The organism is Desulfovirgula thermocuniculi DSM 16036, from assembly GCF_000429345.1.
In the GTDB taxonomy this organism is placed as follows: Bacteria; Bacillota; Desulfotomaculia; order Desulfotomaculales; family Desulfovirgulaceae; genus Desulfovirgula; species Desulfovirgula thermocuniculi.
Genome location: NZ_AUBR01000029.1, coordinates 1 through 42,373, shown reverse-complemented (window position 1 = coordinate 42,373; position 42,373 = coordinate 1). Strand labels below are relative to the sequence as shown.

Annotated in this window: 46 protein-coding genes and 2 pseudogenes; all 48 read left to right on the top strand. The window is 61.9% G+C overall.

What is annotated here, in order from left to right:
* A partial coding sequence (locus G454_RS0108360; protein ID WP_027718264.1) for a zinc ribbon domain-containing protein occupies positions 1-211 on the top strand: 211 nt, incomplete at its 5' end.
* Positions 212-438: 227 nt separating this feature from the next.
* Positions 439-1,470 carry a bis-aminopropyl spermidine synthase family protein gene (locus G454_RS0108355; RefSeq protein WP_051276099.1) on the top strand — a complete coding sequence of 344 codons (1,032 nt, stop codon included), beginning with the start codon at positions 439-441 and terminating at the stop codon, positions 1,468-1,470.
* A gap of 163 nt (positions 1,471-1,633) precedes the next feature.
* A complete protein-coding gene (rpsB, locus tag G454_RS0108350) occupies positions 1,634-2,353 on the top strand; it encodes a 30S ribosomal protein S2 (RefSeq protein ID WP_027718262.1) in 720 nt (239 codons plus the stop codon).
* Between the two features lie 111 nt (positions 2,354-2,464).
* The gene (gene tsf / locus G454_RS0108345) at positions 2,465-3,085 is read left to right on the top strand and encodes a translation elongation factor Ts (protein WP_027718261.1); all 621 of its coding nucleotides are present in this window, start codon (positions 2,465-2,467) and stop codon (positions 3,083-3,085) included.
* 60 nt (positions 3,086-3,145) lie between these two features.
* A complete protein-coding gene (gene pyrH, locus G454_RS0108340; RefSeq protein ID WP_035107485.1) occupies positions 3,146-3,913 on the top strand; it encodes a UMP kinase in 768 nt (255 codons plus the stop codon).
* On the top strand, positions 3,876-4,436 hold the full coding sequence (gene frr / locus G454_RS0108335; protein ID WP_035107477.1) for a ribosome recycling factor: 561 nt from the start codon (positions 3,876-3,878) through the stop codon (positions 4,434-4,436). Before pyrH ends, frr begins: the two co-directional genes overlap by 38 nt.
* Positions 4,437-4,450: 14 nt before the next feature.
* The gene (locus G454_RS0108330) at positions 4,451-4,654 is read left to right on the top strand and encodes a hypothetical protein (protein WP_027718258.1); all 204 of its coding nucleotides are present in this window, start codon (positions 4,451-4,453) and stop codon (positions 4,652-4,654) included.
* A gap of 2 nt (positions 4,655-4,656) precedes the next feature.
* A complete protein-coding gene (locus G454_RS0108325) occupies positions 4,657-4,830 on the top strand; it encodes a DUF362 domain-containing protein (RefSeq protein ID WP_027718257.1) in 174 nt (57 codons plus the stop codon).
* A 95-nt stretch (positions 4,831-4,925) separates the two neighbouring features.
* Positions 4,926-5,708, top strand: coding sequence for an undecaprenyl pyrophosphate synthase (locus G454_RS0108320; RefSeq protein ID WP_027718256.1), 783 nt, complete (start codon positions 4,926-4,928; stop codon positions 5,706-5,708).
* Positions 5,687-6,469: a phosphatidate cytidylyltransferase gene (locus G454_RS0108315; RefSeq protein WP_027718255.1), complete on the top strand. Its 783-nt coding sequence runs from the start codon at positions 5,687-5,689 to the stop codon at positions 6,467-6,469. Before G454_RS0108320 ends, G454_RS0108315 begins: the two co-directional genes overlap by 22 nt.
* Before the next feature lie 18 nt (positions 6,470-6,487).
* On the top strand, positions 6,488-7,579 hold the full coding sequence (gene ytvI, locus G454_RS0108310) for a sporulation integral membrane protein YtvI (RefSeq protein ID WP_027718254.1): 1,092 nt from the start codon (positions 6,488-6,490) through the stop codon (positions 7,577-7,579).
* Positions 7,580-7,600: 21 nt separating this feature from the next.
* The gene (locus tag G454_RS0108305) at positions 7,601-8,752 is read left to right on the top strand and encodes a 1-deoxy-D-xylulose-5-phosphate reductoisomerase (protein WP_027718253.1); all 1,152 of its coding nucleotides are present in this window, start codon (positions 7,601-7,603) and stop codon (positions 8,750-8,752) included.
* A 5-nt stretch (positions 8,753-8,757) separates the two neighbouring features.
* Entirely contained in the window at positions 8,758-9,777 is a 1,020-nt protein-coding gene (gene rseP, locus G454_RS0108300) for an RIP metalloprotease RseP (protein WP_027718252.1), read from the top strand.
* A gap of 12 nt (positions 9,778-9,789) precedes the next feature.
* Positions 9,790-10,929: a flavodoxin-dependent (E)-4-hydroxy-3-methylbut-2-enyl-diphosphate synthase gene (gene ispG / locus G454_RS18355; RefSeq protein ID WP_084413372.1), complete on the top strand. Its 1,140-nt coding sequence runs from the start codon at positions 9,790-9,792 to the stop codon at positions 10,927-10,929.
* Positions 10,865-12,586, top strand: a complete 1,722-nt coding sequence (locus tag G454_RS0108290) for a proline--tRNA ligase (RefSeq protein WP_027718251.1) — start codon at positions 10,865-10,867, stop codon at positions 12,584-12,586. Before ispG ends, G454_RS0108290 begins: the two co-directional genes overlap by 65 nt.
* A 2-nt stretch (positions 12,587-12,588) precedes the next feature.
* Positions 12,589-13,764, top strand: coding sequence for an MGDG synthase family glycosyltransferase (locus tag G454_RS0108285; protein WP_027718250.1), 1,176 nt, complete (start codon positions 12,589-12,591; stop codon positions 13,762-13,764).
* Positions 13,765-13,768: 4 nt separating this feature from the next.
* A complete protein-coding gene (locus G454_RS0108280) occupies positions 13,769-14,437 on the top strand; it encodes an MgtC/SapB family protein (RefSeq protein ID WP_027718249.1) in 669 nt (222 codons plus the stop codon).
* A gap of 154 nt (positions 14,438-14,591) precedes the next feature.
* Positions 14,592-15,059: a ribosome maturation factor RimP gene (rimP, locus tag G454_RS0108275; RefSeq protein ID WP_027718248.1), complete on the top strand. Its 468-nt coding sequence runs from the start codon at positions 14,592-14,594 to the stop codon at positions 15,057-15,059.
* 17 nt (positions 15,060-15,076) lie between these two features.
* Positions 15,077-16,156, top strand: a complete 1,080-nt coding sequence (gene nusA / locus G454_RS18350; RefSeq protein WP_035107476.1) for a transcription termination factor NusA — start codon at positions 15,077-15,079, stop codon at positions 16,154-16,156.
* A gap of 30 nt (positions 16,157-16,186) precedes the next feature.
* Complete coding sequence (rnpM, locus tag G454_RS0108265) at positions 16,187-16,456, top strand: RNase P modulator RnpM (RefSeq protein WP_027718247.1); 270 nt, start codon at positions 16,187-16,189, stop codon at positions 16,454-16,456.
* Entirely contained in the window at positions 16,453-16,776 is a 324-nt protein-coding gene (locus G454_RS0108260; protein ID WP_027718246.1) for a L7Ae/L30e/S12e/Gadd45 family ribosomal protein, read from the top strand. Before rnpM ends, G454_RS0108260 begins: the two co-directional genes overlap by 4 nt.
* A 39-nt stretch (positions 16,777-16,815) precedes the next feature.
* Positions 16,816-19,278: a translation initiation factor IF-2 gene (infB, locus tag G454_RS0108255; RefSeq protein WP_027718245.1), complete on the top strand. Its 2,463-nt coding sequence runs from the start codon at positions 16,816-16,818 to the stop codon at positions 19,276-19,278.
* A gap of 26 nt (positions 19,279-19,304) precedes the next feature.
* Positions 19,305-19,661 (top strand): 30S ribosome-binding factor RbfA, encoded by a 357-nt coding sequence (rbfA, locus tag G454_RS0108250; protein ID WP_027718244.1) that lies wholly within the window; start codon positions 19,305-19,307, stop codon positions 19,659-19,661.
* Entirely contained in the window at positions 19,658-20,644 is a 987-nt protein-coding gene (locus G454_RS0108245) for a DHH family phosphoesterase (protein ID WP_027718243.1), read from the top strand. Before rbfA ends, G454_RS0108245 begins: the two co-directional genes overlap by 4 nt.
* A complete protein-coding gene (gene truB, locus G454_RS0108240; RefSeq protein WP_027718242.1) occupies positions 20,641-21,570 on the top strand; it encodes a tRNA pseudouridine(55) synthase TruB in 930 nt (309 codons plus the stop codon). The genes G454_RS0108245 and truB overlap by 4 nt, the downstream gene beginning before the upstream one ends.
* Positions 21,567-22,499, top strand: coding sequence for a bifunctional riboflavin kinase/FAD synthetase (locus G454_RS0108235; RefSeq protein WP_027718241.1), 933 nt, complete (start codon positions 21,567-21,569; stop codon positions 22,497-22,499). The genes truB and G454_RS0108235 overlap by 4 nt, the downstream gene beginning before the upstream one ends.
* 67 nt (positions 22,500-22,566) lie before the next feature.
* Positions 22,567-22,812 (top strand): hypothetical protein, encoded by a 246-nt coding sequence (locus G454_RS0108230; protein ID WP_027718240.1) that lies wholly within the window; start codon positions 22,567-22,569, stop codon positions 22,810-22,812.
* Positions 22,813-22,838: 26 nt separating this feature from the next.
* Positions 22,839-22,994: a hypothetical protein gene (locus G454_RS0108225; RefSeq protein ID WP_211230014.1), complete on the top strand. Its 156-nt coding sequence runs from the start codon at positions 22,839-22,841 to the stop codon at positions 22,992-22,994.
* Positions 22,995-23,080: 86 nt separating this feature from the next.
* Positions 23,081-23,350: a 30S ribosomal protein S15 gene (rpsO, locus tag G454_RS0108215; RefSeq protein WP_027718238.1), complete on the top strand. Its 270-nt coding sequence runs from the start codon at positions 23,081-23,083 to the stop codon at positions 23,348-23,350.
* Between the two features lie 64 nt (positions 23,351-23,414).
* A complete protein-coding gene (locus tag G454_RS0108210; protein WP_027718237.1) occupies positions 23,415-25,619 on the top strand; it encodes a polyribonucleotide nucleotidyltransferase in 2,205 nt (734 codons plus the stop codon).
* A 114-nt stretch (positions 25,620-25,733) separates the two neighbouring features.
* Positions 25,734-27,008 (top strand): D-alanyl-D-alanine carboxypeptidase family protein, encoded by a 1,275-nt coding sequence (locus tag G454_RS18345; protein ID WP_211230013.1) that lies wholly within the window; start codon positions 25,734-25,736, stop codon positions 27,006-27,008.
* Complete coding sequence (locus tag G454_RS0108200; protein WP_027718236.1) at positions 26,993-28,246, top strand: M16 family metallopeptidase; 1,254 nt, start codon at positions 26,993-26,995, stop codon at positions 28,244-28,246. The genes G454_RS18345 and G454_RS0108200 overlap by 16 nt, the downstream gene beginning before the upstream one ends.
* Before the next feature lie 48 nt (positions 28,247-28,294).
* Positions 28,295-28,624 (top strand): hypothetical protein, encoded by a 330-nt coding sequence (locus G454_RS0108195; protein WP_027718235.1) that lies wholly within the window; start codon positions 28,295-28,297, stop codon positions 28,622-28,624.
* Between the two features lie 7 nt (positions 28,625-28,631).
* A complete protein-coding gene (locus G454_RS0108190) occupies positions 28,632-28,895 on the top strand; it encodes a YlmC/YmxH family sporulation protein (RefSeq protein ID WP_027718234.1) in 264 nt (87 codons plus the stop codon).
* An 84-nt stretch (positions 28,896-28,979) separates the two neighbouring features.
* Positions 28,980-29,780 (top strand): 4-hydroxy-tetrahydrodipicolinate reductase, encoded by an 801-nt coding sequence (gene dapB / locus G454_RS0108185; RefSeq protein ID WP_027718233.1) that lies wholly within the window; start codon positions 28,980-28,982, stop codon positions 29,778-29,780.
* Positions 29,781-29,857: 77 nt separating this feature from the next.
* Positions 29,858-30,742, top strand: coding sequence for a dipicolinate synthase subunit DpsA (gene dpsA, locus G454_RS0108180; protein WP_027718232.1), 885 nt, complete (start codon positions 29,858-29,860; stop codon positions 30,740-30,742).
* A 22-nt stretch (positions 30,743-30,764) separates the two neighbouring features.
* On the top strand, positions 30,765-31,352 hold the full coding sequence (locus G454_RS0108175) for a dipicolinate synthase subunit B (RefSeq protein WP_027718231.1): 588 nt from the start codon (positions 30,765-30,767) through the stop codon (positions 31,350-31,352).
* Positions 31,353-31,460: 108 nt separating this feature from the next.
* The gene (locus tag G454_RS0108170) at positions 31,461-32,474 is read left to right on the top strand and encodes an aspartate-semialdehyde dehydrogenase (RefSeq protein WP_027718230.1); all 1,014 of its coding nucleotides are present in this window, start codon (positions 31,461-31,463) and stop codon (positions 32,472-32,474) included.
* Between the two features lie 2 nt (positions 32,475-32,476).
* Positions 32,477-33,697, top strand: coding sequence for an aspartate kinase (gene dapG / locus G454_RS0108165; protein ID WP_027718229.1), 1,221 nt, complete (start codon positions 32,477-32,479; stop codon positions 33,695-33,697).
* 31 nt (positions 33,698-33,728) lie between these two features.
* Positions 33,729-34,613 carry a 4-hydroxy-tetrahydrodipicolinate synthase gene (gene dapA, locus G454_RS0108160; protein WP_027718228.1) on the top strand — a complete coding sequence of 295 codons (885 nt, stop codon included), beginning with the start codon at positions 33,729-33,731 and terminating at the stop codon, positions 34,611-34,613.
* 166 nt (positions 34,614-34,779) lie between these two features.
* Positions 34,780-36,444 carry a ribonuclease J gene (locus G454_RS0108155; protein WP_027718227.1) on the top strand — a complete coding sequence of 555 codons (1,665 nt, stop codon included), beginning with the start codon at positions 34,780-34,782 and terminating at the stop codon, positions 36,442-36,444.
* Positions 36,445-36,647: 203 nt separating this feature from the next.
* Entirely contained in the window at positions 36,648-36,914 is a 267-nt protein-coding gene (locus tag G454_RS18340; RefSeq protein ID WP_051276096.1) for a hypothetical protein, read from the top strand.
* 254 nt (positions 36,915-37,168) lie between these two features.
* A pseudogene (locus tag G454_RS18335) lies at positions 37,169-37,465 on the top strand (ClpP family protease); the annotation flags it as partial.
* A 129-nt stretch (positions 37,466-37,594) separates the two neighbouring features.
* Positions 37,595-39,280, top strand: coding sequence for a DEAD/DEAH box helicase (locus G454_RS0108140; protein ID WP_169719331.1), 1,686 nt, complete (start codon positions 37,595-37,597; stop codon positions 39,278-39,280).
* A gap of 103 nt (positions 39,281-39,383) precedes the next feature.
* Positions 39,384-40,073: a homing endonuclease associated repeat-containing protein gene (locus G454_RS0108135; RefSeq protein WP_027718225.1), complete on the top strand. Its 690-nt coding sequence runs from the start codon at positions 39,384-39,386 to the stop codon at positions 40,071-40,073.
* Positions 40,070-41,076 (top strand): annotated as a pseudogene (locus tag G454_RS22880) (ADP-ribosylglycohydrolase family protein). Before G454_RS0108135 ends, G454_RS22880 begins: the two are co-directional and overlap by 4 nt.
* Before the next feature lie 120 nt (positions 41,077-41,196).
* Positions 41,197-41,625, top strand: coding sequence for a hypothetical protein (locus tag G454_RS0108120; RefSeq protein WP_156896710.1), 429 nt, complete (start codon positions 41,197-41,199; stop codon positions 41,623-41,625).
* Positions 41,626-41,985: 360 nt separating this feature from the next.
* Positions 41,986-42,373 (top strand): MBL fold metallo-hydrolase (locus tag G454_RS0108115; protein WP_027718221.1); only part of this gene is annotated, 388 nt, incomplete at its 3' end.

The window sequence follows — 42,373 nt, the reverse complement described above, 5'->3', positions numbered from 1 at the left end:
CGCATCCAAGGCCGCCCTTGCCGGGGTGCCCGTAATCTACGTCGACCCCAAGGAGACTTCCAAGACCTGTCCGCGGTGCGGGAATGTTTCCCGCTACAACCGGAAAACCCATGCCTGGTTCAAGTGCATCAGGTGCGGGTACCAGTCCGATGCGGACAGGGTTGGGGCTTTGAACATTGCCGCCAAAGCGCTCGATGCTCTCGGGGCATGACCCTGGGAGAAAGGGGAGCGTGGCACCCCTAAAGGCCAAGGTGATGATCCGGGTCATCCGGGGAATGCTGGCTAACCTGCGGTTGATCAGCCGCCATCCCACGACGGGATGCCCCCCAATTTATTGGGGGGAGGATGTCACAAAAACCTTTCGGTTACCAGGCGGGCTGTGGTATACTATTGTTTCAGTGAATTTGGTAATAAAAATTTTGGTACGGAGGTGAAATGTTGGACAGGGTAGAAGGCCAGATTTTACGCCGGTTGCTTTTAAAGCCCGCTACCTTTTGGCAGCTGATCAGGGAGCAGGACGGCCACCTGGCCAGGTATGTGGAGGTGCTGGAGGACCTGACCCGTAGGGGATTGATCCGCAGCGAGGGAGGGAGCATCTCCTTAACTTCCCGGGGGAGGGAAGTGGCCCAAGAGGAAGGGCTGTCTCCTCTGGAGTCGGTGGCCTGCCCCACCTGCGAGGGAAAGACGGTGGTCCTGCAGGGACGCTTTAAGGAGGTACTGGAAGAATTTCAGGAAATTGCCCGCCACAGGCCGCAGGCCATAGCCGAGTACGACCAGGGCTATGTGGATGCGGGGAGCACCGTGAGCCGCGTGGCGCTCATGTACCAGCGGGGAGACCTGGAAAACAAGGACATCTTCCTCATTGGCGACGATGATCTCACCAGCATTGCCATGGCCCTCACGGGGATGACCGGGCGCATTACCGTGCTGGAAGTGGATGAGCGGCTGGTAGACTTCATCAACGAGAATGCCGGCAGGAGGGGCTGGAAGAATCTTGCCGCTTACAAATACGATGTGCGCCGTCCCCTGCCCCCTGAATTTCGCGCCGCCTACGACACCTTCCTCATCGATCCGGTGGAAACCTTGCCGGGTATTAGCTTGTTTTTATACCGCTGCGCGGAGTCGTTAAAGGGCAAGGGGAGCGCCGGGTATTTTGGCCTCACCCACCTAGAGGCCTCTAGGGACAAGTGGTACCGGATTCAGAAGCTGATCCTGGAGATGAACTTTGTGATTACCGACATAATCCACGACTTTCACGAGTACGAGCTCGAGCGGGAGGGTTTTGTGGCCAAAAATTATCCCCTGGTGACCCGTGCTTTTGAGCGCCTGCCGGTTCCCGACATCAACTGGTACACATCGAACTTCTTCCGCCTGGAGGCTGTGGCACAGCCGCGGGTGCCGGAGGAGGCTCACGTTCCCTGGGGGCGCGAGCTCTACTTTGACGAGGAGGCCTACGCCACCCTTCCTTAAACGGCCTCACCGCCCTTGAACCCCAGGGAGGTTTGTGTTAGAATACTGCCTGACGTGTAACACGCACGCCGCCGGACTTCTTTAGGGGTGCCCCTGGCGGGGTCCTGCAGGAGTATGAAGGCGGCGGAGGTACTAAAACCAAAGGAGGTAAGTGCAAGCAAAGATGGCCATCATCTCCATGAAGCAGCTTTTGGAGGCCGGGGTGCACTTCGGGCACCAGACCCGCCGGTGGAACCCTAAAATGGCCCCCTATATTTTTACTGACCGCAACGGGATTTACATCATCGACCTGCAGAAAACGGTGCGCAAGCTGGAAGAGGCCTATAACTTCGTGCGCAACCTCTCCAGCGAGGGCGGTACCATCCTCTTTGTGGGCACCAAAAAGCAGGCGCAGGAGTCCATTAGGGAGGAAGCCGAGCGCTGCGGCATGTTTTACGTCAACCAGCGCTGGCTGGGCGGCATGCTCACCAACTTCCAGACCATTAAACGGCGCATTGACCGCCTCCACGAGCTCGAGCGCATGGAAGCCGAGGGAACCATGGCCGTTTTGCCCAAAAAGGAAGTGGCCAGGCTCTTGAAGGAAAAGGAAAAGCTGCAGCGCTTTTTGGGCGGCATCAAAAATATGAAGAAACTTCCCGACGCGCTCTTTGTGGTCGATCCCCGCAAGGAACGGATTGCCGTGGCCGAGGCGCGCAAGCTGGGGATTCCCATTGTGGCCATTGTGGACACCAACTGCGACCCCGATGAAATCGATTACGTCATCCCGGGCAACGATGATGCCATAAGGGCGGTGCGCCTTATTACCAGCAAGATAGCCGATGCGGTTTTGGAAGGGCGCCAGGGCGAGCAGATTGGTGAGACGAAGCCGCAAGGAGAGCAGTGAACCGGCAGGGGCCCCCTGGCTTAAGGGGGGAACCCCTCCTTTTTCTCTGGGGCAGGGTTTAAGCCCGCCCTGCCGGGGAAATAATCTCTTTTGGTGAGGAGGAGGAAATTAATGGCCGAAATCACGGCGGCAATGGTTAAAGAACTGCGCGAGCGCACCGGGGCCGGCATGATGGACTGCAAGAAGGCCCTGATGGCCACCGGCGGCGATATGGAGAAGGCCATCGATTACCTGCGGGAAAAGGGGCTGGCCCAGGCGGCCAAAAAGGCCGGGCGCCTGGCCACCGAAGGGGTGGTGGACGCCTACATCCACGGCGGCGGGCGCATCGGCGTCCTGGTAGAGGTGAACTGCGAGACGGACTTTGTGGCCAAGACCGACGAGTTCCGTCTCTTCGTGCGGGACATCGCCATGCAGATTGCCGCCGCCCGCCCGGAATACATAAAAAGGGAAGACGTCCCGGAGCACGTCATTGCGCGGGAAAAGGAGATCCTCGCCGCCCAGGCGGCCAACGAGGGCAAGCCGGAAAAGGTCATCGAGAAGATCGTACAGGGGCGCCTGGAGAAATTTTTCAAGGAAGTCTGCCTCCTGGAGCAGCCCTTCATTAAGAACCCAGACATTACAGTGCAGCAGCTTCTCACGGAGAAAATCGCCCGGCTGGGGGAAAACATCGTCATCCGCCGCTTTGCGCGCTTTGAGCTCGGCGAGGGCCTGGCAAAGCCGCAAGGAGACTAAGAGGATTTTCCTGCAGGCTGTAGAATAAAACTGGGGAAAGCGGAGGTAGCACCCGTGGGCGTGACGCCGGCTTGCAAGCCCAAGTACAGGCGCGTGGTCTTGAAGCTGAGCGGGGAGGCCCTGGCCGGTAACCGGGGGTACGGCATAGATCCCGATGTGGTGAAGTCTATTGCCGCGCAAATTGAGGAGCTGGCCGCCATGGGCGTGCAGGTGGCGGTGGTGGTGGGCGGGGGAAACATATGGCGCGGCGTGGCCGGCAGCGCCAAGGGGATGGACCGCGCCACCGCTGACTACATGGGCATGTTGGCCACGGTAATCAACGCCCTGGCGCTGCAGGACGCGCTGGAAAAGCAGGGCGTGAGCACGCGGGTTCAGACGGCCATTGAGATGCGCGAGGTGGCCGAACCCTACATACGGCGCCGGGCCATTCGCCACCTGGAAAAGGGGCGCGTGGTCATTTTTGCCGCCGGTACCGGCAACCCGTACTTTTCCACCGATACCACCGCCGCCCTGCGGGCCGCCGAGATTGAGGCGGACGTAATCCTCATGGCCAAGAGGGTTAACGGCGTTTACGATTCCGACCCCTTAAAGAATCCCCATGCCCGCCGCTTCGAGCGCCTGACGTACATCGATCTTTTAAACCGGGGCCTGGCGGTAATGGATTCCACCGCCACGTCCCTCTGCATGGATAACCGCATTCCCATCATCGTCTTTAATTTAAATGAGGAAGGCAACATTAAAAGGGCCGTGCTGGGGGAAAATGTAGGTACTTACGTGGGGGGTGATTTCGATGGCCACCAATCCGGTGATTGCCGAAGCGGAAAGTAACATGAAGAAGACCGTGGAAGTGGTCAAGAAGGAATTTGCTTCCTTGCGGGCCGGGCGGGCCACCCCAGCCCTGCTGGACAAGATTACCGTTTCTTATTACGGTACGCCGACCCCGATCAACCAGTTGGCCACCATATCCGTTCCCGAGCCGCGCCTCCTGGTCATCCAGCCCTGGGACAAGTCCGTTCTGCCGGAAATGGAAAGGGCTATTTTAAAGTCCGATTTAGGCATCACTCCCACCAGCGACGGCACGGTCATCCGCCTGACTATACCGCCTCTCACCCAGGAACGGCGCGCGGAGCTGGTAAAGATAATCAAAAAGAAGGCCGAAGAGGGCCGCGTAGCCATAAGGAACATCAGGCGGGAGTTCATAGAAAAATTTAAGCAACAGCAAAAGAATGGGGAAATTTCCGAGGACGAGTCCCGGCGCGCCCAGGACGAGATTCAAAAGCTGACGGACAAGTATGTAAAGGAAATCGACCAGCTGCTGGCCAGCAAAGAGCAGGAGATCATGCAGCTGTGAGGAGCACAGGCGCCTTGGAGCCGGACGTGCTCGCCTGGAGGCTGCCTGCAGCCGCAGAACTTTGCCGGCAGCTGGGCTGGGAAGTGGAGGTGGTACGCACGGCCCCTCCCGGGAGGAAACCGGGTGGGCCGGAAAGAGTCCTGCGGTTTCAAGCGGTAGCCCCCCGGAAGGCTGTGCTCACGGTGGCCTGCGAGGAAGAAAATCTTAAGGAGGGTTAACCATGGCCTACCGCATTGTTGCCGATGAGTGCCAGGCATGCGGGACCTGCCTGGAATCCTGCCCTACCGGGGCCATCCTGGAGGAGGAAGGGACCTACCGGATTGACCCCGAGAAGTGCGAGAGCTGCGGTACCTGCATGGATGCCTGCCCGACGGGAGCCATTGTGGAAGAGTAGCCGGCGGCAAGCCCCCTCTTTAAGGAGGGGGTTGTTTTAAATTTGAGGAGGAGGACGCGTTGCTTAAAAAGTGGGCTCACGCTCTCTTCGGCAGGATGAAAGGCCCCGGCCCTGAAGAGGCCCTCCTGGCCCAGCTGGACCGCTCACGCCTGCCCCGGCATGTGGCCATCATCATGGACGGTAACGGCCGGTGGGCCCAGATGAGGGGGCTGCCCAGAACGTACGGTCACCGGGCAGGCGTGGAATCGCTCCGGGAAGTGGTGCGGGCCTGCGTCGAGCTGGGCATCAAGTACCTGACCGTTTACGCCTTTTCTACGGAAAACTGGAAGAGGCCGCGGGAAGAAGTAAACGAGCTAATGGATTTGCTGGTGGAATATCTTTATAAGGAGATAGAGGAGCTGGCCGCCAACAACGTTAACCTTCATCCTATTGGCCGCCTGCAGGACCTGCCGCCGCACGCCCGGGAGGCGCTGGAAATGGCCGTTTCGCGCACCCGGCACAACACCGGCCTGGTGCTCAACCTCGCCCTGAACTACGGGGGGCGTAGCGAGCTTGTGGATGCCGTACGGGCCTTGGCCCGGCTGGTGAAAGAAGGCATGCTGTCGCCGGAAGAAATAGATGAGTCCACCGTTGCCGCCCACCTCTACACCGCCGGCCAGCCGGACCCGGACCTCCTCATCAGGCCCTCCGGGGATTTCCGCATCAGCAACTTTCTCCTGTGGCAGCTGTCGTACACCGAGTTCTGGTTGACTCCCGTAATGTGGCCCGATTTCCGGCGCGTGCACCTCCTCCAGGCCCTGGTGGATTTCCAGCGGCGGGAGCGCCGCTTTGGCGGGCTCTCTCGAGGTGAAGTGAGTTGCTGCGGCACCGGATCATAAGCGCCTTAATTGGCATCCCCCTCATTATTGCTGCCGTCTGGCACGGCAGCATTCCGCTCCTCATCCTTACGGGGCTGCTTATGGTCCTGGCCACCCTGGAGATGGTGGCCCTCTTCCAGAACCTGAACCTGTACCTCCCCTACGGGCTGACGGTGGCGGGCAGCCTCCTGGTGCTGGCCGGCGCTTACCTTTACCAGGACGCCGCCCTGGGCAAGAGCTTCACCCTGGTGTTATTTTTTGTGCTGGCCGCCGTGGTGCTGCTCTACCCCCGCTTTTCTCCCGTAGAAGGCGCGGTTACGGTGCTGGTCTCCCTCTACATAGGCCTCTTCGTTTACATATACCTCCTGCGGCTCTTGCCCAACGGCTGGATCTGGCTCACCTTTACCCTGGTAGGTACCTGGTCCACCGATACCGCGGCCTATTTCATCGGCCGCCGTTGGGGTCGCCGCCAGCTGGCTCCCCTTTTAAGCCCCAAAAAGACCGTAGAAGGTATGCTGGGGGGCTTTCTGGGCAGCCTCCTGGCTTCCCTGGCCTTTGCAGGCATATACCCTTTTTTGCCCCGCGGGCGGCTCCTGCTGCTGGGTTTTCTCCTGGGGCTGGCGGCTCTCATGGGCGACCTGGTGGAGTCGGCCTTAAAGCGCCAGGCCGGGGTAAAGGACGCCGGTGACATCATTCCCGGCCACGGGGGCATTCTCGACCGCTTCGACAGCATGCTTTTTACGGCGCCCCTGGTGTATTATTTTGTCAGCATGTTTATGTGATTTTTAGAGGTGAATCAGGTGCCCAGGGTTTTACGGGTCATCCTGTTTTTATGTACCGTTCTCCTCCTGTACTTCGTCTGGAAGTACGTCCTGCCCGAGCTGGCGCACATTTTCCGCTTTTTTACCGTAGCCTTAACCCCCTTTTTAATGGCCGTTGTGCTGGCCGTTTTAATCGACCCGATGGTGCGCTATGCCCAGGAAAAGCTGCGCCTTAAACGCCCCCTGGCGGTGGCTTGTGCCATGCTGCTGGTGGTGGGCGGCGCGGGTGCGCTGGCGGCGCTGCTGGTCCTCCGCCTGAGCGGGGAGCTGATGGAGCTGTCCGTACACCTGCCCCAGACCCTGGGGCCGCTGCAGGCGCAGTTTAACCGCCTGCTGGAACAGGGCAAGGTCTTTTACTTTCAGCTCCCTCCCCTGGTAACCCAGCGCCTGCAGGAGAATATGGGCGTGTTTACCACCTGGCTGTCGCGCCTGGCAGCCTCCCTGGCGGGGTTTTTAATCCACCTGGTGGCCTCCCTCCCCAGCGCGGTGGTGACCATCATTGTGGCCCTCATTGCCACCTATTTTTTCAGCCGGGACGCCCAGCTCATCACGGGATTGTGGCTAAAAGTGGTCCCGGAACCGTGGGGCCGCCACATGCTGGAGGTCAGCCGGCGGGTGGTGGGTGCGGCTTTCGGGTACCTGAGGGCCCAGACTTTCCTGGTTACCCTGACCACCCTGCAGAGCATTGTGGGGCTATACCTTATCGGTGCCAAGTATGCCCTCACGGTGGGCCTCCTGGTGGGCCTCTTTGACGTCATCCCCGTTTTAGGGCCGGCCACCATCTACATTCCCTGGGCCGTCTGGTCGTTCTTTACCGGCAAGATTGCCTTTGGCATAAAGCTACTCGTGCTCTACCTTCTCGTATGGGGGGTAAGGCAGGTGCTGGAGGCCAGGGTGGTGGCCGCCCACCTCGGCCTGCACCCGCTGGCCGTGATGGTGGCCATGTATGTGGGCTTAAAGGCCGTGGGGGTGCTGGGGCTGGTCCTGGGGCCCCTCACCCTCATAGCCCTGAAAGCCACTTTAAATGTAGTTGGCCCTTTTAATCACGGCGGTAACGGTAAAAAATCTTGAAGAGGGGTCTTGAGTAGGCCAATGAAAGAAATTGCCGTGCTGGGAAGTACCGGCTCTATTGGCCGGCAGGCCCTGGAGGTCATCCGCCGCTTTCCCTCCAGGCTCAAGGTGGTAGGCCTGGCCGGGGGCAGAAACTGGCCCCTCCTGGCCGAGCAGATTGAGGAGTTCTCCCCCCGCGTGGTGTCCCTGGCCACCCCCGAAGACGCGCAGGCGCTTGCGCGCCGGCTCGGCACAAGGCAGCGGCCGGAAATATACTGGGGGCAGGAGGGCCTGGCGGCGGTGGTGGCCTCCGTCGGCCGCGGGCTGGTTTTAAACGCCGTTTCCGGTGCCGCCGGGCTCCTGCCCACTGTGGAGGCGCTGCGAAGGGGGCTTGATGTGGCCCTGGCCAACAAGGAGACGCTGGTGGCCGGCGGGGAAGTGGTCATGAGGCTGGCGCGGGAAAAGGGGGCCAGCATACTCCCGGTGGACAGCGAGCATTCGGCCATCTGGCAGTGCCTGGCCGGGCATTCACCCGCGCAGGTGAGGCGGCTCATCCTCACCGCTTCCGGGGGCCCCTTTCGCCGGGAGCCCCGGGACCTCTCCCGGGTAACCGTGGAGCAGGCCCTGGCCCACCCCACGTGGCAGATGGGCAGGAAAATAACGGTAGATTCGGCCACCCTGATGAACAAGGGGCTGGAGGTTATCGAGGCGCACTGGCTTTTCGGCCTTGATTACGACTGCATCGAGGTGGTCGTTCACCCGCAGAGCATTGTGCACTCCATGGTGGAGTTTGTAGACGGGTCCGTGCTCGCGCAAATGGGCCTTCCGGACATGCGCCTGCCCATCCAGTACGCCCTTTCCTACCCCGAGCGCTGGCCCGCGGACTTTCCCCGCCTGGACCTCTGCCGTGTGGGCACCCTCACCTTTGAGCCGCCGGATACCGGCCGCTTCCCTTGCCTTGCGCTGGCCTATGCGGCGGGACGGGAGGGCGGCACCATGCCGGCGGTGCTCAACGCCGCCAACGAGGTGGCCGTGGCGGCCTTTCTGGAGGGGAAAATTGCCTTTAGCCGCATCCCGGAAGTGGTATCCGGGGTGATGGAAGAGCACCGGGCCGTACGGAAGCCCGGCCTGGAAGAGATCATGGCGGCCGACCGCTGGGCACGCCAGAAGGCCCGAGAGAAAGTGGGTGGGTGAACGCAATGCAGACCTTCTGGGCATCCGTTTTTGTCTTCGGGCTGCTCATCTTCATTCACGAACTCGGCCATTTTCTCGTGGCCAAGCGGGTGGGCATTAAGGTGCACGAGTTCAGCCTGGGGTTTGGGCCCAGGCTTGCCGGCTTTGCCTTTAGGGGGACCACCTACAACCTGCGCTTAGTCCCGCTGGGGGGCTTTGTGCGTATGGCCGGGATGGACCCGCAGGAAGAAGTGGAGGATGAAGAGAGCAGCTTCCAGCATAAGACCGTGGGCCAGCGGGCGGCGGTAATTGCCGCCGGCCCCCTGATGAATTTCCTCCTGGCTGTGGTGCTCCTGGCCGTGATCTTTTTCTTCCAGGGCTTTCCCGTGCCCACTACTACCGTTGCCCGCCTGGTCCCGGGCCAGCCGGCGGAAAAGGCGGGCCTTTTGCCCGGGGACAGGATTGTGGCCGTCAACGGGCAGCCGGTGAAGAGCTGGGAAGAAATGACCCGCACCATCAACGGCCACCCAGGGCAGCGCATTGTGGTGACAGTGGAAAGGCAGGGCCAGGTCCTGGATTTTGCCATGGTCACAGCCGTGGACGAGCGCGGCCGGGGAAAGATCGGCATTTACCCCCGCCAGGAGCCGCAGCGTCTGAACCCCGTGGCGGCGTTGCTCAGGGGTGCCGAGTACACCGCGCGCCTGGCGGGAGTGATCCTGCTCTTTGTGGGCAAGATGGTGGTGGGGGCGGCGCCGGCGGAAGTGGGCGGCCCCGTGCGCATCGTGCAGGAAATCCATGCCGCCGTGCAGCTGGGGGTATACTACCTCCTGCAACTGGCCGCTTTCTTGAGCGTCAACCTGGCCCTGTTTAACCTCCTGCCCGTTCCCGCCCTTGACGGGAGCCGCCTGCTCTTCCTGGCCGCCGAGGCCATACGGGGCAAGCCGCTGGACCCGGCCAAGGAAAATTTCATCCACCTCATCGGCTTCGGGCTGCTTATCCTCCTTATTGTCTTTATTACCTACCGGGATATATTACAATTAATGTAACGGGGGAAAGCCATGGAAAGGAGGAAAACGAGGCCCGTTTTTATCGGCCCGGTCCAGGTGGGCGGCGGTGCCCCCATTTCCGTGCAGTCCATGACCAACACGGACACGCGCGATGTTAAGGCCACCCTGGAGCAGATCCGCCGGCTGGCACGGGCCGGCTGCGAGATCGTGCGCGTGGCCGTTCCGGACCGCGAAGCGGCCAGGGCCCTGAAGGAGATTAAGGCCGGTTCGCCCATTCCGGTGGTGGCCGATATCCACTTCGATTACCGCCTGGCGCTGGCAGCCCTGGAGGCGGGCGTGGACGGCCTGCGCATTAATCCCGGCAACATAGGCGGGCGGGAAAGGGTGGCCGCGGTGGTCGAGGCGGCCCGGGCAAGAAAAGTGCCCATCCGCATAGGGGTTAACGCCGGCTCCCTGGAGAGGGACCTCCTGGCCAAGTACGGCGGCCCGACACCGCAGGCCATGGTGGAGAGCGCGCTGCGCCACATTAACCTCCTGGAGGAGCTGAGTTACCGCGAATACAAGGTGTCCCTCAAAGCTTCCGATGTGCCGCTGATGCTTGAAGCCTACCGCTTGCTGGCCGGGCAGGTGGACTGCCCTTTTCACGTGGGGGTTACCGAGGCGGGCACCCTGGAGAGGGGGGCCATAAAGTCTGCCGTGGGCATCGGGGCCCTCCTGGCCCAGGGGATCGGGGATACCATCAGGGTATCCCTCACAGCCGACCCGGTGGAGGAGGTACGCGTGGCCTACGAGATTCTGAAGGCCTTGGGCTTGCGCAAAAGGGGCATAGAGTTAATATCCTGCCCCACCTGCGGGCGCACCTGCGTGGACGTGGAGCGCATTGCCAGGGAAGTGGAGGAGCGCCTCGCCTGGGTGGAGGAACCCGTAAAGGTGGCCGTTATGGGGTGCGCCGTTAACGGTCCGGGCGAGGCCCGGAGCGCCGACGTGGGCCTTGCCGGGGGCCGGGGGGCAGGGGTCATTTTCCGTGCCGGGCGGGTGGTGGGCCGGGTGCCGGAGAAAGAACTGGTGGAAGCCCTGGTAAGGGAAGTGGAAAAACTGCTGGCAGAAAAAGGAGGAAGGGTGGAAGGTGCGCGCCAGTCAGCTGCTCATGCCAACCCTGAGGGAAGTGCCGGCGGAAGCCGAGGTCGTTAGCCACCAGCTCCTGCTGCGGGCGGGTTTCATCCGCAAGGTAGCGGCAGGCATTTACAACATCCTACCGCTGGGCTGGCGGGTAGTCAGGAAGATTATGCAAATTATCAGAGAAGAGATGGACAGGCAGGGCGGGCAGGAAATCATGATGCCCATTGTCCAGCCCGCCGAACTCTGGCAGGAATCCGGGCGCTGGGACGTTTACGGGCCGGAACTTTTCCGGCTCAAGGACAGGCACGGGCGGGATTTCTGCCTGGCCCCCACCCATGAGGAGATCGTCACGGCCCTGGTGCGCCAGGAGGTTAACTCCTACCGCCAGCTGCCTTTACTTCTTTACCAGATCCAGAACAAGTACCGCGACGAGCGCCGCCCCCGCTTCGGCCTGATGAGGGGCCGCGAGTTCATTATGAAAGACCTTTATTCCTTCGACCGCGACGAGGCCGGCCTGGATATCAGCTACCAGAAGATGTTCACGGCCTATACCAGGGTGTTCCAGCGGTGCGGCCTCAGGTTCCGCCCGGTGGAGGCCGATTCCGGGGCCATCGGCGGCAACGTCACCCACGAGTTCATGGTCCTGGCGGAGTCGGGTGAGGCGCTGGTAGTTTTCTGCCCCCGGGAGGAGTGCGGCTATGCGGCCAACGTGGAGCGGGCCGTTTCACCCCCCCGTCGGGAAGAGGCGGTGGAAGAGGCGCGCGCGGTGCAGCTGGTTTCTACCCCCAGCATGCACACCGTTACGCAGGTGGCCGCCTACCTGGGCGTGGAGCCCTCCCGGATCATTAAAACCATTCTTTTCCAGACAGAGAAGGGAACGGTGGCGGCCCTGGTGCGCGGCGACCGGGAGGTGAACGAGGTTAAGCTGCAGAGGGTTCTGGGCGTGCTGCGCCTGGAGATGGCCGACGCTGAGGCTGTGGAGGAGATAACGGGGGCGGCGCCGGGTTATGCCGGCCCGGTGGGGCTAAAAGGCGTGGAAGTCGTGGCCGACGAAGAAGTCACGGGGATGGTAAATGCCGTGGCCGGCGCCAACAAGAACGATGCCCACCTCTTGAACGTTAATCCGGGCCGGGACTTTGCGCCCCACAGAGTGGCTGACATCCGGCAGGTGCGGGCGGGAGACCCCTGCCCCCGGTGCGGCGAAGCACTGCAGGAGGCGCGGGGCATCGAGGTCGGCCAGATCTTCAAGCTGGGGGACAAGTACAGCCGCGCCCTAGGGGCCTATTACCTGGACGAGTACGGCCAGAGCCGTCCCATCATCATGGGCTGTTACGGCATCGGGGTGACCAGGACCATGGCCGCGGCGGTGGAGCAGAACCACGACGAAAACGGTATTATCTGGCCCGTGCCCATTGCGCCCTACCACGTGGTGGTGGTGCCCGTTAACTACCGGGAAGAGGCCCAGGCGCAGTTGGCCGAGGAGGTCTACCGGGAACTGCTCGCGGCAGGTATCGAGGTAGTTCTGGACGACCGCCCGGAGAGGGCGGGAGTTAAATTTAAGGATGCCGACCTGGTGGGCTATCCCCTGCGCATCACCGTGGGCGCAAGGGCGGTGGAAACGCGAAACCTGGAAGTGCGATACCGGGCCACGGGGGAGACACAGGAAGTCCCCCTCGAGGGCCTCGTTTCCCACGTGCAGGAGTTTATCGCCTCTGCCGTAAGGGGATAGCCATGGGTGCTCTGCAGAGGGTGGCCATTTTATCCGTATCGGCGGGTACCGGGCACATGCGGGTGGCCGAGGCCCTGGCGGCAGCAGTAAAAGAAGAAAACCCGGGGGCACAGGTATTCGTCCTGGATACCTTCCGCTATGCCAGCCCCTTCCTGGAAAAGCTGGTCCTGGGGACGTACATGGAGATGCTCAAGTTTACCCCTGCCGTGTACGGCTACCTCTACCGGGGCGCAGAGGGGAGGCGCCCCCTGGCGGGGCTGGTGAAGCAGGAATTTAACCGCATCTTGAACAGGGTGGCCGCGCCGCGGCTGGCCGAATTTTTACAGGATGTGCGCCCTCAGGTAATCGCCTGCACGCACCCTTTTCCCGTGGGCATTTTGGACCAGCTCAAGAAAAGGGGCCTGCTGCACGTGCCCGTGGTGGCTGCCGTAACCGACTTTACCGTTCACCCCTTCTGGATTTTCCCCCGCGTGGAGGCGTACCTGGTGGCCGGCGAGGACTTAAAAGAACCCTTCCGCCAGTTTGGCTACCCGGTGGAGCGCGTCCACGCCACGGGTATTCCCATTGATCCTGCTTTTGCCCGCCCGGTGGATGTGCGGCGCCTGCAGCGGGAGCTCGGTCTGGACCCGGCGCTTCCCGCCGTCCTGGTTACGGGCGGCGGCCTGGGCATGGGGCCGCTGGCGGAGGTGGTGCGGCGCCTAATGGAGGGGCCCGCTTCCTGCCAGCTCCTGGTGCTTACCGGACAAAACGAGCAGCTCCGCCACAGGCTTTCCCGTTTGGCCGCCGGTGCCGCCTGCCCGGTAAAGGTTTTGGGCTTTGCACGGAACGTGCACGAGTTGATGTCCGTTGCCCAGCTCATGGTGGGAAAGGCCGGAGGCATCAGCTGCGCGGAGGCCCTCTCCAAGGGCCTGCCCGTGGTCATTGTAAGCCCCCTGCCCGGCCAGGAAGAGCGCAACGCCGCATACCTCTGCCGGGCAGGCGCTGCCGTCCTGGTGGGCAGGGTGGAGATGGTGGGGCAGGAAGTGGCCTCGCTCCTTGGCGATAAGGAGCGCTACCGCCGCATGGCGCAAGCATCGGCCGGCCTGGGGCGCCCCCGGGCGGCAAGAGAAGCGGTGGCCCTCATGCGTCTTCTGGTGGAGGAGTCCAGCGTGCGCTGGGAGGGTAGGGCTGGGGGGTAGGAACATGCTCTCCGAACAGGAAATCCTCATCCGCATGTTTATGGCCGTGTTTCTGGGAGGCCTGATAGGGCTTGAACGGGAGAGGCTTTACGTTACCCTGCGCGCTTACTCGGCGGGTTTCCGCACGCACATCCTAGTGTGCCTGGGGGCGGCCCTGGCCATGGTGGTTTCCGAGGAGCTGCACTTTCAGTTCAAGGGCGACGCGGGGCGCATTGCCGCCCAGGTGATCAGCGGGATCGGCTTTCTGGGAGCCGGGGCAATTTTGCGGGAAGGCTACCTGGTGCGCGGGCTCACCACCGCGGCCAGCCTGTGGGCCGTAGCCTGTATCGGCCTGGCCGCCGGGGCGGGCTACTACCTGGCTGCGACCTTGACTACCTTCCTGGTCCTCTTTGCCCTTGTCATCCTGGGCACCATCGAAGACCAGGTACGCAAGGCCCGCCATCAGGACGTGCTGTGCATTGCCGTCTGCGACCACCCGGAAACCATCCACCAGGTGGGTTCCCTGCTGGAGGAGGTGGGCATCATCAGGAAGATAGAGGTGGAGAAGCAGTTACAGGAAAACTGCCAGATCATGCAGGTGGCCATTCAGTTTAAGCCCCATGTAGACCAGGTGCTGGTTTTAAACAAGCTGGCGGCCATGCCCGGGGTGTACCGCGTGGAGCAGCAGAGGTAAAGGTTTGGCCATCTCCTCTTGCATTCGGGGTGCTTTTTGTGTATACTAAGTTTGGCTTGTGTGGCTATGCTGTTTATTGGGATGAGCAGGAGTGGGTGTTTCCCCACTCTTTCGTGTTATTTACCGCGTAATTTAGGCAAAGGGGGAAGGAACCGTGGCTAAAAGCAAGGTGGTGGCGGTGGTTGAGGAGCTGGCCCGGCCGGTGGTTGCGTCGCTGGGAATGGAGTTGGTGGACGTGGAGTACGTCAAGGAGGGAGGGCGCTGGTACCTGCGCGTTTTCATCGATAAGCCCGGGGGGGTAACGCTTGACGACTGCCAGGCGGTATCGGAGAGGCTGGACCCGCTCCTGGACGAAACGGACCCCATTCCCCACTCGTACCACCTGGAGGTTTCTTCTCCCGGCGTGGAGCGCCCGCTCAAAAAGCCCTCCGATTACGAGCGCTTTGCGGGCCGGCGGGTACAGCTCACCACCTTCACCTCCCTAGACGGGCAGAAAAGGTTTACCGGGCACCTGGTGGGCCTGGTGGACCAGGAGGTGGTGCTGGTTACCGATGACGGCCGGGAAAGGAGGATCCCCCTGGCCCAGGTGGCACAGGCCCGCTTGAAAGCAACTTGGTCCTAGGAGGATAATGAGGGGAAATGAAGGGGGAAATTTTGCTAGCCATAAGGGAGCTGGAGAAAGAAAAGGGCATCCCCGCAGATGTGCTTTTTGAGGCGCTGGAAGCCGCCCTGCTTTCTGCCTACCGGCGCAATTTTGGCTCCGCGCAAAACGCCCGGGTGGTCATTGACCGGGAAACGGGGGATTTTAAGGTTTATTCCCAGCGCACGGTGGTGGAGGAGGTCCAGGACCCCCGCCTGGAGATCTCGCTGGAGGAGGCCCGCAAGATAGACCCCCGGTACAAGGTGGGGGACGTGGTGGAGAAGGAGGTTACGCCGCGGAACTTCGGACGCATAGCCGCCCAGACGGCCAAGCAGGTGGTGGTCCAGCGCATTCGCGAGGCGGAGCGCAACGCCATATACGAGGAATACGCCAGCCGTGAGGGGGACATTGTCACCGGGATTATACAGCGGGTGGACCAGAAAAACGTTTACATCAGCCTCGGGCGCACGGAGGCCATCCTCACTCCTGCCGAGCAGATGCCCGGCGAGGAGTACCGCCCGGGAACGCGGATTAAAACCTACATTGTGGAAGTTCGCCGCACCACCAAGGGGCCGCAGATACTGGTTTCCCGCACCCACCCGGGGCTTTTGAAGAGGCTTTTGGAGCTGGAAGTGCCGGAGTTACAGGAGGGCATTGTGGAGCTGAAAGCCATAGCCCGGGAGGCCGGGTACCGCTCCAAGATTGCCGTGTACTCCCGGGACGAGAACGTGGATCCGGTGGGGGCCTGTGTGGGGCCCAAAGGGATGAGGATCCAGGCCGTGGTCAACGAGCTTAACGGCGAAAAAATCGATGTCATCAAGTGGAACCCCGACCCTTCAAAGTTTGTGGCAGCCTCCCTGAGCCCGGCCAAGGTGGTGGCCGTGGAAATCTGGGAAGAAGAGAAAATCGCGCGCGTTATCGTGCCAGACAACCAGCTCTCGCTGGCCATCGGCAGGGAAGGGCAGAATGCCCGCTTGGCGGCCAAGCTTACGGGCTGGAAGATCGACATCAAGAGCGAGTCCCAGATGCAGGAGATTTACGCCCAGGAATACGGGTACTACGATGAGCAAACCCTCTAAGGCGGAAAGCTTGAAGGGTGGTGGTAAGGCTTGCCGAAGGTAAAGAAAATTCCCCAGCGCATGTGCGTGGGTTGTCAGGAGATGCGCCCCAAAAAGGAGCTCATCCGTGTGGTGCGCACCCCGCAGGGCGAAGTGGAAATCGATCCGACGGGCAAGCGCTCGGGGCGCGGCGCGTACATTTGCCCGCGCCTGGAGTGCCTGGAAAAGGCGGTCAAGGGCAGGCGCCTGGAAAGGGCCCTGCAGCGTCCGGTAGGGCAGGAAATCATCCAATCCCTGGCCGAGGGGTTAAAGGGCCAGTGAGCTGGGAGCGCGTGAAGCAGATGCTCCACCTGGCCCGGCGCGCCCGGGTTATTATCGGCGGGGACAGGGCGGTGCGCCTGGCCATACGCAAGAGGCGTGCGAAATTTATCCTGATTGCGGAGGATGCCGCGGAGCGTACCAAGAGAAACATTCTCTTTTACGCCAGGAGAGCCGGGGTGCCCGCGGCGGTATACGGGCGGAAAGAAGAGCTGGGGCTGGTGCAGAACCGGTCCAGCTGCGCCGTGATAGCCGTGATGGACGAAAATTTTGCCCGGGGGATTATGCAGTACCTGACGGCAGGCAGGGAGGATATTATGTAGTGGCAGCTGGCCGCTGTGGTTTAACTGGAGGTGTTAATATTGTCTAAAAAAAGGGTCCATGAACTGGCTAAAGAACTGAACATGGAAAGCAAGGAGCTTATTAAAAAGCTTAACGAGATGGGTATGGCGGTAAAATCCCCCCTCTCCACGCTGGAGGATAAGGAAGTGGAGCGGTTTATGGCCAGGGTGAAGGGGAAGAGCGCACCTGCGCCCCAGCCCCAGCAGCCTCCGGCCAGACCGGCTGCAGCCGAGCGGCCCCCGCAGCCTGAGAGGTCGCCCAAAGGGGAAAGGCCGGAGGAGAGGCGGCGGGAGGGCCGCGGCCCAAGGCATGAGGCACGGCGTTACGACCGCGGGCCGGGGCTGGTGGATCGCGTGCCCTCCCGCCCTCCGGACAGGCGGTTTCAGGAGCGCCCCTTAAAGGTCGAGCCGCCCAGGCCGAAGCCCGCCAGACCCCCGGAGCGGGCAAGAGGCCCGGAGGCTCCTCCCCAGCCCCCGCGCCCGCCGCGCCCCGAGCACTTGAGGGTGCCCAGCGTGCCCCAGGAGGTTAAGGCGGTTTCCGAAAAGGTGCGCCAGGATAAGGCCCGCGTGGAGAAGAAGCAGGAGAGGGAATACGCCGAGCGGGCCCGCGACCGCAAGGAACTCCTCCTGGAAGAAACCCTGGTGGACCGCAAGCTGCGCCAACAGGTGGTGCAGAAGAAGAAGGCCGCTCCGGATGAGCCTGCGCCCCAGCAGGTGGCGGAGAAAAAGCCCATTGTTATCGGGGAATCCGTTACGGTAAAAGAACTGGCCGAAAAAATGAAAAAGAGCCCCGCCGAGGTGATCAAGAAGCTCCTCATGCTGGGCGTCGTGGCCACCATCAACCAGGAAATAGATGCCGATACCGCCGGCGTGGTGGCCGCGGAGTTTGGCTTTGAAGTGGAGGTCAAGGTGGAGCCGGACATCGAGGCCCAGCTCCTGCAAGAGCCCGAGGAAGACCCGTCGGCTCTCGTACCCCGCCCCTGCGTGGTTACGGTGATGGGCCACGTGGACCACGGCAAGACCTCCCTTTTAGACGCCATCCGCCAGACCAACGTCACGGCCACCGAGGCTGGGGGCATCACCCAGCATATCGGGGCCTACCAGGTGGAGCACAACGGCAAGAAGATTACCTTCCTGGATACGCCCGGCCACGAGGCCTTTACCGCCATGCGCGCCCGAGGAGCCAAGGTCACCGACATTGCCGTGCTGGTGGTGGCCGCCGACGACGGCGTCATGCCCCAGACCGTAGAAGCCATCAACCACGCCAGGGCGGCTGGCGTGCCCATCATTGTGGCCATCAACAAGATCGATAAGCCCAACGCCAACCCGGAAAGGGTCAAGCAGCAGCTCACCGAGTACGGCCTGGTGGCCGAGGAGTGGGGCGGGGATACCGTCATGGTCCCGGTGAGCGCCAAGACCCGCCAGGGTCTTGAGGACCTCCTGGAGATGATCCTCCTGGTGGCGGAAATGCAGGAGCTCAAGGCCAACCCCAACCGCCCCGCGCGGGGGACGGTAATCGAGGCCAGGCTCGATAAAGGGCGCGGGCCGGTGGCCACGGTGCTGGTGCAGAACGGCACCCTGGAGGTGGGCGATAACCTGGTGGCCGGCACCACCTGGGCCCGCGTGCGGGCCATGCTCGATCACAAGGGCCGGCGGGTCAAGAAGGCCTCCCCCTCCATGCCCGTGGAGGTGCTGGGCTTTGCCGAAGTGCCCCAGGCCGGCGACCAGTTTTTCGTCGTACCCGATGAGAAGACGGCTCGCCAGATAGCTGAAAAGCGTGCCTCCAGGAAGCGCGAGGAAGAGTTCCGGGCGGCGGCGCCGCGCGTTTCTTTAGACGACCTCTTCAGGCAAATTAAAGAGGGCCAGGTCAAGGAGCTGCGCATCATCATTAAGGCCGACGTGCAGGGCTCGGCGGAGGCCTTGAAGCAGGCTTTGGAAAGGCTTTCCACGGAAGAGGTAAAGGTAAGCATCATTCACCAGGGCGTGGGGGCCATAACCGAAACGGACATCATGCTGGCTTCCGCCTCCAACGCCATCATCATCGGCTTTAACGTGCGCCCCGACGTAAATGCCCGGCGCGTGGCTGAGCGGGAGAAGGTGGATATCCGCCTCTACCGTGTCATTTACGAGGCCATCGACGACGTAAAGAAGGCCATGAGCGGGTTGCTGGAGCCGGAGTACCGGGAAGTTTTCCTGGGGCGGGCCGAAGTACGCAAGATCTTTAAGATCTCCAAGGTGGGTACGGTGGCCGGTTGCTACGTTACCGAAGGAAAAATTACCCGCGACGCCGGCGTGCGGTTGCTCCGCGACGGCAAGGTGGTTTATGAAGGCAGGCTGGCTTCCCTCAAGCGCTTTAAGGATGACGTGCGCGAGGTAGCGCAGGGCTACGAGTGTGGCCTTTCGCTGGAGAAATATAATGAGATTCAGGAAGGCGATATCATCGAGGCCTACACCATGGAGGCCGTAAAGAGGGAACTGGCCTAGCCAGGCAGCGGCAGGAGGTTGAAAAGGTGTCCCGTCGTCCGGAAAGACTGGCGGAGGTTATTAAAGAAGAGGTCTCGGCAATGCTCCAGGGGGAATTGAAAGACCCGCGCATCGGGTTTGCCACCATCACCGCCGTGGAGGTGTCCAGCGACCTGCGCCACGCCAAGATTTACGTCAGCGTCTACGGCTCTGCCGAGGAGCAGAAGGCAACTATGGAAGCCCTCCAGGCGGCCAGGGGCTACGTGAAGGGCGAGCTGGGCAGGCGCCTCCGCCTGCGCTACGCCCCGGAAGTGGTCTTTAAGCTGGACCCCTCCATTGAGCGGGGGGCCCGCATCATGGAACTTCTCCAGGAGGTTAAGGAGCGGGGTGCCTCCGAATCATGAAGGATCTTGCAGAAATAGCCCGGTGCCTTCAGGAAGCCGGGAAGGTGATCATCTGCGGTCACGTGATGCCCGACGGGGATTGCCTGGGCTCGGCGGCTGCCCTGGGCCTGGCCCTGGAAAAGCTGGGCAAGGACGTTACCCTGGCCAGCCCCGATCCCCTTCCCGAGGTCTATCACTTCCTGCCGGGGGCGGACCGCTTCCTCACCGGGGAGCAGGCCTTGGGAGGGGAATACGACCTTTTGGTGGCCGTGGATCTTTCCAACCCCGAGCGCCTGGGGCCGTTGAAGGAACTCCTGGCGCGCGTGCCGCTGGTGTGTGCCATCGACCACCACAAGGGCAATAACTCCTTCGGCCACTACAGCTATATCGATCCGGCGGCAGCCGCCACCGGCGAGATCATCCAGGACCTCCTGGAACACCTGCATGTTTCCCCCGCTGGGGACATAGGCGTTTGCCTCTACACGGCCATTGCCACCGACACCGGTTCTTTCCGCTACCAGAACACCACCCCTGGCACCCACCGGCGCGTGGCCAGGTTAATGGAGGAGGGGCTAGATGCGGCAAAGGTAAACGCGCTCCTCTTTGAGCAGAAGTCGCTCCTACACCTGCGGGTGCTCCAGGCAGCCCTGCAGACCCTGGACCTCACGCCGTGCGGGCGCGTGGCCTGGATGAGCGTTTCCCGGGAGACGCTGGACAGCCTGGGGGCGCAGGATGAGCATACGGACGGCCTCATTGAGTACGTGCGCTCCCTGCGAGGGGTGGAGGTGGCCATGCTTTTCCGCGAGATAAGTCCCGGGCGGTGGAAGGTGGGCTTTCGTTCCCGGGGCGGTGTGGACGTGCAGCGCATTGCTTCCCTTTTTAACGGCGGCGGCCACATGCGGGCGGCCGGAGCCGTGCTGGACGGCAGCGCCGGTGAGGTCATGAAAAAGGTATTGGCCGCCGTGCTGCAAGAACTGGCGTCCCGGGAGCCGGGTGCGCCGTGAACGGCGTTTTGCCTGTCCTCAAGCCTCCGGGGATGACCTCCCACGACGTGGTAGCCTTTGTCCGCCGCCTGACGGGAGAAAAGCGGGTGGGCCACGCGGGGACCCTCGATCCGGGAGCGGCCGGGGTGCTGGTGGTTTGCCTGGGGCGGGCCACGCGGCTGGTGCAGTTCTTGAAGGACGATAAGGAATACCGGGCGGAGGTAACCTTTGGGTGCTCCACCACCACAGGGGATGCCTCCGGGGAGGTGGTTTTCGAGGGCCGGGCCGAAGACCTCACTGCCGCCCGCATAGAGGAGGCACTGGAGGCCTTCCGCGGCGAGATATGGCAGGTGCCGCCCATGACTTCTGCCCTCCGCCATCGCGGGCAAAGGCTTTACGAGCTGGCCCGGCGGGGCATAGAGGTGGAGCGGGCTCCCCGCAAAGTACATATCCACGCCCTGCGCCTGGTGCGCACGGAAGGGCTGGGAACCCCTCGCCCCCGCGCGCTGCTGGATATCACCTGCTCGGCCGGTACCTACGTGCGCTCCCTGTGTGCCGACCTGGGCAAGAGCCTGGGCTGCGGGGCATACATGAGTTTTCTTTTGCGTACCCGGGCAGGCATCTTTACCCTGCACCAGTGCCTCACCCTGGAAGAAGTGCGTGAGGCGGCCCGCGCGGGGCGCCTGGAAGAGGCGCTGACGCCTGCCGGTGAGGCTCTGGCCCACCTGCCCCGTGTGGTGGTGCGCCCGGCGGCAAGGGAAAGAGTGCTGTGCGGCGGGGTGCTCTTCTGGCCGGGGGTGAAGGAGGCGCCGCCCGCGCTGCAAGAGGGCGAGCTGGTGCGCCTTTACGACGGGGAAGAGTTCCTGGCCGTGGCCAGGGCGACTGGCGATCCGAGCCACCCGGGGCGCCATTACTTTCAACCGGTTAGGGTGATGGGAGAGAAATGAAGGTCTACGAGTCGTGGCACGGTTTAAAAGAGCTTTACCCCCGCCTGGTAGTGGGGCTGGGCAATTTTGACGGCGTACACCTGGGGCACCGGGAGCTTATCGGGCAAATGGTGTCCAGGGCGCGGGAAATGGGTGCTGTTCCGGCCGTCTTTACCTTTCACCCCCACCCGCTGTCCGTCCTCGATCCCGAGAATGCCCCTCCCCTGCTGCTTTCCCAGCGGGCCAAGGAAAAGCTCATTGCCGGGCTGGGGGTGGAATTGCTCCTGCGGGTCCCCTTCACCCGCGAGTTTGCCCGCATCGAGCCGGAAGACTTCGTCCGCGACGTTTTGTGGGCGGGCCTGGGGGTAGAAGCCGTCTTTGTGGGCTACAACTACACCTTCGGCTACCAGGGGAAGGGGACTCCCGGGCTCCTGCAAGAATGCGGCCGGCGCTACGGGTTTGAGGTTCACGTGCTGCCCCCGGTAAAGGTGGACGGCCAGGTGGTCAGCAGCACCCTCATCCGCCAGATGCTGGCCTGGGGGGAAGTGGACCGCGCGGCCAGGCTCATGGGTTACTGCCCCTTTGTCGAGGGGCAGGTGGTGCCGGGTGACCGGCGGGGAGGGGCCCTGGGGTTTCCCACGGCCAACCTGGAGCCGGAGAACGGCCTCCTCATCCCCGCCAACGGGGTGTACGTGGTGGAAGTGGAGGTTGGGGGAGACCGCTTCCTGGGGGTGGCCAACATAGGGACAAGGCCCACCTTTTACGGCCGGGACACCCGCCGGCAAGTGGAAGTGCACCTGCTCGACTTTCACGGCAACCTCTACGGTTGCTGGATGGTGGTGCGCTTTAAGAGGCGCCTGCGGGAAGAGAAGCGCTTTGCTTCCGTGGCCGACCTCGTGGCCCAGATCCGCCAGGACATCTCCAGGGCCAGGCTGGAGTGCGGCGAATAGTTTACTTCTTCCTGGAGATGTGCTAAAATGAACCTGTTAAACCTCCAGCTGAGGAAGGAGAGGCTGGATGGGGGTTGGTAGGCGGGACTCCGCGGAGGAGGAGATCCGCACCCTGGTCAGGCAGATAGCGCTGATTTGCCTGAGCGAAGATTTCCAGGAACTGAAAAAGGAGCTCGAGCAGATTTATCGCCAGCATGGCGTGGAGGACCCCGCTTTGACGGCCTTTGAGGACGCCCTCTATGCCTTTTTAGCCCAAGAAGAAGACGCCCGGCCATGCGCGTTATCGTCACCGAACACGCCAAAAAACGCCTGAAGGATGCGCGTCAGGAAGGAATAACCATGGCCGATATTATTGCCGCTGCTACCAGTATCCCGGGACGCGTGCCCACGGCCACCCGCTTCCGGGGTTTTGTGGCCCGCTCCGGTCGCGTGTTTGACCTGGTGGCCAAGGACATCCCGGGCGGGAGGCTGGTGATTACAATAATTGGAAAGTAGTGCATGAACTGTTGGCTAGGGGCCGCCCCGCAGGGGGTGTTTTCCTTGGCCAGCAGCGATTACTGGCAGGAGGAGGTGAGCTGGTAGTGGCTCTCACGCAGGAGAAGAAGCAGGCCTTGATCTCGGAATACCGACGCCATGAGAGCGACACCGGGTCCCCTGAGGTGCAAATTGCCCTCCTCACGGAGCGCATAAACAACCTGACCGAGCACCTCAAGGTACACCGGAAGGACTTTCACTCCCGGCGCGGCCTGCTGAAAATGGTAGGCCAGAGGAGGGCACTCCTTAATTACCTGAAGGAAACCAATTACGAACGCTACCGCATGGTCATCGAAAAGTTAGGGTTGCGCAAGTGAAAAGACGGCGGGTATGTTTTTACCCGCCTTTTCGGTAAGCTAAGCAGGAGGTCGGTAAATGTAAATGCTGGGTACACCCGTGTTAGTTAAGGAAATGGAGTTAGGCGGGCGCATCCTGAAGCTGGAAACCGGCCACGTGGCCGGACAGGCCGGTGGGGCCGTGCTGGTGCGCTACGGCGATACGGTGGTGCTGGTCACGGCCACCATGTCCAAGAACGTGCGCGAGGGCATTGACTTTTTCCCGCTGGTGGTGGATTACGAGGAGCGTTTTTACGCCGTGGGTAAGATACCCGGCGGCTTTATCAAGCGCGAGGGCCGCCCCAGCGAGAAGGCCATTCTCTCCGCCAGGCTCATCGACCGGCCCATACGGCCCCTGTTTCCCAAGGGGTGCCGGAACGAGGTGCAGGTGGTGGCCACCATTCTGTCCGTGGACCAGGACAACGCGCCGGAGATAACGGCCATGATCGGGGCTTCCGCGGCCCTGCACATCAGCGAAATCCCCTTTCAGGGGCCCATTGGCGGGGTTATCGTGGGGCTGGTGGACGGAGAGTTCGTCATCAACCCGACGGTGGCCCAGGCGGAGAAAAGCCTCATGCACTTGGTGGTGGCCGGCACAAGCGAGGCGGTAATGATGGTGGAGGCCGGCGCCAAGGAGGTGCCCGAGGACCAGATCATCAAGGGCATTGTCTTCGGGCACGAGCATGTAAAGGGCATCGTGCGCTTTATCGAGGAGTTCCGCGCCGAGGCCCTGGCCCTGGGCCTGGCCAAAGAGAAGGTCGCCCTGCCGCTTGCCCAGGTGGACCCCCAGGTGGAGGAGGCCGTCAGCGGTCCGGCGCTGGAGCAGCTTGCCGAGGCCATCAGGCACTGCGTGCAGGAGCGCCTGGAAAAACAGGAAAGGGAGGCTTTTTTGGAAGAAGTTAAAAACCGCCTCATGGAAACTTTCCGGGAAACCTTCCCCGAGCAGGAGGAATCCATTAAGGCGGTAATTGAGGCGGCGGAAAAGAAGGTGGTGCGGAAGCTAATTTTAGAGGAAGGCGTCCGGGTCGACGGGCGGAAGCTCAACGAGATAAGGCCCATCAAGGTGGAAGCGGGAATCTTGCCCCGCACCCACGGCTCGGGCCTCTTCACCCGCGGCCAGACGCAGGTGCTCTCCGTGGTCACGCTGGGGGCAGTTTCCGACGAGCAGATCTTAGACGACCTGGGCATTGAAGAGGCCAAGAGGTTCATGCACCACTATAACTTCCCGCCGTACAGCACCGGCGAGACGCGGCCCATACGGGGGCCGGGACGTCGAGAAATCGGGCACGGCGCCCTGGTGGAACGGGCTTTAGAGCCCGTCATCCCCCGCGAGGATACCTTCCCCTATACCATCCGCGTTGTTTCCGAGGTTCTCTCCTCCAACGGCTCCACCTCCATGGGGAGCGTGTGCGGCAGCAGCGTTGCCCTGATGGATGCGGGCATCCCCATTAAGGCGCCCGTGGCCGGCATTGCCATGGGGCTGGTCAAGGAAGACGACCGGGTGGCCATTCTTACGGACATCCAGGGCATTGAGGACCACCTGGGGGACATGGATTTCAAGGTGGCCGGCACGGCGGAAGGGATTACCGCCCTGCAGATGGACATTAAAATCCCGGGCATTACGGCAGACATACTGGAAAAAGCCCTGGCCCAGGCCCGTGAGGCGCGCCTGTACATTTTGAACAAGATCCTGGAGGTCATTCCCGCCCCCAGGCCGGAGCTTTCACCCTACGCCCCCCGCATCATCCACCTGACCATCGATCCGGAGAAGATCCGGGAAGTTATCGGCCCCGGGGGCAAGATGATTAAAAAGATTATCGATGAGACGGGCGTGGAAATCGATATCGAGGACGATGGCCGGGTGTTTATCACCGCCCTGGACCCGCAGGCCGGCCAGCGGGCCAAGGAGATTATCGAGGCCATCACCAGAGACGTGGTGGTGGGCGAGATTTACACCGGACGCGTTACCCGGGTGACCGACTTTGGCGCCTTTGTGGAGGTGATACCGGGCGTATTTGGGATGCCGGGCAAGGAAGGCCTGGTGCACATCTCCCACCTGGCCCACCACCGGGTAAACCGCGTGGAGGACGTGGTAAAAGAAGGGGACACCATTGTGGTGAAGGCCATCGGCTACGACAACCAGGGGCGCTTAAAGCTCTCCCGCAAGGAGGCCATTCCGCCCGAGCCCCGGGTTGTGCCCACCCAGCAGCAGCGCCGCCCGCCGCGGGCAAGGCACCAGGGACGGCGCTAGGTTTTGTGCAAAACCCCCTGCCATGATTTTTCGTGGAGGGGTTTTTATTATTTGGGGAGAGCCGGCGCCAAGGGACATAATCCGGCGCCCAGGCGGGGAGGATTTAAATTTGAGGTGAGCGATGTGCCTTCCCGCCTTTTTCTCCTTACCACCTGCTTCCTCTTTTTCTCCCTGGCAGTTGCGGCACCTCCTTCCCCTGCCGTCCCGGGCGGCGGTGAAACCCTCCCCGTAATGCTGGACCTGGGCGAGTTTGGTGTTCCTGCCCTGGCGGGGGACGGGCCCATGCGTATCACGGCTGATGCCGCCGTGCTCATGGATGCCGGCACCGGGCAGGTCCTTTATGCCAAAAACGCCCACCAACCGCGCCCGCCGGCCAGCACCACCAAGATCCTGACCGCCCTTTTGGCCCTGGAGGGGGGTGTGCCGGACCAGTTGGTTACGGTGAGCCCCCGGGCGGCAGCAGTGGGCGAAAGCAGCATGGGCCTGTTCCCCCATCAGCGCCTTACCTTGCGCCAGCTGGTATACGGGGCACTCCTGTGTTCCGGGAACGACGCCTGCGTGGCCATTGCCGAGCACCTGGCCGGTAGCGAAGAAAACTTCGTGTGGCTGATGAACGGCAAGGCCAGGGAGCTGGGAGCCACCAGGACTTCCTTTCGCAACCCCCACGGCCTGCCCGCCCCGGGGCATGTTTCTACGGCCTACGACCTGGCCCTTCTGGCCAGGTACGCCCTTTCCAATCCCGCGTTTAGGGAAATCGTTTCCACCCGCTACCACGCCTTTACCTGCCCGCCCTGGGGCGTGTACCACCTCCACAACACCAACCGCCTTCTCTGGAGCTACCCCGGGGCCGACGGAGTAAAGACGGGTACCACCGGTGAAGCCGGCCAGTGCCTGGTAGCCTCGGCCAGCTGCGGGGGCCGGCGGCTCATCAGCGTGGTACTGCACAGCGAGGATCGCTACGGTGATACGGTTGCCCTGCTTAATTACGGTTTCGGGGCCTTCAAGGAAGACACCGTGGTGGAGGCCGGCCAGGTTTGCGGGCAGGCCGAGGTATCTTTCGGGGTGGCGCCGCGCGTCTCCCTGGTAAGCGCCCGCACGCTGAAAGCCGTGCTTCCCGCGCGGGGTGGCGCAGGTGCAGAGAAGAGAGTGTTCTCCCCGGGCGGTTTGGTGGCCCCGGTGCCTCCCAAGATGCCTGCCGGCCACCTGGAGGTATGGGTTGGAGGCCAGCCGGTGGCGCGGGCCCTGCTCCTCACCGCCTCCCAGGTGAAGAAAAAGCCTTTTTACCGGTTGTGGTGGGAGGGGATAAAGGATTTTGGGCGGCGGCAGCGAATTGAAACTAGGCACGTCTTTTCTAGGATGGGGGTGCAGGGCATTTGTACCAGGCAGTGAAGCTGGACAACGGGGTAACCATTCTCACCGAGAGCATTCCCCATGTGCGCTCGGTGGTGCTGGGCATTTGGGTTAACGTGGGCTCCCGGGATGAAAGCCCGGCGGTGGCAGGGGTTTCCCATTTCATCGAGCACATGATGTTCAAGGGCACAGCCAGACGCACGGCCAGGGAAATAGCCGAGGCCCTGGACGCCGTAGGGGGACAGCTCAACGCCTTTACCACCAAGGAATATACCTGCTATTACGCCCGCGTCCTGGACGAGCACCTCGACCTGGCCATTGACGTACTGGAGGACATGCTCTTCCACTCCCGCTTTGCCGCAGAGGATATAGAGCGGGAAAAAAACGTCATTATCGAGGAAATAAAGATGTACGAGGACGCCCCGGATGAGCTCGTGCACGACGTCTTTGCCACCACCATCTGGCAGGGGCACTCCCTGGGGCGGCCCATCATCGGCACGGCGGAGGTAATCGGGCGGCTCACCCGCCAGGAGATCCTTAACTACTACCGCCGGCACTACTGCCCCCAGAATATGGTAGTGGCGGTGGCCGGAAACATCGACCCTGCCCGGGTGCTGGAAAAGCTGCGGGCCGTTTTTGAGCCGCTACAGGGGGAGCAGGCGGACCGCCGGCTGGTGCGGCCCTCACCCCACAGGCAGGTCACCTGCCGCGTAAAGGATACCGAGCAGGTACACCTGTGCGTGGGAACGCCGGGCCTGCCGCTGAGCAACGAGAGGGTTTACGTTTTCCAGGTAATTAATACCGTTTTGGGCGGCGGCATCAGCTCCCGCCTCTTCCAGGAGATAAGAGAGCAGAGGGGCCTGGTTTATTCCGTTTATTCCTACCACAGCTCTTACCACGATGCGGGGCTCTTCTGCATCTATGCGGGCCTGAGCCGCCAGAACGTGCCGGCGGTGCTGGAGCTGATCTCCAGGGAGATCCGGGATATCCGCGAGAACGGCCTTAAGCCCGCGGAGCTCAAGCGCGCCAAGGACCAGCTCATCGGCAACCTGTGGCTCAGCCTGGAGAGCGTCACCACCAGAATGAGCCGCCTAGCCAAGTCCCAGCTCTACCTGGGGGAGGTTGTCCCGCCGGAAGAGGTGGTGGCCCGCATAGAACGGATTACCGCCGAGGACGTGCAGGGGCTGGCGCAGGAAATGCTCAGGCCCGAGTGCTTTGCCGCGGCCACCGTTGGGCCGTGGGACGACCGGAGTATCCTGGAGGCCTTTTGCGCCTAGTTCTAAACCTTGTCCCACCCCCGTATAATGCTAGCGGGGGTGGTTTTTTTGGCGCCCTATCTCCTGCTTCTTTTGCTGGCCCTCCTTCTTTTTTTCTCCCTGCGGGAGAGAATGAGGATGAGCGCCTTGAGGAGCCAGGGCTGGGATGTGGCGGAAATAAGCCGTCCTTCGCCCCTTTCCCAGGCCCTGGCCGGCCTGGTGGGTACGGCAGGGGGCATCTACCTTTCCCTAGTGTTGCTGTTTACCTTTCTGGGCCTGGAGGTGCCGGAGAGGGTTAGGGTGTGGGGCGTGCAGGTTGAGCCTCTGGCGGCCCTCTCTATTGCCCTGGCCGTTGTCCAGCCCTTTATTGTAAGGTTCTGGCAGTTCGTGCGGAGGTGAAGGGGCCTTGCGCTTAAACGAGCTGGCGGGCAAGGAAATTGTTAATCTTTACGATGGCAGCCGCCTGGGCGTGGTGGGCGAGAGCGATGTGGTGATCGACACGGAAACGGGCCAGATACAGGCCATTATCCTGCCCCGGCGCGGCGGACCGATTGGCTTCTGGCTGGACCGGCAGCAGCTGGTCATTCCCTGGGAGGCGGTGCGTAAGATAGGCGCCGAGTTCATTATTGTTGACCTGGAGCAGGCGCATGCCGTCCCGCGCCGTTTTTAAGCGGTGGAAGGGATATCCATGCGGGCCGTAGAAGAAAATTAGTCTTAATATGCGGATTATTTTTTTCGGTAGGAGGGGCTGGCCTTGATAAAGGTAGTCGTGGTAGGGGCCGGAGGCCGCATGGGCCGGGTGGTTTCCAGGGCCGTCTGGCAGGCCGAGGATATGGTCCTGGCAGGAGCCGTGGACGTGCGGGGGGAGGGCCAGGATGTGGGCCTCCTCTGGGGAGGGTCGGAAGTCGGCATCACCCTGCAGCGGGACCTGGAGGAGGTGCTTCACCGCGTTGCGCCGCACGTAATGGTCGACTTTACCACCCCCGATGCCGTGGCCGATAACGTTAAAAAAGCCCTCCGCAACGGGGTGCGCGCCGTGGTGGGTACAACCGGCATGAGCGGCGCGGAGCTGGAGGAGATCCGCGCCCTGGCCGAAAAGCAAAGGGTGGGTTGCGTGGTGGCCCCTAACTTTGCCCTCGGCGCGGTGCTGCTCATTCGCTTTGCGGCCGAAGCGGCCAAGTTCTTCCCCCATGTGGAAATCATCGAGCTGCACCACGATCAGAAGCTCGATGCTCCCTCGGGAACGGCCCTGAAGACGGCGGAGGTTGTTGCCGCCGCCCGGGGGGATTTCCGGCAGGGCCTGCCTGCGGAGGTGGAAAAGATACCCGGTGCCCGGGGCGCCTGTTTTGACGGCGGCATCCGCCTGCACAGCGTGCGCCTGCCCGGCCTGGTGGCCCACCAGGAGGTCATTTTTGGAGGGCTCGGCCAGACGCTGACCATCCGCCACGATTCCCTCTCCCGGGAATCGTTCGTGCCGGGCGTGCTGCTGGCCATACGCCGGGTGATGGAGCTCGAGGGGCTGGTTTACGGGCTGGACAAGCTTGTTTTCGAGTGAGGCCGTGACCAGGCACCTCCCTCCCCGGGGCGTTCATATATTGGAGGTAAACAGACTCCAGGGAGGGTTAGCCGGCCATGCAGCCAAGCCTGCAGGGGGTAGCGGTGGCTCTGGTGGGCGGCGATGCCAGGGAAAAGATCCTCGCCGCAAGGCTGGCGGCGCTGGGAGCGGCGGTTAGGGCAGTCGGCCTGCCGGTGGAGGGGGAAGGGATCGAAACCTTTGCCGATATTGCCCCTGCCGTGGCGGGGGCCAGGGCTTTAATCCTGCCCGTGCGCGGCATAGACGAGGAAGGCAGGATCTACGGGGACTTTATGGAGCAGCCGCAGGTTCTCCTCCCCGATCACCTGTGCCTCTTGCCCCCCGGTTCCCCGGTGCTGGTGGGCGTGGCCAGGCCAAGCCTGCGGGAGATGGCCGAGCGCGCGGGAGTGCGGCTGGTGGAATTAATGGAGATGGATGAGGTGGCCATCTTAAACTCCATTCCCTCCGCCGAGGGCGCCATCCAGGCGGCCATGGAGAGCCTCCCCATTACCATTCACGGTAGCCGCTGTGCGGTCCTGGGGTTTGGCCGCACGGGCATGACTTTGGCCAGGATGCTTCACGCTTTGGGTGCCCGTACCCTGGTGGTAGCCCGTAACCCCGCCCAGCTGGCCAGGGCCTTTGAAATGGGCCTGGATACGGCCAGCTTTGCCGAACTCCCCGGCGTTGTTGACCAGGCCGATGTCATCTTCAATACCGTTCCCGCCCTGGTGCTTGACGAGCAGGTTCTCCGCCACGCGCGGCCCGATACCCTCATTTTAGACCTGGCCTCCTCTCCTGGGGGCACCGATTTTGAGGCCGCCCGCCGGCTGGGCCTCAAAGCCCGGCTGCTGCCCGGGCTGCCCGGGAAGGTGGCGCCGCGCACGGCGGGGGAGATCCTGGCCCGGGTGGTTCCCAGGCTGCTGGCCGATTTGCTGGCCCTCTAGGGGTTGGCCGGAGGTGCTGGTCATGCGTTTGCAGGGCGTACGCGTTGGTTTTGCCCTCACGGGTTCCCACTGTACCCTTGATGAGGTAATGGTGGAGGTAGAAAGGCTGGTTAAGGAGGGGGCCGAGGTTTACCCCATTATCAGTTCCTCTGTGGACTCCACGGATACGAAGTACGGGCCTGCCAGCAAGTGGAAAACCTTGCTGGAAGGGATAACCGGGCGCCTGCCCATAAACACCATCGTCGGGGCGGAGCCCATTGGCCCCGGCAAGCTTTTCGACGTGGTGGTAGTCGCTCCCTGTACGGGGAATACCCTGGCCAAGCTGGCCAACGGCATTACCGACGGGCCGGTGCTCATGGCCGTAAAAGCCCACCTGCGCAACCTGCGCCCGGTGGTGCTGGCCATCTCCACCAACGACGGGCTGGGCATGAACGCCAAAAACCTGGGACTCCTTTTAAACACCAAGAACATCTACCTGGTGCCTTTTGGCCAGGACAACCCGCAGGAAAAGCCCAACTCCCTAAAGGCCAAGATGGACCTCATCCTGGATACGGTGCTTTGTGCCCTGCAGGGGAAGCAAATTCAGCCCGTGCTCATATCTTTGGGCTAGTTTTCCCGGCAAAGAAGCGTTATAATTTTTTCTTAAAAGAGCATCCACGGAGAGGCCCGGATTGCCTGGCGGGCTAGTTTTTTTAGGCGTGAAGGGAGGAGTGGCCTTTTGTACAATGTGGTGGTGGTAGGCGCTACAGGCGCCGTGGGTCGGGAGATCTTAAAGGTTCTGGAAGAGAGAAATTTCCCCGTGGGGGAACTGCGCCTTTGCGCGACGGCCCGCTCGGCGGGAAAGCAGGTGGTTTTCAGGGGGCAAACCCATACGGTGGAGGAAACCACGCCGGAGGTATTTGAGGGCATGGACATTGCCCTCTTTGCCGGCGGGGCGGCCAGCAAGGAGTTCGGGCCCGCAGCCGTGGAGAAAGGCTGCGTGGTTATCGACAACAGCAGCCATTTCCGCCTGGACCCCCAGGTGCCGCTGGTGGTGCCGGAGGTCAACCCGGAGGACGTGAAGTGGCACCGGGGCATCATTGCCAACCCCAACTGCTCCACCATCATCATGGTGGTGCCGTTAAAGGCCATCAAGGATGTGGCCGGCGTGAAGAGGGTGGTCGTTTCCACCTACCAGGCGGTATCCGGCGCCGGTCTGGAGGCCATTGAAGAGCTGACCGCCCAGACAAAGGCCGTTTTGGAAGGGGGCGAGTATCCCCCTAAGGTTTTCCCCTACCAGATTGCCTTTAACCTCATCCCGCACATTGATGTGTTCCAGGAGATGGATTATACTAAAGAAGAATGGAAAATGGTTAGGGAAACGCGCAAGATCCTGCACGACGAGCGGCTGGCCGTTACGGCCACTACCGTCAGGGTTCCCGTTTACCGCTGCCACTCCGAGGCGATCAACGTGGAGACGGAAGAGAAGATCAGCGCGCAGAGGGCGAGGGAGGTCCTGGCCGCTTTTCCGGGCATTGTGGTCATGGATAACCCGGCCCAGAAGGAGTACCCCATGCCCCTCTACTGCGCCCACAGGGACGAGGTCTTTGTGGGCCGCATCCGCGAAGACAACTCCCTGGAGAGGGGCCTGAACTTCTGGGTGGTGGCGGACCAGCTGCGGAAAGGGGCGGCCACCAATGCCGTGCAAATTGCCGAACTCCTGCTGGAGTACCGCTGCCTGCGGGTGAAGTAGCCGTGAGGTTTCTGGTGCAAAAATTCGGCGGCACTTCCGTAGCCACCCCGGAGGGCCGGGAGCGGGTGGCGGCCAAAATTATCGCCGCCAAGGAAGAGGGTTACACGCCGGTGGTGGTCGTTTCGGCCATGGGGAGAAACGGCGACCCCTACGCCACCGACACCCTCATCAACCTGGTGCGCCAGATCAACCGCCACGTTTCGCCCCGGGAACTAGACCTTCTCATGTCCTGCGGGGAGATCATTTCCGGCGTGGTGATGGTGGCCACGCTGGAAAAGATGGGGCACCCGGCTGTCTTCCTCACCGGGGCCCAGGCCGGCATCATTACCGATAACAGCTTTACCGAAGCGCGCATTTTAAAGGTCAAGCCGGAAGCCATTTTAAAACACGCCCGTGAGGGCAAGATTGTGGTAGTGGCCGGCTTTCAGGGCATAAGCGAGGAAGGGGAGATCACCACCCTGGGCCGCGGCGGCAGCGATACCACGGCGGCGGCCCTGGGCGTGGCCCTCAACGCGGAGTACGTGGACATCTATACCGACGTGGACGGCATTATGACCGCCGACCCGCGGATCGTGGACGACGCCGTGATCAGGGAGAAGGTCACATACGACGAGCTCTGCCACCTGGCCCACGAGGGGGCCAAGGTTGTGCACCCCCGGGCGGTGGAAATCGTCATGCAGAGAAACATTCCCATGCGGGTGAGGTCTACCTTCAACGACCTGCCGGGGACGCTGGTCACCACCACCGGCGAGGTTTACAAGGGCTCCATCGACATCACCCGCGACCGCCTCATCACCGGCATTACCCATATCTCGCACCTCGTGCAGTTCAAGGTACACTTTGACGCCGGGCCCGACGGCTTAAAACAGCAGCGGCGGCTTTTCAAGGCCCTGGCCCTGGCGGGTATTAGCCTGGACTTCATCAACGTTTTCCCCCACCAGGTTGTTTTTACCGTTAAGGAGGAGGTGGCCGAGAAAACAGCCCAGGTTTTGGAAAACACCGGATTTACGCCCGAAATAACGCCGAGCTGCGCCAAGGTGGCGGCAGTGGGTGCTGGCATGACCGGCGTGCCGGGTGTCATGGCGGCCATTGTGGATGCCTTGAGCAAAGAGGGCATCCCCATCCTGCAGTGTAACGACTCCTACACCACCATCTGGGTGCTTGTCAGGCAGGATGACATGGAGAGGGCCGTGAGGGCGTTGCACCGCCAGTTTATAAAGTGAGCTTTTCTTTTAAGGAAGGAAGGTGAGGGTTTTGGCCGTTGACTTTGGGCGACTTCTCACCGCCATGGTAACCCCCTTTACCAAAGACCTGGCGGTTGATTACCAGCAGGCCAGGAAGCTGGCCCGCTACCTGGTGCAGAACGGTTCCGACGGTCTGGTGGTGTGCGGCACCACCGGGGAATCACCCACCCTTTCCAAGGAGGAGAAGGTAGAGCTTTTCCGCGCGGTGGTGGAGGAGGTAGGGGGGCAGGCTACGGTTATAGCCGGCACGGGAAGCTACAGCACGGCCGAAAGCATTGCCCTCACCCAGGCGGCAGAGAAGGTGGGCGTGGACGGGGTGATGCTGGTGGCCCCGTACTACAACAAGCCCTCCCAGGAAGGTCTCTACGAGCACTTCAAGGCCGTGGCCACGAGCACGAACTTGCCGGTAATGCTTTACAACATTCCCGGGCGCACCTCCGTCAACCTTCTCCCCCAGACGGTGGCCAGGCTGGCGCAAATAGAAAACATCGTGGCCATAAAGGAAGCCTCGGGGAACATGGACCAAGTGAGCGAGCTGCGCCGGCTGCTGCCTGATCACTTTGCCATCTACAGCGGGGACGACTCCCTGACCCTGCCCATGATGGCCCTGGGAGCAAAGGGCGTGGTGAGCGTCTGCTCCCATGTGGTGGGCCCGCGCATGAAGGAGATGATCAATGCCTTTACCGCCGGCAACACCACCCTGGCCATGCAGATCCACCTCGAGCTGTATCCCCTGTTTAAGGTAATGTTCATTACCACCAACCCCGTGCCGGTGAAAGCCGCCCTTAACCTCCTGGGCCACCAGGTGGGCGGGCACCGGCTGCCTCTGGTGGAGGCCAACCCGCAGGAAAAAGAGGCCATTAAGAATACCCTGGCAAGCTTGAAGCTGATTTAAAGGGCTGTATTTGGTTTCCCGCCGGAACGCCTGTTTTAAGGTCGCAATGAGGGACTTGCTTCCCTCATTTTTCGCTTTCGCGGGGCAAAGCCCCGCATGCTATAATAACCATCGGGCATAAAAGGAACGGCTTTTTCTCATCACGGCAGGGAAAGGAGGTGTTTACTTGGCCAAGGAACCCAAGCTGGCCATCATCCCCCTGGGGGGGCTGGGGGAAATAGGCAAAAACATGATGGCCGTAAAGTATGGGGAGAGCATTTTGGTTATTGACTGCGGGCTCATGTTTCCCGAAGAGGAAATGCTGGGGATAGACGTGGTCATCCCCGATATCACTTACCTCCTGGAGAACAGGGATAACGTCCTGGGAATTATGCTCACCCACGGGCACGAGGACCATATCGGGGCCCTCCCCTACGTGCTCAAGCACCTTCACGTGCCCGTATACGGCACGAAGCTTACCCTTGCCCTGGTGCAGTCCAAGCTAAAGGAGCACGGCATAGGGGGTGAGGCCGACCTGAGGGTGGTCAAGCCCCGGGACACGGTAACCGTGGGGCCTTTTAGGGTGGAGTTCATCCGGGTTTCCCACAGCATACCCGATGCGGTGGCCCTAGCCGTGCATACGCCGTTAGGGGTGGTGGTGCACACCGGGGATTTCAAGATCGACCACACGCCCGTAGACGGCGAGCTTACGGACTTTTTCCGGCTGGCCCAGCTGGGGGAAAGGGGCGTGCTGGTGCTGCTTTCCGACAGTACCAACGTAGAGCGGCCCGGCTACACCATGTCCGAGCGCATGGTCGGCAACACCTTTGATGAGGCCTTCCGCCAGGCCCGGGAGCGCATTATTATTGCCACCTTTGCTTCCAACATCCACCGCCTGCAGCAGGCCATTACCATAGCCCACCGCTACGACCGCAAGGTGGCGGTGGTGGGGCGCAGCATGATTAACGTGGTCAACATTGCCCACGAACTGGGCTACATCCATATTCCCGAGGGTACCCTCGTGGAGCTGGAAGAGGCCAACCGGCTGCCCAGGAACAAGGTGGTGATTCTCTGCACGGGCAGCCAGGGCGAGCCCATGTCGGCGTTGAGCCGCATGGCCCTCGGGGACCACCGCCAGATGGAGGTCTATCCGGGGGACACCATTATCATCTCCGCCACGCCCATACCGGGCAACGAAAAAATGGTGGCCAGGATCATCGACCAGCTTTTCAAGCAGGGGGCCCACGTCATTTACGAGGCTGTTTCCGGCATCCACGTCAGCGGTCACCCCAGCCAGGAAGAGCTAAAGCTCATGATTAACCTGGTGAAGCCGCGCTTCTTTGTGCCCATCCATGGCGAGTACCGCATGTTAATTAAGCACGCGGAGCTGGCCCGCAGCATGGGCCTGCCACCGGAAAACATCTTTGTGGCCGAAAACGGCCAGGTCCTGGAATTTACCCGGCGCACGGGGCGCATTGCCGGGCGCGTTACCGCCGGGCGCGTGCTGGTGGACGGCCTGGGCGTGGGGGATGTGGGCAACATCGTGCTGCGGGACCGCCGGCAGCTTTCCCAAGACGGCATCCTCATTGTGGTCATTACCGTCAGCCGCGAGTTGGGGCAGCTGGTGGCCGGTCCGGACATTGTCTCGCGAGGCTTTGTCTACGTGCGGGAATCCGAGCAGCTCATGGAGGAGGCCCGGCAGAAGGTGCGGGAGGCCCTGGACAGGTGCGGGAAGCGCGATTTGTCCGAGTGGGCCTCCATCAAGGCCCAGGTAAGGGACGTGCTGGGCAAGTTTCTCTACGAAAGGACCCGGCGGAGACCCATGATCCTGCCCATCATTGTAGAGGTATAAGAGCGCGCATTTCGGCGTGCACGGGCCCAGGAAAGGGCCCGTGCACTTTGTGTGCCCGTCACGGGCGTTAGAACCCGCAGGAGCCGGTGAATGCAGGCGGAAGCGGTGCGGGGTTTCCCGTGGCCGCGGTCTAAGGGGCGTTTGGCGAAAGGGTCTTACTAAGGCCCGTTCCCAGCGCTGGACAGCCCTTCCGTTATGGGTTAATGTTCCGCCTTTTCTCCATCATCGGCCCGGACTTTAAGCCGCGCTACGGGGTAAAAAAGGTCGCTCTGGTGTACTCCCTGGGAAACCCCCAGGCCAAGGCCTTTAAGGAGTATTTTGATTACCTGGCCGGCGGCTTAAAACTGCTGGGGCTTGAGGTTGCCGCCACCATTGTATGCGCCGGGGCAAACGATCCCCAAAAGGCTGCCGGCGACTCCCAGCTGCGGGCGCGCGCCTTTGAGCTGGGCAGGATGCTCGTCTCCGGGTGATGGTGTTCTTTTGCACGGCGAGCTTAACAGTTAACGCGCGGGCCCCCGGGGCCCGTGTATTTTTCTTTGCGCGGCAACCATACTAAAGTAAAGGAAACACGGGCTGATGAGAGGGGGAGCCTATGTCCTTTGAGCCCAACCGGTGCGTGTGGGGGCATGAGGGGGAGTACCCCTGCATTTCCCAGGAAGAGCAAGAGCCCCACCGGCGCGTGCAGGGGGCCAGCAAGGAACAGGTGGCCGCGTCCATCAGGGAGATGGGCTCGAGCCCCGTTCCGGAGGTCAAGAGTAACATTCACTGCCTGACCATTGTAGGGCAAATCGAGGGCCACCTGGTGCTGCCGCCGCAGAACAAGACCACCAAGTACGAGCACGTTATCCCCCAGCTGGTGGCGCTGGAGCAGAGCCCGGAAATCGAGGGCGTGCTGGTCATCCTAAACACAGTGGGCGGGGACGTGGAAGCCGGGCTGGCCATTGCCGAGATGATTGCCAGCCTCTCCAAGCCCACCGTTTCCCTGGTCCTGGGCGGCGGCCACAGCATTGGCGTGCCGATAGAGCCCATGTCGCTGCAACAAAATTAAACGCGCGTTTAACTCGGCCCGCACAGAGTGCGGACCTTTTCTTTTTTGAGGTGGCCGGAAGTGGAGAGGAACCTTTTTTCCGCGTCGAGGACCGCGGACCTGTTGAACGGCAGGGTGGTCCTCTTCTTCGGTTACGACGAGCTGAACGCGCTGGCCAAGAAGGTGCCGGGGGCGTACTACAACGGCGTCATGAGGTGCTGGCACCTGCCTCTGTGCGCGGACGCAAGGGACATCGTGGTGAGGTACGGGTTTTCGGTGAGCCCGAGGCTGGCGGCGGTCCTCTCCGGCGACTTACCCGTCCTTGCGGGGAAAGTCGTGGACGCCGAAGGCGACAGGCTGGCCGTGAAGTTCCCTTACGACGCCGACCTGGTCAGCCTGGTCAAGAGGCTCGGGGGCACCTTCGACCCGCGGGGCAAGAAGTGGCACCTCCGGCCTTCCACGAAGGTGTCCGAGAAGCTGAGGGAGGCCGGTTTTGCGTTCACGCAGGAAGCCGAATCCCTCCTGGGGAGCCTGAGGGAGAGGGTAGAGGGTTCGTCGGCGACGGAGGCGGACCTCGAGGTGCCGGGTCTGCGGGCAAAGCTGTACGGCTACCAGAAAGCCGGGGTAAAGTTCGCGCTGGAGCGGAAGAGGGTACTGATAGCGGACGAACCCGGGTTAGGGAAGACGCTGCAGGCGCTGGCGTTTTTACAGGCCAGGAAGGACTTGAGGCCCGCGCTGATCGTTTGTCCGGCGTCGCTGAAGCTCAACTGGCGCAGGGAGGCGGAAAAGTTCCTGGAGGAGTGTCCGGAGAACCGCGTGCAGGTCCTGGAGGGCGAGAGGACCTGCGAGGTGTCGGCGCCCATCCTGGTAATCAACTACGACGTCCTGCACGCCTGGGTCCCGGTTTTGAAAGGGAGAGTGAAGGCCGTCGTACTGGACGAGAGCCACTACATCAAGAACAGGACGGCGAAGCGGACGAAGGCGGCACTCGAGGTGGCCGGGAGGGCGGAGGCGGTCATCTGCCTGACCGGGACGCCTATCCTGAACAGGCCGGTAGACCTGTACACGCAGCTGAAGCTCCTGGCCCCGGGGGAGTTCCCGGACTTCATAAAGTACGGGATACGCTACTGCGGGGGCCACAGGAAGACGATAGTGGCGCGCGGCGGCGTGGAGAAGGTCGTTTGGGACTTCTCCGGTGCGTCGAACCTCGACGAGCTGAACGAGCGCCTGCGGAGCACGGTGATGATACGGCGGCTGAAGGAAGACGTCCTGGAGGAGCTGCCGCCGAAGCGAACGGTGGTGGTCCCGGTCGAACTCTCCGACCCGGCAGAGTACAGGAAGGCGGAGGAGAGCTTCCGGGCCTGGCTCCTGGAGAAGGTGAGGGAAGGGGAGCTCTCGAGGGAGCAGGTGCGGTCCGCCCTGCGGGCGGAGGCGCTGGCGAAGGTGTCCTACTTGAAGCTGGTGGCGGCGAAGCTGAAGATGCCGGCAGTGGAAGAGTGGGTAGACAACTTCCTCGAGAGCGGGAAGAAGCTGGTGCTCTTTGCGCACCACCGCAGGGTGGCGGAGTACCTGGGCAGGAAGTACAGGGGCAGCGTGGTGCTCACCGGGGAGAGCGGTGCGGCGGAGAGGCAGGCTGCGGTGGAGAGGTTCCAGAACAGTCCGGAGTGCAGGCTCTTCGTGGGCACCATCGGGGCGGCGGGCGTGGGGCTGACGCTGCCTGGAGAAGGCGGTTCCGGAAAAGCTGCACGCCGTCGAAGTGCTGGAAGAAGCGGGGAAGGAGGGCCTAGCGGAGGTGCTTTCCTGCGGTGATCCGGAGGCCCGGGCGTGCGGGTTGTTCCTGCCGAGATGCAGGAAAAAATCACGGATTGAGCCAAAATATGTACCAAAGCCCTTTTGAAGAAGAGGCGCATCGGTGGTGCCCAAGAAGAGGAGAGAATGGACGAAAGAAGAGTGCCTGACGGCGCTCAGAAACCTCTCGGAAGCCCTCGGCGGCGCACGACCAACAGCGGCGGACTTGATTGGCATGGTTGGGAGAGCAGCAGGTTGTCCTCCTAAAGGTACAATAGAAAGATTATTTGGGTCTTTTTCAGTCGCTGTAGAAGCAGCAGGGTTGAGTAACCTGCCCACTGCAGGGAAGAAACACCGTGCGGAATCGTTTTCTAGGGCAAGGGAGCAATTAGAGGAGTTCCTGAAAGACAAAAAAGTGCTTTTCAGAAGCGAAAAGCAGGCTATAGTAGCCCAGCTTGGAAAATGCGGCGTTAACCAGCGGGCTAGAGAAGACCTGGTCAGGATGGAATGCCGGAAAAGAGGTATCCGCGTCCTCAAGGTTCCTAATGACCCGGCCCTATGCGCGGTGATATCCTGGCTGGCAGGCCAGCCGTACCTGGGAATACTGCCCGATAAGGAGCTAGTAGAGGTCACCCTGGGAGATGAGGCAACACGGTTGCTCAGGGCGACGCTGGAAGCAGGGAGTTTTGCAGCAGGGGCTCGCATGGCAGGATACAGTTTATATAATGCGCTTAAGGTGGCAAAGAACGCATCGAGAAAAGCGGTAGAAGAACTGGTAGGAAAAATCTGGAGCCAGTTCTCCAACGCAGGATGAGAGGGGCCGACGAACGTGTGAGTTCGCGCTTGCGGCTGGACGGAAAGGAGGAGGAGGTTATTTTGGCGACCGGGCCGGGATGGGACGCCCTGAAGATAAAGTTCCGTGGCTGCCTCGTGGGGCTGGCCCTGGGGGACGCCCTGGGCGCGCCTTTCGAGGGCGCAGGGCCGGTGGATAAGAAGGAAGTTTTCGCCGCCGCGGAGAGAAGGCAAATCCTGCGCTACACCGACGACACCCACATGGCGATTGGCGTGGCCGAATCCCTCATGGTCTGGCGCGGTTTCGACGGCAGCCACCTGGCCGGTACTTTCCTCCGAAACTTCGAACGAGAGCCTTGGCGGGGCTACGGTCTGGGTCCGCCGCGGGTGTTCCAGAGAATAAAGTTGGGCACGCCGTGGGACCGGGCGGCAGAGGAAATCTATCCCGGAGGCTCCTTCGGCAACGGGGCAGCAATGCGGATTGCCCTAGGGGGCTTTTCTACTACCGCGACCCTGCGAAGCTGCGGGAAGTGGCCTTTCTGTCGGCCCAGATCACCCATGCCCATTCCCTGGGGAAGGAAGGGGCCGCCCTGCAGGCGTTTGCCGTGGCTCTGGCCGTAGTTTGCGGGCCGTCCGGTTCCCCCGAGGATTTCCTGGACAGGCTGAAAGTCTTCGTCACCGAACAGGTCTACCGGGGTAAACTGGAGAAAACGAAAGATCTTCTGGACGCCGATGACTCGGCTGAGGTGGCCGTCCGCTTGGGCAACGGCATTGAAGCCTTCAACTCGGTGCCCGCGGCAATCTGCTGTGTCCTACGGCACCCCGGCTCTTTTGAGGAAGCGGTGGCTGAAGCGGCGAGCTTGGGCGGGGATGCCGACACTATTGCCAGCATGAACGGCGCTATTTCGGGCGCATGGCTTGTGATTGAGGCCATCCCTGTGAAGTGGGTAGCGAAACTGGAGAACAGGGACTACATCGAGAAGCTGGCGGTGAGGCTGTGGAAGGCAGCGCTTGGGCAGAGGTAGGCGGCTAAATGGAGGGCTCGGAGTGTAAGCCCCCCTCTACTGGGGTTGCAGTGCTAGGTGTAGCGGTGGTCGCCTCGTAGACCCGGGTTTCTTCCTTCGGGCTTGGGGAAGTGGGGAGAGGTGGAGTTGTTGAACATGCGCCCCGCGATACGTTTTGAGGCAGATGAGAGCTTCTGTGGCAAGGGAAAAGGCTTGTTCGAGTCCGAGCATCTGTCAGTTAAGTCTCTTGAAGAAGGGTATCCGGCCGCCATTTGGCGGCGGTTCCAGGTAACAAGGATACTGCGGCGGCACGGCGTTTCCTTTGGGGACTTCAGGCGGCCTGCAGGTAGAATGGTAGACGAAACCTCTCTCCTCGACTGTACCGAAACCCGGAAGTGGTGCTGGGCGCTCGTGTTGTTTGACCGCGGTCGGCCGGGTTGTAAAACCCGTTTTTTGGGAAACGCGGCGGCGTTTGCAAGAGTGATTATATTGTCCACACAAGTGAATGACCACTCATTCATTAAGAACCTTTGCAAAATTAATCTTTCCCAAGCCATCCGGAAAATTTAAGGCAAGAGACTGTTACAGGAAGCCACTCTGGGAGATTCGGGTAACCTGTGCTGGGCCGTTGGAGTTTTGCTGCACAAGCCACGACGAGCGTGCGGCGCGGAGAGCCTGAAAGCAACTCACCGCGAGGGCTGGAGGATCCTGTCTCGGAGCACGGCAACCTCCACACCCGGGCAGGTGGAGGGGGAAAAGGCTTGGGGAAAGGTGGTACGCGGCATCTCGAGAGACACGAGGGGGTACATCGCCAGGGCGAATTGCGGGGGTGGAAGCCGTGCAATAAATTGATCCACAAGCATCCCGATCCCACTGGGATGTGTGGTTTTTTCAATTTACACTACCCGCAAGTCAAAAGGAGGGCCAAAAATGATTAGCGTCAGCGAGTTCGGTCCCGTCATCCGGTTTACCATGGCCCGCCTCCACGAAGGCAGGCCGGTTTACACGATGGCCTGCTACTATGTGGACGGGGTGCTCATTGACAGCGGCCCGGCGCACGTGGCGGAAGAGATCCCCGAAGTTTTTGCCTCCTATCCCGTGCGCACCGTCATCAACACCCACCACCACGAGGACCATATCGGAAACAATATCGTCTTCCAGAAGCTGTTCGGCACCGGCCCGGCCCTTGCCCACCCGCTGGCCGTGCCGCGCATCACCGCTCCCTCCACCTGGACTTCCCGCCTGCTCCCCTACCAGCACTTTGCCTGGGGGCTGCCGCCGGCGTCGGAAGCGGTGCCGATTCCCCAAAGCTTCGCCA

Coding starts and splice junctions, on each gene's coding strand:
- rpsB (WP_027718262.1), top strand. CDS start 1,634: ATGGCCATCATCTCCATGAAGCAGCTTTTGGAGGCCGGGGTGCACTTC.
- tsf (WP_027718261.1), top strand. CDS start 2,465: ATGGCCGAAATCACGGCGGCAATGGTTAAAGAACTGCGCGAGCGCACC.
- frr (WP_035107477.1), top strand. CDS start 3,876: ATGGCCACCAATCCGGTGATTGCCGAAGCGGAAAGTAACATGAAGAAG.
- G454_RS0108325 (WP_027718257.1), top strand. CDS start 4,657: ATGGCCTACCGCATTGTTGCCGATGAGTGCCAGGCATGCGGGACCTGC.
- G454_RS0108320 (WP_027718256.1), top strand. CDS start 4,926: ATGAAAGGCCCCGGCCCTGAAGAGGCCCTCCTGGCCCAGCTGGACCGC.
- G454_RS0108305 (WP_027718253.1), top strand. CDS start 7,601: ATGAAAGAAATTGCCGTGCTGGGAAGTACCGGCTCTATTGGCCGGCAG.
- rseP (WP_027718252.1), top strand. CDS start 8,758: ATGCAGACCTTCTGGGCATCCGTTTTTGTCTTCGGGCTGCTCATCTTC.
- ispG (WP_084413372.1), top strand. CDS start 9,790: ATGGAAAGGAGGAAAACGAGGCCCGTTTTTATCGGCCCGGTCCAGGTG.
- G454_RS0108285 (WP_027718250.1), top strand. CDS start 12,589: ATGGGTGCTCTGCAGAGGGTGGCCATTTTATCCGTATCGGCGGGTACC.
- G454_RS0108280 (WP_027718249.1), top strand. CDS start 13,769: ATGCTCTCCGAACAGGAAATCCTCATCCGCATGTTTATGGCCGTGTTT.
- nusA (WP_035107476.1), top strand. CDS start 15,077: ATGAAGGGGGAAATTTTGCTAGCCATAAGGGAGCTGGAGAAAGAAAAG.
- G454_RS0108245 (WP_027718243.1), top strand. CDS start 19,658: ATGAAGGATCTTGCAGAAATAGCCCGGTGCCTTCAGGAAGCCGGGAAG.
- G454_RS0108235 (WP_027718241.1), top strand. CDS start 21,567: ATGAAGGTCTACGAGTCGTGGCACGGTTTAAAAGAGCTTTACCCCCGC.
- G454_RS0108230 (WP_027718240.1), top strand. CDS start 22,567: ATGGGGGTTGGTAGGCGGGACTCCGCGGAGGAGGAGATCCGCACCCTG.
- G454_RS0108225 (WP_211230014.1), top strand. CDS start 22,839: ATGGCCGATATTATTGCCGCTGCTACCAGTATCCCGGGACGCGTGCCC.
- G454_RS0108210 (WP_027718237.1), top strand. CDS start 23,415: ATGCTGGGTACACCCGTGTTAGTTAAGGAAATGGAGTTAGGCGGGCGC.
- dpsA (WP_027718232.1), top strand. CDS start 29,858: ATGCAGCCAAGCCTGCAGGGGGTAGCGGTGGCTCTGGTGGGCGGCGAT.
- G454_RS0108175 (WP_027718231.1), top strand. CDS start 30,765: ATGCGTTTGCAGGGCGTACGCGTTGGTTTTGCCCTCACGGGTTCCCAC.
- G454_RS18340 (WP_051276096.1), top strand. CDS start 36,648: ATGTTCCGCCTTTTCTCCATCATCGGCCCGGACTTTAAGCCGCGCTAC.